This window comes from Acinetobacter pragensis (assembly GCF_001605895.1).
Classification (GTDB): Bacteria; Pseudomonadota; Gammaproteobacteria; order Pseudomonadales; family Moraxellaceae; genus Acinetobacter; species Acinetobacter pragensis.
This window is the reverse complement of record NZ_LUAW01000011.1, coordinates 170068-227214: the sequence shown is the minus strand read 5'-3', so window position 1 is coordinate 227214 and position 57147 is coordinate 170068. Positions and strand designations below refer to the sequence as shown.

General features: G+C 41.8%; 58 protein-coding genes and 1 pseudogene. 13 read left to right on the top strand and 46 right to left on the bottom strand.

Annotated features, from left to right (window positions below; all coding sequences use genetic code 11):
• The first annotated feature begins 437 nt into the window (after positions 1-437).
• The 4 genes from AZH43_RS03560 to AZH43_RS03545 all read left to right on the top strand — a co-directional run bounded on the left by AZH43_RS03560 (position 438) and on the right by AZH43_RS03545 (position 4109).
• Entirely contained in the window at positions 438-710 is a 273-nt protein-coding gene (locus AZH43_RS03560; protein ID WP_067666659.1) for a hypothetical protein, read from the top strand.
• Positions 711-821: 111 nt separating this feature from the next.
• The gene (locus AZH43_RS03555; protein ID WP_067666657.1) at positions 822-1118 is read left to right on the top strand and encodes a hypothetical protein; all 297 of its coding nucleotides are present in this window, start codon (positions 822-824) and stop codon (positions 1116-1118) included.
• An 80-nt stretch (positions 1119-1198) separates the two neighbouring features.
• The gene (locus tag AZH43_RS03550; RefSeq protein WP_067666654.1) at positions 1199-1876 is read left to right on the top strand and encodes a DUF421 domain-containing protein; all 678 of its coding nucleotides are present in this window, start codon (positions 1199-1201) and stop codon (positions 1874-1876) included.
• Between the two features lie 154 nt (positions 1877-2030).
• Positions 2031-4109, top strand: a complete 2079-nt coding sequence (locus AZH43_RS03545; protein WP_067666652.1) for a catalase — start codon at positions 2031-2033, stop codon at positions 4107-4109.
• Positions 4110-4152: 43 nt separating this feature from the next.
• On the opposite strand, the gene AZH43_RS03540 is transcribed toward AZH43_RS03545, so the two are convergent.
• Together AZH43_RS03540 and AZH43_RS03535 are read right to left on the bottom strand one after the other, a co-directional pair.
• A complete protein-coding gene (locus tag AZH43_RS03540) occupies positions 4153-4962 on the bottom strand; it encodes a BRO-N domain-containing protein (protein ID WP_067666649.1) in 810 nt (269 codons plus the stop codon).
• A gap of 66 nt (positions 4963-5028) precedes the next feature.
• Positions 5029-5178, bottom strand: coding sequence for an Arc family DNA-binding protein (locus tag AZH43_RS03535; RefSeq protein WP_067666647.1), 150 nt, complete (start codon positions 5176-5178; stop codon positions 5029-5031).
• 110 nt (positions 5179-5288) lie between these two features.
• On the opposite strand from AZH43_RS03535, the gene AZH43_RS03530 reads away from it, so the two are divergent.
• From AZH43_RS03530 to AZH43_RS03520, 3 genes are all read left to right on the top strand, one after another.
• Complete coding sequence (locus AZH43_RS03530) at positions 5289-5564, top strand: Arc family DNA-binding protein (protein ID WP_067666645.1); 276 nt, start codon at positions 5289-5291, stop codon at positions 5562-5564.
• 75 nt (positions 5565-5639) lie between these two features.
• Positions 5640-6515 (top strand): hypothetical protein, encoded by an 876-nt coding sequence (locus AZH43_RS03525; RefSeq protein ID WP_067666643.1) that lies wholly within the window; start codon positions 5640-5642, stop codon positions 6513-6515.
• A 245-nt stretch (positions 6516-6760) separates the two neighbouring features.
• Complete coding sequence (locus tag AZH43_RS03520; RefSeq protein WP_067666641.1) at positions 6761-7435, top strand: hypothetical protein; 675 nt, start codon at positions 6761-6763, stop codon at positions 7433-7435.
• A 66-nt stretch (positions 7436-7501) separates the two neighbouring features.
• On the opposite strand, the gene AZH43_RS03515 is transcribed toward AZH43_RS03520, so the two are convergent.
• Entirely contained in the window at positions 7502-8161 is a 660-nt protein-coding gene (locus AZH43_RS03515; RefSeq protein ID WP_067666695.1) for a hypothetical protein, read from the bottom strand.
• A 154-nt stretch (positions 8162-8315) separates the two neighbouring features.
• Here AZH43_RS03515 and AZH43_RS03510 point away from each other — a divergent pair, with 154 nt between their 5' ends.
• Both AZH43_RS03510 and AZH43_RS03505 read left to right on the top strand, forming a co-directional pair.
• On the top strand, positions 8316-8537 hold the full coding sequence (locus AZH43_RS03510; RefSeq protein WP_067666639.1) for an excalibur calcium-binding domain-containing protein: 222 nt from the start codon (positions 8316-8318) through the stop codon (positions 8535-8537).
• A gap of 45 nt (positions 8538-8582) precedes the next feature.
• Entirely contained in the window at positions 8583-9206 is a 624-nt protein-coding gene (locus AZH43_RS03505; RefSeq protein WP_067666636.1) for an HNH endonuclease, read from the top strand.
• 36 nt (positions 9207-9242) lie between these two features.
• On the opposite strand, the pseudogene AZH43_RS03500 reads toward AZH43_RS03505, so the two are convergent.
• Positions 9243-9634 (bottom strand): annotated as a pseudogene (locus AZH43_RS03500) (helix-turn-helix domain-containing protein).
• Between the two features lie 175 nt (positions 9635-9809).
• On the opposite strand from AZH43_RS03500, the gene AZH43_RS03495 reads away from it, so the two are divergent.
• From AZH43_RS03495 to AZH43_RS03485, 3 genes are all read left to right on the top strand, one after another.
• Positions 9810-10412 (top strand): TetR/AcrR family transcriptional regulator, encoded by a 603-nt coding sequence (locus AZH43_RS03495; protein WP_067666634.1) that lies wholly within the window; start codon positions 9810-9812, stop codon positions 10410-10412.
• 77 nt (positions 10413-10489) lie between these two features.
• On the top strand, positions 10490-11644 hold the full coding sequence (locus AZH43_RS03490) for an MFS transporter (RefSeq protein ID WP_067666632.1): 1155 nt from the start codon (positions 10490-10492) through the stop codon (positions 11642-11644).
• A 535-nt stretch (positions 11645-12179) separates the two neighbouring features.
• Positions 12180-15230, top strand: coding sequence for a thioester reductase domain-containing protein (locus tag AZH43_RS03485; protein ID WP_067666630.1), 3051 nt, complete (start codon positions 12180-12182; stop codon positions 15228-15230).
• Between the two features lie 70 nt (positions 15231-15300).
• Here AZH43_RS03485 and AZH43_RS03480 read toward each other — a convergent pair whose 3' ends face one another.
• From AZH43_RS03480 to AZH43_RS03405, 16 genes are all read right to left on the bottom strand, one after another.
• On the bottom strand, positions 15301-15921 hold the full coding sequence (locus AZH43_RS03480; protein WP_067666627.1) for a lysozyme: 621 nt from the start codon (positions 15919-15921) through the stop codon (positions 15301-15303).
• Positions 15921-16301, bottom strand: a complete 381-nt coding sequence (locus AZH43_RS03475; RefSeq protein ID WP_067666625.1) for a hypothetical protein — start codon at positions 16299-16301, stop codon at positions 15921-15923. Before AZH43_RS03475 ends, AZH43_RS03480 begins: the two co-directional genes overlap by 1 nt.
• A 114-nt stretch (positions 16302-16415) precedes the next feature.
• On the bottom strand, positions 16416-16595 hold the full coding sequence (locus AZH43_RS03470; RefSeq protein WP_067666693.1) for a hypothetical protein: 180 nt from the start codon (positions 16593-16595) through the stop codon (positions 16416-16418).
• Between the two features lie 31 nt (positions 16596-16626).
• A complete protein-coding gene (locus AZH43_RS03465) occupies positions 16627-17325 on the bottom strand; it encodes a hypothetical protein (RefSeq protein WP_067666623.1) in 699 nt (232 codons plus the stop codon).
• A gap of 5 nt (positions 17326-17330) precedes the next feature.
• Positions 17331-18158 carry a hypothetical protein gene (locus tag AZH43_RS03460; protein WP_067666621.1) on the bottom strand — a complete coding sequence of 276 codons (828 nt, stop codon included), beginning with the start codon at positions 18156-18158 and terminating at the stop codon, positions 17331-17333.
• 68 nt (positions 18159-18226) lie between these two features.
• A complete protein-coding gene (locus AZH43_RS03455; RefSeq protein WP_067666620.1) occupies positions 18227-21061 on the bottom strand; it encodes an LPD3 domain-containing protein in 2835 nt (944 codons plus the stop codon).
• 58 nt (positions 21062-21119) lie between these two features.
• Positions 21120-21434 (bottom strand): hypothetical protein, encoded by a 315-nt coding sequence (locus AZH43_RS03450; RefSeq protein WP_067666618.1) that lies wholly within the window; start codon positions 21432-21434, stop codon positions 21120-21122.
• 15 nt (positions 21435-21449) lie between these two features.
• On the bottom strand, positions 21450-23066 hold the full coding sequence (locus tag AZH43_RS03445) for a defense against restriction DarA-related protein (RefSeq protein WP_067666617.1): 1617 nt from the start codon (positions 23064-23066) through the stop codon (positions 21450-21452).
• A 75-nt stretch (positions 23067-23141) separates the two neighbouring features.
• Positions 23142-23777, bottom strand: coding sequence for a hypothetical protein (locus AZH43_RS03440; RefSeq protein ID WP_067666615.1), 636 nt, complete (start codon positions 23775-23777; stop codon positions 23142-23144).
• Between the two features lie 3 nt (positions 23778-23780).
• A complete protein-coding gene (locus AZH43_RS03435; RefSeq protein ID WP_067666613.1) occupies positions 23781-25316 on the bottom strand; it encodes a hypothetical protein in 1536 nt (511 codons plus the stop codon).
• 57 nt (positions 25317-25373) lie between these two features.
• On the bottom strand, positions 25374-25892 hold the full coding sequence (locus AZH43_RS03430) for a hypothetical protein (protein WP_227509774.1): 519 nt from the start codon (positions 25890-25892) through the stop codon (positions 25374-25376).
• Complete coding sequence (locus AZH43_RS18835; protein WP_227509773.1) at positions 25892-26449, bottom strand: hypothetical protein; 558 nt, start codon at positions 26447-26449, stop codon at positions 25892-25894. The genes AZH43_RS03430 and AZH43_RS18835 overlap by 1 nt, the downstream gene beginning before the upstream one ends.
• A gap of 273 nt (positions 26450-26722) precedes the next feature.
• On the bottom strand, positions 26723-27961 hold the full coding sequence (locus AZH43_RS18830) for a hypothetical protein (RefSeq protein ID WP_227509772.1): 1239 nt from the start codon (positions 27959-27961) through the stop codon (positions 26723-26725).
• Positions 27958-28854: a hypothetical protein gene (locus tag AZH43_RS03415; RefSeq protein WP_067666611.1), complete on the bottom strand. Its 897-nt coding sequence runs from the start codon at positions 28852-28854 to the stop codon at positions 27958-27960. Before AZH43_RS03415 ends, AZH43_RS18830 begins: the two co-directional genes overlap by 4 nt.
• Positions 28855-29301 (bottom strand): hypothetical protein, encoded by a 447-nt coding sequence (locus tag AZH43_RS03410; protein WP_067666609.1) that lies wholly within the window; start codon positions 29299-29301, stop codon positions 28855-28857.
• Positions 29302-29305: 4 nt separating this feature from the next.
• Positions 29306-29947, bottom strand: coding sequence for a hypothetical protein (locus tag AZH43_RS03405; RefSeq protein ID WP_067666607.1), 642 nt, complete (start codon positions 29945-29947; stop codon positions 29306-29308).
• Between the two features lie 383 nt (positions 29948-30330).
• On the opposite strand from AZH43_RS03405, the gene AZH43_RS03400 reads away from it, so the two are divergent.
• Positions 30331-31950, top strand: coding sequence for an oleate hydratase (locus AZH43_RS03400; RefSeq protein ID WP_067666605.1), 1620 nt, complete (start codon positions 30331-30333; stop codon positions 31948-31950).
• Between the two features lie 136 nt (positions 31951-32086).
• Here the strand turns inward: AZH43_RS03400 and AZH43_RS03395 are convergent, their stop codons facing one another.
• The 26 genes from AZH43_RS03395 to AZH43_RS03270 all read right to left on the bottom strand — a co-directional run bounded on the left by AZH43_RS03395 (position 32087) and on the right by AZH43_RS03270 (position 56993).
• Positions 32087-32863, bottom strand: a complete 777-nt coding sequence (locus AZH43_RS03395; RefSeq protein WP_067666602.1) for a hypothetical protein — start codon at positions 32861-32863, stop codon at positions 32087-32089.
• Between the two features lie 18 nt (positions 32864-32881).
• Complete coding sequence (locus AZH43_RS03390; RefSeq protein ID WP_067666600.1) at positions 32882-34180, bottom strand: hypothetical protein; 1299 nt, start codon at positions 34178-34180, stop codon at positions 32882-32884.
• Between the two features lie 123 nt (positions 34181-34303).
• On the bottom strand, positions 34304-35305 hold the full coding sequence (locus AZH43_RS03385; protein WP_067666598.1) for a BspA family leucine-rich repeat surface protein: 1002 nt from the start codon (positions 35303-35305) through the stop codon (positions 34304-34306).
• Positions 35298-35933 (bottom strand): hypothetical protein, encoded by a 636-nt coding sequence (locus AZH43_RS03380; protein ID WP_067666596.1) that lies wholly within the window; start codon positions 35931-35933, stop codon positions 35298-35300. Before AZH43_RS03380 ends, AZH43_RS03385 begins: the two co-directional genes overlap by 8 nt.
• 70 nt (positions 35934-36003) lie before the next feature.
• Positions 36004-37767: a hypothetical protein gene (locus AZH43_RS03375; RefSeq protein ID WP_067666594.1), complete on the bottom strand. Its 1764-nt coding sequence runs from the start codon at positions 37765-37767 to the stop codon at positions 36004-36006.
• 144 nt (positions 37768-37911) lie between these two features.
• Positions 37912-38214 (bottom strand): hypothetical protein, encoded by a 303-nt coding sequence (locus AZH43_RS03370; RefSeq protein ID WP_067666592.1) that lies wholly within the window; start codon positions 38212-38214, stop codon positions 37912-37914.
• Positions 38215-38236: 22 nt separating this feature from the next.
• Positions 38237-38794: a hypothetical protein gene (locus AZH43_RS03365; RefSeq protein WP_067666590.1), complete on the bottom strand. Its 558-nt coding sequence runs from the start codon at positions 38792-38794 to the stop codon at positions 38237-38239.
• On the bottom strand, positions 38794-39900 hold the full coding sequence (locus AZH43_RS03360; protein WP_067666588.1) for a hypothetical protein: 1107 nt from the start codon (positions 39898-39900) through the stop codon (positions 38794-38796). The genes AZH43_RS03365 and AZH43_RS03360 overlap by 1 nt, the downstream gene beginning before the upstream one ends.
• 12 nt (positions 39901-39912) lie before the next feature.
• Positions 39913-40182, bottom strand: coding sequence for a hypothetical protein (locus AZH43_RS03355; RefSeq protein ID WP_067666586.1), 270 nt, complete (start codon positions 40180-40182; stop codon positions 39913-39915).
• 108 nt (positions 40183-40290) lie between these two features.
• The gene (locus AZH43_RS03350; RefSeq protein ID WP_067666584.1) at positions 40291-42360 is read right to left on the bottom strand and encodes a hypothetical protein; all 2070 of its coding nucleotides are present in this window, start codon (positions 42358-42360) and stop codon (positions 40291-40293) included.
• Between the two features lie 11 nt (positions 42361-42371).
• Complete coding sequence (locus tag AZH43_RS03345) at positions 42372-43151, bottom strand: hypothetical protein (RefSeq protein ID WP_067666582.1); 780 nt, start codon at positions 43149-43151, stop codon at positions 42372-42374.
• Between the two features lie 87 nt (positions 43152-43238).
• The gene (locus AZH43_RS03340; RefSeq protein WP_067666580.1) at positions 43239-45245 is read right to left on the bottom strand and encodes a Hint domain-containing homing endonuclease; all 2007 of its coding nucleotides are present in this window, start codon (positions 45243-45245) and stop codon (positions 43239-43241) included.
• Between the two features lie 108 nt (positions 45246-45353).
• Positions 45354-45863 carry a hypothetical protein gene (locus tag AZH43_RS03335; RefSeq protein WP_067666578.1) on the bottom strand — a complete coding sequence of 170 codons (510 nt, stop codon included), beginning with the start codon at positions 45861-45863 and terminating at the stop codon, positions 45354-45356.
• Positions 45856-46662 (bottom strand): hypothetical protein, encoded by an 807-nt coding sequence (locus AZH43_RS03330; RefSeq protein ID WP_067666688.1) that lies wholly within the window; start codon positions 46660-46662, stop codon positions 45856-45858. Before AZH43_RS03330 ends, AZH43_RS03335 begins: the two co-directional genes overlap by 8 nt.
• A 2-nt stretch (positions 46663-46664) precedes the next feature.
• Positions 46665-47579, bottom strand: coding sequence for a hypothetical protein (locus AZH43_RS03325; protein ID WP_067666576.1), 915 nt, complete (start codon positions 47577-47579; stop codon positions 46665-46667).
• 75 nt (positions 47580-47654) lie between these two features.
• Positions 47655-47879, bottom strand: coding sequence for a hypothetical protein (locus AZH43_RS03320; RefSeq protein ID WP_067666573.1), 225 nt, complete (start codon positions 47877-47879; stop codon positions 47655-47657).
• Between the two features lie 12 nt (positions 47880-47891).
• Positions 47892-48089 (bottom strand): hypothetical protein, encoded by a 198-nt coding sequence (locus AZH43_RS03315; protein ID WP_067666571.1) that lies wholly within the window; start codon positions 48087-48089, stop codon positions 47892-47894.
• A gap of 5 nt (positions 48090-48094) precedes the next feature.
• The gene (locus AZH43_RS03310) at positions 48095-48553 is read right to left on the bottom strand and encodes a hypothetical protein (protein ID WP_067666569.1); all 459 of its coding nucleotides are present in this window, start codon (positions 48551-48553) and stop codon (positions 48095-48097) included.
• A gap of 71 nt (positions 48554-48624) precedes the next feature.
• Complete coding sequence (locus AZH43_RS03305; protein WP_067666567.1) at positions 48625-49254, bottom strand: hypothetical protein; 630 nt, start codon at positions 49252-49254, stop codon at positions 48625-48627.
• Entirely contained in the window at positions 49242-50681 is a 1440-nt protein-coding gene (locus AZH43_RS03300; RefSeq protein ID WP_067666565.1) for a hypothetical protein, read from the bottom strand. The genes AZH43_RS03305 and AZH43_RS03300 overlap by 13 nt, the downstream gene beginning before the upstream one ends.
• On the bottom strand, positions 50665-51000 hold the full coding sequence (locus AZH43_RS03295) for a hypothetical protein (protein ID WP_067666563.1): 336 nt from the start codon (positions 50998-51000) through the stop codon (positions 50665-50667). Before AZH43_RS03295 ends, AZH43_RS03300 begins: the two co-directional genes overlap by 17 nt.
• Positions 50997-51350, bottom strand: a complete 354-nt coding sequence (locus AZH43_RS03290) for a hypothetical protein (RefSeq protein ID WP_067666561.1) — start codon at positions 51348-51350, stop codon at positions 50997-50999. Before AZH43_RS03290 ends, AZH43_RS03295 begins: the two co-directional genes overlap by 4 nt.
• Before the next feature lie 346 nt (positions 51351-51696).
• Positions 51697-52470 (bottom strand): glucose 1-dehydrogenase, encoded by a 774-nt coding sequence (locus AZH43_RS03285; RefSeq protein WP_067666685.1) that lies wholly within the window; start codon positions 52468-52470, stop codon positions 51697-51699.
• A 96-nt stretch (positions 52471-52566) separates the two neighbouring features.
• Positions 52567-53781 carry an alpha/beta hydrolase family protein gene (locus tag AZH43_RS03280; RefSeq protein WP_415711223.1) on the bottom strand — a complete coding sequence of 405 codons (1215 nt, stop codon included), beginning with the start codon at positions 53779-53781 and terminating at the stop codon, positions 52567-52569.
• 407 nt (positions 53782-54188) lie between these two features.
• Entirely contained in the window at positions 54189-54695 is a 507-nt protein-coding gene (locus AZH43_RS03275; RefSeq protein ID WP_067666557.1) for a hypothetical protein, read from the bottom strand.
• A 123-nt stretch (positions 54696-54818) separates the two neighbouring features.
• Positions 54819-56993, bottom strand: a complete 2175-nt coding sequence (locus AZH43_RS03270; protein ID WP_067666555.1) for a hypothetical protein — start codon at positions 56991-56993, stop codon at positions 54819-54821.
• Positions 56994-57147 lie beyond the last annotated feature (154 nt).

Here is a 57147-nt window from a genome sequence, read left to right as displayed (position 1 = left end):
CATCAAAAATCTAAAAATACTTAATTTTCAAATAACTATAAACAATAATTCAAATAAAAAGATCAAGAAAAATCCAAATAAGGCAAAATTCTAATCAGAATTGACATTCTAAAAGTCACTTAACTTAATAAAAATATTGTAACCCATAGAACTTATACATATTTAATTATCATTAAATGTTTTAAAAACTACAGAATAAAATTTAAGAATAATTTTTCAAAAAATTCTATTATTTTAATAAATGTTTGCAATTTGTAATAATAAAATTATTTATTATCATTAAATATCAACACCCCCATTTCAAATCAAGATATACATGAACTTAAAACCAAAAACTGTAACATTTAAATAATAAACATTTTATTTTCCTATGCTAATAATATTTTATCCAGTCACTTTCGGCATGGATTTCTTCTCGATTGAATGAGGTACATAAAATGGCTAACATTTCTGAAAAGAACCAAGAAAATCGTCAAAACAATCAACAAAATCAACAAGGCCAGCAGCAACAGCAGCCTAACCAGCAAAATGACCAACAGGGTCAGCAACAGCAACAACCGCAAAATGACCAACAGCGTCAACAAGGCCAGCAACAACGGCAACCCAATCAACAAAACGACCAACAGCGTCAGCAGCAGCAACAGCCGCAAAATGACAAACAGCAAAACAATCAACAGCAGAATGATCAGCAACGTCAGCAGCACAAATAGATCTTTAAGCTGCTAGATTTTAACGCTTACATTCCCTTTTAAATTTCATCAAGCCAAGAATTCGGATTTCTATCATTTGAATTCTTTAGTTTGATGCAAATGGAGATCATTATGACTGTCAATGACCATCAAAATGAAAACCCAATCAAGCATGATTGGCGTACAGACTATTCTAACCGCCCTTATTATGGTGATATCCAAAAGGACATTCCAGATGTAGATTACGACCGAGATCTTCGCTCTGCGTATGAGCTTGGGCAACATGCCCGCAATGAACGCGGCAATGATGCCAGGTTTGAAGATTCGGAAAGTGATTTGAAGGTCAAATGGGAAGAATTGAAAGCGGAGTCCCGCTTAAAGTGGGAACAGGCCAAGCATGCAATTAAAGATGCATGGGATAAAATGTAAGCTGTGAATTGATGATGAGTCCTCGCTGACTCATCATCACTATAATTAATAAAAATTTAAAAAATGACATAGAGCACTGAATGGACTTCATAAAAATATTGCTGCACGACACAACATGGAGCTTTGCAATCGAGATAGTTATTCGATGCATTGTCATGTATGTCTTGATAATTTTAGTTTTAAGGTTTTCAGGCAAACGTGGTGTCAGGCAGCTTTCTATTTTTGAAATCGCAATTATCTTAAGCTTGGGTTCCGCTGCCGGAGATCCCATGTTTTATGATGACGTCCCGCTTATTCATGCGGTTATCGTTTTTGCTGTCATCCTGTCTTTATATCGATTAACAACGTATCTAATGATGAAATCTGATGCTATTGAAAATATATTGGAAGGCAAGCCAATGTATATTGTAAAAAATGGATTGCTGATCGTTGAGGATATTAAACAAGAAAAATATTCATACGATGAATTCTTTGCTGAAATGAGACAGAAAAAAATTGAGCATCTCGGGCAGGTCAAAGTAGCCCTCTTGGAAACTGATGGAAATTTAAGTGTCATCCCCTTTAGTAAAGAAAATATTAAGTGGGGATTGCCAATTTTTCCCGACAATTATAAGCAAGCTGAAGAGCACATTATTGATCACCACTATTCATGCATGTTGTGCGGCCACACGCAGCTTCTCAATAATTTGTCTCATAATTGCCCTCGATGTGATTGTACACACTGGGCCAAATCGTCTTTGAAATGTGAAAATAATTAACTCTGAAAATTTTACAGCCATCACACCGAACAAAATACAAACACTTTTTTACTCTAATTTTTTATACCGGCTTTAATGTTTTAAGGAGTTTTCAACTATTGCAAAACCTTTCTTTGATCATTGTTCTAGAACAACACACTAAGGGACGTAGCTCATGAAAATATCAAAAACCTCCAAAATTGATCAATTTGATAAAGAGGCATATGTAGACCCAAAAGGAAAAACGCTCACTTCCTCTCTAGGCGTACCAGTTGCAGATAATCAAAATAGCCTGAAAATTAATGAAAAAGGCCCAACGTTATTAGAGGACTTTCTTTTAAGGGATAAGCTGATTCATTTTGATCGAGAGCGTATTCCTGAACGTGTAGTTCATGCGCGCGGCCTAGGTGCCCATGGATATTTCGAAGCCTATGAAGGCAATGAAAAGTGGACTAAAGCAAAGTTCTTAACCGATACCCAAAACCCGACTCCAATTTTTGTCAGGATATCCACTGTTCAAGGTGGACGAGGCTCGGCTGATGTGGTTCGTGATGTACGTGGATTTTCAATTAAATTCTATACAGAAGATGGTAACTACGATTTAGTTGGGAATAATATTCCAGTCTTTTTCATTCAGGATGCGATTAAATTTCCTGACTTTGTACATGCTGTAAAGCCAGAAGATCCGAATGAAGTTCCAACTGGCCAATCGGCGCATGATACGTTCTGGGATTTTATTTCACTGAATACAGAAGCGTCACATATGACTACATGGATCATGTCTGATAGAGCAATTCCAAGAAATCTACGCTCTATACAAGGTTTTGGTGTACATACATTCAGATTAATCAATAAAAATAATGAAGCTTTCTTGGTTAAATTCCATTGGACCCCTAAACAAGGTGTAGCCCAAGTCGTCTGGGATGAAGCATTGAAACTCAATGGTAAAGATCCCGACTTCCATCGCCGCGACTTATGGGATGCAATTGAACGCGGCAATTATCCAGAGTGGGAATTGGGTGCGCAGATTTTTACCGAAGAAGATGCCGCACAATGGGATTTTGATGTGCTTGATGCCACAAAACTGGTGCCTGAAGAGCTTGTGCCTATTACTCCCTTAGGCAAATTCACCCTAAATCGAAATACAGATGATTTCTTTGCTGAAACTGAGCAAGTTGCTTTCAGTCCGGCCAATATTGTTTCTGGTATTGATTTTAGTAATGACCCATTACTTCAGGGCCGATTGTTCAGTTATACGGACACTCATCTGCATCGGCTAGGTACAGCAAACTTTAATCAAATCCCTATTAACAAACCTGTCTGCCCTTTTCATACCAATCGACGCGGCGGATACGCGAACCATGAGGTCTATAAAGGCAAAGCCAATTATGAGCCTAATTCTGTAGATGACAACTGGCCAAAAGAAGCCAGCGATGATCCTCATGCATTCAAAACACATCCTGAAGAAGTGCAAGGCATTAAACTTAGAATTCGTCCCGAGAGTTTTGCGGACCACTTTTCTCAGGCAACGATGCATTATCAAAGTCTGGCTAAACACGAACAGCAGCATATGAAGGATGCATATTCTTTTGAGCTTTCAAAAGTCAAAGCCGTTGAAATTCGTAAAAGAGTGGTAAATGAAGTACTCGCTAATATTGATTTAGATCTAGCCAATTATGTTGCTAATGAATTAGGACTGGCTGCTCCTACGCGTCAAAATGATGGCTTAAAAAAAGCAGCAGTTTCATCTTCTGAATATTTAAGTACATTGGCATATCCTGCACCTGACATCAAACAACGTAAAATTGCTCTGCTGGTTCATGATGGTGCAAATGCAATGTCTATTGATGCAATCAAGGCTTGGGGTGAATCAGAAAGTGCGGTCGTTGAAGTTTTGGCTCCGAGTGCCGCACCGGTGAAGTCGAATGATGGTAAAGAGATTGCTGTGAAAGGCCGTCAAAATGGTGAGCCATCTGTTACTTACGATGCCGTAGCGGTTGTTGATGGAGATAATTTAGACGTTTTTCTAAAAGATGGTGTTGCTAAGCATTATGTTCTGGAAGCGTATAAGCATCTGAAACCGATTGTACTGCTAGGCGATAAGGAATCTTTAATTAAAGACCTAAATCTTACTCAAGATCCTGCGCTTATCACTTCACAAAGTTTTAATGATGTCAGTGATCAATTTAAGAAAGCGATTCAGGATCACCGCTATTGGGATCGGGAAGATAAAGTTGCTTCTATACCTGCCTAATTTAACAAGCAGTAAAAAAAACCGCCCAAATGGGCGGCTTTTTTTATTTCAGCAATCTATATCGTTCATGCGGCAGTGTTTTTAGTTCGAACATGTGGTCATAGTCATAACTTGGTACTTTGATGCCATATTTTTTGCATACGTCCGATATGGCATAGCTCATAGAGAACATATTGTCGTGCAGCATATAAACGAGCTGTGGGTTAAGTTTGGCGAATGCCGGGCTATGGGTGTTCCACCAAGCCTGAAATAGCCGAGCATGGCCACAAAGCATTTCTATAGATTGGCTTTCATCTATATGAATATCCCCTTTTGCTTTGATTTGCATGGTTTCTAGGTAGTCCACAGCATCTTGGAAATGCATGGCCAAGAGTTCGCTATAACGTGGGATGCGAAAGTGCTTGTTATGTCTAGCCCAGAGTTCAGTGCGTTTCTTTGTGCTGCCCTCACAACGTCGGTCGACAATTTCTTTGAGTAAGGCTTGTTGTTCTGCGTTGATTTTTACTCGAGTGTCGATTTGTTGTTGCAAGACTTCTTTTTCCAGTACGTCGAGTACCCATTTGCGGAACTCTTTGGCGACTGGTGTGCGGGCAAAGAATGTAATGAGATGGCAACCACGTAAAGAGAAAGCTCTAATTTGCTGAACCCCACCATTCGTCTGCACTTCAACTAGACGTGTCATATCAGAAGTAAATTCATCAGACTTACGATTAAAAATTTTCGTTATAGCTGTTTCGGGATTGGCATATCCTAAGGCTAACCCAATTTGGGTTACCCCTATCCAAACTTGACTATTATTCACTAATAATGGTTTCAAGTTCACTTCATTAAATGTTAATGCTAGACTATTCATGTCTTTACTCCAAGGTTTAGACAGAAGCCCCTGGTCCGCCAAGATTAAGGGGCTTCATTATTTGTGTTAGCTATTAGGCTGATTTTTCAACCATTCTTCAATAATAAAATTTAGTTGAGCTGTCATAGATCTTTTGTTTACTTCCGCATTTTTCTTTAGCTCTGCTATCAATTTATGGGGTATTCGAATATTCAATTGTCTATCTTGTCTCGACATTTAAGAAACTCTTTATTGATATCACAGTGCTAATACTAATACCGTGCTAATATTGAAGTCAAGCACCGTACTAGCATATTCTTACTAAAATTTATTTAGGCTTCATTCTGATGGCTAGAACAGATCCACAATTTAATCTTCGTGTACCAATTGAACTTAAACAGCAGGTTGAAAATGCTGCTAAAGAAAGTGGCAGGTCTATCAATGCCGAGGCTGTATTTCGTTTAGAGCAAAGCTTTAGAAATGAAATTGGGTATCTAGAAAGTGTGCCTTTAGAGAAATTATTAGCTGTCGTTATGAAAAAGCTCGGGGAAAACTCTATACGACTTACGAGTGAAGAAATTGAGCGCGGGGAAAGACTCTCAAAAAAAAGTGATGAAAACTAACTTTGGTTAGTTTTTGGGGTAAAACCAAGTTAACCTATTTTTTATAAATATTTAATACAGTTGTTTAGGGTAAAAATGTTCAGCGAAATAAATTTAGCAACCGATTTTATTTTCAAGATTTTCAGTAGAAATAAAAAATTTGTTTTAATGTTTTCAATATTCTTATTATTATACTCTTACTTTGGATATCAATTATTTAGCCCACCAATTGACACAGAAAAAACTTTCGATTTATTTTTTCAAGACAATATTTTTATATATTTTGGTATTCCCATACTATATTTACTCTCAAGCGAACTATATTCTGCTTTCAGAAGTACAAAGAATTTAAGTGATATCGATACCTCTAGAGAGATCAATCAAAATCCCAATAGTAAAGTAGAACAAGGCAAAGAAGAAAGGCTCACTGATTTAAATTCACTCGATAGCTTTAAGCTGTATTTTTTAAAAATAGTAAATACTCTGGAAGAAAAAAGTATCGATTCAGATAAGAAAGCATCGATACTTCTTGATAATGGAAAACTATATTTTATTACAGGAATTACTTATTTCATTATCGCCATCATATTTTGGCAAATATATATAAGCTACATAGGTGAATTTAAAACTAATCACATATATGGCATCATCTCAACCTCATTAGTATTTATATTTATTGAGTTTATAAGTGCATGGTATCTTCGCCAGTATAAAAGTTTCTCTGATACATCAACCTACCTAACCAAAATTAAATCAATTTTTGATAAATATATGCTGATATATCTTGTCTCTGCTGAAAAGGGTGATAAAGATTTTACTATCTTGTTGGAGCAACTTAGTTCAGAAATTAAATGGCCAGAAACTTACCTATTAAAGAATGCTGATGTTAGTTTTGCTAAAGATGCATTGGAAACAATGACGACAATGGCACAAGCATTTAAGAATGAAGTAAAAAATAAAGAAGCACCATAAGGTGCTTTTTTTAGTTCTCTTCTTTGTTTTTGAATTGCCACACATTCATTACCTAAATACCGTCTAATACTGTGCTTATCCAAACAAAAAGATGGCTCATATTGAAATATCTTTACCGAATGCGTCAATAATTAAAGTTAATAAGAACAAGTAGATAATAAAAATTTTAAAATTAATGCATAAAATCATTGTTTTATGCATAATGTTTAAATATAGTGTTTTTAGATTCTTAAGAGATTGCTAACATGGCTTTTAGAGCAGATGAAGAGATAAAAGATGGTAAAGCATGGGCTGAAAACTATCTTCTGTCTCGGCTTAATGATTTAAGTACTAAAGAACAAAGCGAAAGTAGAAGCGTTCTGCAGGATTTATTTATTGATCTAGGTCCTGTTATAGATTGGTATCCTGATTGGCATCCTTTACTAAATATCCAAAAGAAAACTAGACAAGTAGTCGCTCCACACGCAGATTGTGGATATAAAGGTTTAGATCATACTGTTTTTTTTACTCACGGTTTCATTACCTGTCCATATGATGATGGACAAAAAGTCATAGACTCCGTTCGTAAACAAATACCGAATGATGCTGCTTTAATTACAGCAGAACGTTTAGCAGTGAAGTTTTATAGCTCACAAGCAACTGCAGTATTAGTAAAGTGTGAATGGAGTAAACCACTTTACGATGATGGAACTATCCCCTTGTCTACAGCTATGCCTTTAATCTTAGAAAAAGCCGTTGATGCTTCTAAGATAAGCACTTTTGCCGAAACTTGGGACAACATGTTGCCTCACTTATTGGGTAAACCGCATGGACGTAGATCTTCTTTATTTGTAAATCAAGAAACAGGTCAAGCCATTAAGAAAACATGGGAATTATTAATCAATTCAGGAATGTTTGGCCCAATAAATACGCGCAAGTAAAAATTAGCACCTTCGGGTGCTTTATTCTACAAGTTTAGGAATTCTTGGCTTGCTTGGGATTATAATCTATGCAACCTTATCTATTTCACCAATATCCTGTTCTTCAATATTCTCTACCTTAAAAGCATATTTATAAAAGTCATTCATAAATATACCCGCATCAGCACACCTCTCAACATATTTTAGGCATAAAAATGCAGCAGCTAAACATATTGCATGCAATGCAACTATGATAAAAACACTTAATAGCATTCCTTTATCGTAGTAGCTTAGTATCCAATCCATATACTTCTGAGCTTTATAAAAAGGGATTAATCCTACAAAAGCAAAAGCGATATACCCAAACAGTGATAGCAGAATCGTGTACCACTTAGCCCTAGCTTTAAACTCTATTAAAGTACCGTCTTCATCCCTTTCACGTTTCAACCTATTCCTTACTTTTACGTATTCGCCTACCCACATATCTGCATTTTCATACTTGGTAAAGAATTTAGCCTCACTATATGTAAGTGCTTCATTGTTAAAAAGTGATTTGGCTAGCCTATCCTTATACAAATTTGAACGCTTTTCTAGCTCAGAAGATTCAAACTCATCTGCTAATTTCAAAGCCTCAGCTTTGCTATCTTTTGAATGTTTTAGATGTGCCAATCTATTGTTCAAATGCGCCAAAAATATCGGTACAACGAGAACTGCCAACAACCCACCAATTTTTAATAAATTTTCCATTATCATGTTTTTTATAAAATAAAAGTTTGATTTAGGACTATTTTAAAGTTTTGTCAACCAAACTAAATTTTATAATACTTTCTAACTAGATTCATTGAGCAAACAAGCTGAGAGTTGTTAGACTTCGGCTAATGTTTTGACTTTAAAATAATTTATGAAATTTTTACTTATTTTAGTTTTGGGGTTCACTTCCATCCAAGTTTATGCAAAAAAGTGTGCTGACTTTAGTACTCAGCAGCAAGCACAGAAATGGTATGAGCAAAGGAAGAAATCAGGACAGACAGGCTGGAAAAGTTTAGACCGCGACGGTGATGGTCAAGCATGTGATTGCTTGCCGGGTGGAAATGGCAAGAAGTGCCCGAAGAAGAAGAAATAAACTCTTATCTTTTTTATTTTAAACAGTTAGATCTAGGTTCAAAAAATGCCCGTTCCAAATCGCAAAATTATTAAAGAGCAATTAATCACTCTAATTTCTGAGAGAGGTTCAATTACCCCTGAAATTGCTTATAGTTTTTTTTCAAGTCTATGGGCTCTAAGCCCTTCAGAGCTGAGTGAAGAAAAAAAAGGGCGTCCCATTTATCAAAATAAAATCCGCTGGGCCCATCAAGATCTAGTTCAAGAAGGCCTAATTGAAAAACCCATAACTGCTGGTAGAGGAAATTGGCGTCTACAAATAACGGAAACTCTCCCACCTGAAGAGTATGAAGAAAAGTTTTCAGATGGATTAACCGAAGGTTCTACTAAAACAGTCACAATTAATGCGTACGAGAGAAATAAAAAAGCACGTAAAAAATGTTTAGAAATACATGGTTATACTTGTGCTGTTTGTTCATTTGATTTTGAAAAAACATACGGAGAAATTGGTAAAGAATGCATTCATGTACATCACTTAATCGAAATCAGTTCAATTAAAAAAGAATACGTTGTAAATCCAAAGGATGACTTAGCCCCTGTTTGCCCCAATTGTCATTACATAATCCATCGAAGAAAGCCCGCTTTTACTATTAGTGAAGTAAAAGCTATGCTACTCGTTGAATCATCTTAATAAACTCAAATATAATGCCACACGGCACTCTACCTTTTAGAAAAAAGTATCTGCGGAGACATTGAACCGCTCAGATAGCGCTTTAATATGACGAATGTTCAATTGGCGTTTACCGCTTAAAATTTCTGAGATAACAGATTGGGTTGCGACTTCTGGTAAATCAGACTGACCCAAACCGTGCTGCGCCATCAAAAAAGCTAAAGCCGCTCGGCCATCGCCTTTGGGCATAGGTAAATGTTCGTTTTCATACGCAGAAACTAAATCGCCCAGCTGATGAATAAGCCCCATTAAAGGATGTGACTCATCATCACCAACGGTATCTAAAAGCTCATCCAAGGCTTCAACAAGTGTATTCACAAATCATCTTCATTTTCTGGCTTGCTGACATAATCGAAATGAAACCATGACAGTGCGCTGAACCCCGTCATGGTTTCATATAAAATATTGATGCTTGTGAGTAAATTTCAAGCATTTTGCATAATACCCATTATAAATATCTTATTTTTCTTCATAAATAAGAATTCTAAGCACTGACTTAATATTTGACAAATCGTTCCATAATACCTAGTATACCACCTCAGCTTACCCCTCTCGGGCTTATCCATGAGTGATGAAAAATCTAATTATCCAGGCCGTCCTAGACAGTTTGAAGATAAAGAGATCATTGATGCAGCCGTAGCTGTCTTTAGTACCAATGGGTATGCAGGCACTTCTGCGCAAAATTTATGTGATAGCACAGGCTTAGGAAGAGGAAGTTTATATAACGCTTTCGGCAGCAAACAAGCCTTATATGAACAAGCTTTATTACGTAGCCATGAACAAACTATGGCTGCTCAATTATCTATCCTGACACAGTCAGGACTGCTCAAAGATCGATTACGATCCCTCTTGCTTTGGGGGATTGCCGAGGATCTTTCACAATCAGAAAAGCACGAAGCAATGGTCTTATTCTCCGCTTTAGAAATGGGAGATAAAGATCCGGTCGTCGCAAATCTGAATCAAGAGTATCGACAACGCCTAGAGAAATCTCTCATCGCAGTATTTGTCGAAGGACAAGCAAATGGGGAATTCAGCAGCAAAGCTTCAGCCCTTGAAATGGCTCGAAGCTTTTTAGCTGGTTACTACGGCTTGCGTGTACTGAACAAAAATATTTCAGATAAAAGCTTTCTGGAAGATGTAGTTAATGGCCTCTTAGCCAACTTGTAATTACATCACCAGTGCAAAAGAAATTAAACCCTTTAATTTTGTAATGATCGTTAAATAAATAGGAATGTGTTAAAAAAATGCCGTTAGCAGTATATATATTAGGTCTGGCGATTTTTTCAATTGGTACAGCAGAATTGATGGTCGCTGGTATGACCGCCACTTTATCCCATGCCTTTGGAATTAGTGTAGGTGACGTTGGACATTTAATTTCATACTATGCCTTTGGTGTCATGTTAGGTGGGCCTGTTCTCACCTACTTTTTCCTCAAATATAAAGTTCAATATCGCAAAGTCTTACTGATTCTTTTAGCACTCTATGTGGTGATTCAAGGTCTTAGCGCATTTACTTCCAGTCATGCTGTTTTGATCGTCATCCGTCTTGTCACTGGTGTCTTATGTGCTGGCTGCTTAAGCCTTTCACTTGCCATAAGTATGGCCATGGTTCCAAATCATAACCGCCCTCGCGCAGCAGCGATTGTGATTGGTGGTTTTATGATTTCCAATGTATTTGGTGTCCCTCTTGCGACCATAATTGATCAACAATGGGGCTGGCGTATCACTTTTGGTTTAGTCGCTGTATTGGTATTTGTATGCCTCATCGCTCTAGTACGTCTTTTACCTGAAGTAACTGGCAGTGGACAGCTCAAAATGGAAGATGAGATCAAAGCCTTTAAAAATAAAGCGTACTGGAAAGCCTGTGCAACCAGCTGCTTGATTCTAGGTGCAAGCTTTGCAGCATTTAGTTATTTTGTCCCTGTTTTGGTCGATATTACTGGTTTCAGCATGCAAGTTGTGCCATTTATTTTGATGGCATTTGGTTTTGCAAATATTGTAGGTAACACGATCACTGGTCGTTTAGCACATGATCACAGCCTTAACATTATGCTCATTGGACTAACCGTATTAACTATAGCCTTGTTCGCTTTTGCAATCTTTGCCGAATATAAAACGGTGGCAATCATCGCAATAATCTTAATTGGTTTATCAGGTGTTCCAATGAATCCAGCAATGATGGCGAGAATTGTCAGTGTTGCCCATCCTGGGCCTATGGTCAATGCGGTACATACATCGGTAATTAACATTGGTTTAGGCGGCGGCTCATATATTGGCGGTTTAGCGATTACAAATGGTTATGGCTTACGTTCAGGCTTATGGATTGGTGCTGTATTGGCTGTATTAGCATTGGCTTCTCTTCTGCCTTACATACGTAATCGTCAACAAGGCTGGTCTTAAACTTTTCTTAATATGATTAGAAAATACGTGTTAACAGAAAAGTATATTTAAGTGATTTTCTGAGTTTAGTGCTTGTGCTGTACGTTCTAACGCATACTGCACAGCACCATAAACACCGCCAGTTTCTTTATAAGTTTTGTTCCGAAAGCCCTCATTATCACGAATTATTGTGAAATTTAAATTTTCCCTGTCTTATCAATGTCGCCGCTCAACATCAAAGTGAGTAAAGCTCCAATGAAAGCTGGAATAATCTTAAGGATCCAAGGGATGTATTTTCCTGCCTACCATGCTGTATACAATGCAGGGTGAATCCGCCACAAGCATGATTACAAAGATCTGTCCGCTTTAATTATCGTTTAATCAGCAATCTACGGTTGGTCATTCTGTAGCAGCGGTGGGCCCAAATAATTATAGAAAACGGTTCTAAATTTGACCAAATAGTAAGTATTAGCCAAAGAAACGCAAAATAAAAGAAGTTAATATTCAATCTCTTGAAGTTTAAATTAAAGTCTTTTTACAATGAGAGAAATTTTAAATGAACCATCAATTGAGTTACTTAATTGGGAATAAAAATTCTTATTTACAATGCGATTTAACTAAAATTTTAGATTCATTAGCTATTACTTTTCCTGAAAAAATAGCAATAAAAATTGAACAAGAATCTATTACCTATAGCGAACTAATAAAAAAGGCAAAGAGTTTAGCCTATCAACTGCGAGAACTAGATATTTCCATTGAAGAGCCTATAGGGATTCTTCTTGAGCCATCAATTGAAAGTATTATTGCTCAAATAGGAATTTTATTTGGAGGCGGCACTTGTATCCCTTTAGATAGGAACCAGCCTACTCTAAGAATTCAGAATATTTTAGATAATTTACGCTGTAAGATATTGATAACAGAAGATTGTGAAAAAAATAGACTGAAAATTAGTAAAATCTTAACAATAAGCAATATAACTAAAAGGCAATTTGCAGAGCCATCAAAAACAATAAATTTAACACTAGATCATAGAACCCACATTCTTCATACATCAGGGACCACGGGCACCCCCAAAGCAGTACAAATTTTATCCAAAGGAATTATGCGTCTTGCTTTTAATGAGGAGTTTTGTGTATTTACACCCACAGATGAAGTCTCCCATATTAGCAATCCAACATTTGATGCTTCTTTATTTGAAATTTACGGTACGTTATTAAATGGGTGCACGCTTCATATAATCCCCAAGAAAACAATATTAAGCCTTAATGCTTTTCAAGAAGAAATCAAAAATCGTAATATTACAATTATGGCTGTTACAACTGCCTTATTTAATGTAATCGCATTATCAAAGCCAGATGCATTCAAAGGTGTAAATTCTATAATTGTTGGTGGTGAACCCGCTAATGCCTATGCTATGAAGCAAGTATTAATTCATTCTAACGTAGAAAATTTAAGAAATGGATATGGTCCAACTGAATGTACAACTTATGCAAGTACAAGGCATATCACTTTGGAATATTTAAATCATAATAAAAATATAGATATTGGAAGGCCAATTGCGAATACAGATATATTCATCCTAAACAATCAAATGGAAATCGTGCATAAGGGGGATATGGGAGAAATTGGGATAGCAGGTGATGGTGTATCTAGAAGTTATGCTAATAATGATACAGAAAATTTGGAAAAATTTATCACAATAACCATCAATGGCATTGAGCAAAAAATCTACCGTACCGGGGATTTAGGAAGGATTAATAACAATGACTTTCTCGAATGCTTTGGACGCAAAGATAATCAAATTAAAATTAGAGGACATCGTATAAATCTTGAGGAGATAGAGCAAGAAATTTTGCATAGTAAGCTTGTTGAATCGGTAGTTGTAGATATCATCAAACCTATTGAGATACATCATGAACCCTATATTATGGCCTATGTTATTCTAAAAAAAGAATTTTCATTATTTGATCTAAAAGATAAATTAGGGAAAATTCTTCCAAATTATATGCTCCCTAGGATTTCTTTAGTTCCATATATTGCATTAAATTCAAATGGCAAGGCTGATAAAAGAAAGCTTTTTGAAATGTCAGATATAAATAAAAAAATTGATACAAGTGATGAAAACCATATTATAAAAAAATTGAGAAAACTTTGGATTGAATTGCTTAATTACTCATCAATAGATCAGTATGATGACTTCTTTGAATTAGGTGGGAGTTCATTGCATGTCGCAACATTAGTAATAGATATTGAAAAACATTTTTATGTTCAAATCCCTATTATTGAACTGTATGAAAATCCTACACTCATTAAATTAGCGCTATTAATTGAATCTAAAATCAATAAAATAGAAAGTGTTTCAATAGACAATACTGTAGAAATATTAAGAAACGATGGAAATTTAGAATTACCATTATTTGAAAAAAATTATCACCAAATTAATTGGCTATCCGAAAATGAAGGCAACGTATTTCTTACGGGCAGCACTGGATTTTTAGGTGCTTTCTTTTTAAATGACCTATGTAAAGAAGATTCAATTAAAGCAGTTTATTGCTTAGTAAGAGCTAAAAACATATCAGACGGTCTGGAAAAAATTATTCTCAACCAAAAAAAATACAATCTATGGGATGAAACATATTTAAAAAAAATTAAAGTTATCTGTGGTTTTTTAGATCAAAACTTATTTGGCTTAACGCATACTGAATACGAAAAACTCAGTGAGGATATATCATGTATTTTTCATTTGGGAGCTCATGTAAATTATACACAACCCTACTCAGTGCATAAGCCTGCCAACGTGACAGGTACCTTAAACATAATTGAATTTTCAATTAATCATAGAGTTAAACCTTTACATTATACTTCAAGCATTGCTGCATTTGGACCTACTGGCTTTTTCAATAAAGTGAGTGATTTAAGTGAAAATGAACCTTTGGATAAGCATCTCGATTGCTTAAGATACGATACAGGTTATTCTCAAAGCCAATGGGTTGCAGAAAAAATAATGATCAGAGCGCAAGATGAAGGCCTTCCGATTAATATCTATCGCCCTGGTTTTATCATGGGAGATAGTAAAAATGGTATTGGTAATGAAAAAGACTTCGTAGCAAGATTTTTAAAAGGCTGTATCGAAATAGGAGTATTTCCTAAATTAGAGAAGCAGAAAAAAGAGTTTATTGCAGTAGATTATGTAAGTAGTTGCTTATTGAATATCGCAAAAAAAATGTGTTATCAGCAGTGTTATAATTTTGTGCCTTTAAATCCTGATGATTCGATTAATTTAATTGAATTACACGGATATCTTCTTAAATATGGCTATAACTTAGAGCTAGTTCAGTATCAAGAATGGATAAATATTTTAGAAAAATCTGGTGACTTGAACAGCAACCCACTTCTGCCATTATTGCCTATGCTTAAAGAACCTGTCTATGGCTCAATGACCCGTTGGGAGGTTTATGAAAATATGCCTACTTATCGCACGGATAATGTCAAAAAAGCTTTAGGTAATAATTTAGAATCCCCAACTTTAAATCAAGAAATTTTACATAAATATCTTAAGTATTGGATTGAGAGCAATTTTATTCCCAGTAATATAATGAAAACATAATTTCTAAATTATTTTTTCAAAAAGTGGACTGTGTAGCCTGTAATCAGGCTACACAGCACCATAGCTTTGATCACGATAAGAATAGCGACTTTTCTTTAAGGCGACGATTAACAAGGCCCTGCACCCGCTTTCCATTATCAAATACCCATCGATCAAACTGGTTTGCAGCACCAGTTAAATTATTTTGATTGATTAGAGTCAGCATAGTGCTTTTTACAAATGCTGTTTCACCAATGTTGTAAACAAAGCTGGCCAAAGCATCAAATTGGGTTTGAGTTATTTTTGTTTTAACAGTTCGATCTAAGCAAGTATCTACCCATGCACTGTCATTTTTAAGCCATACTTCAGCTTGCCCGCGTGTGCAAACATCTCCTTTTCGTACCCGCGTTCCATCGGGATATTTGATGGTACCAAAACCAATTGTCCAAACGCCACCGGTGTCCAAATATGCGTCAGCTTTAAAACCTTCAAGTTCACGAATTAATGCATACCCTTTATCTGAGATATCCCATTGACCTGTGGCCACAGATGAAGGCAATACAAATCCGATTGATTGTGCAAAAGTGCTTAAACCACTTGTAGCAATAATCTGATCACCAGCTATAACTTGATCCACTGACAACTTACCGCCGGACATGGCCCGCAGCCATGAATATGTTTGCGCAATTTGTTGCGATTGATCAATACTCATTAGTCATTGCCCCCTTTTCCGCTGCTCCAAATAGCAAGAAAGGCAGACTTAATTTCAGCAATAACTTCTGGTAAAGGTTTTCCCTTCAGCAAAGCAATTGACTGATATAAAATCCCGATCGCAAGAAGGCCAAAAACAGCAAACATCAGCATCACAAAACCTTGATACATCGTTGATGCTTTAAGCATTCCAAAGTATTCAATGAAGGCAGATCCACCGTATAAGCTCACCGTGACACTTGCCGCAAACTTGCCAATGACAGACATTGAAACTTGAATTTTCCCTGTCTTATCAATGTCGCCGCTCAACACCAAAGCGAGTAAAGCCCCAACAACAGCTGGAATAATCTTAATGATCCAAGGGAAAGTATTTTCCTGCATGGCTGTATACCTGTAATTTTCTATACAAGTATTTTGGCTCGACTGATTAAGCAGTAAAAAAGCATGTTCCAAATAAAAAACCCTAGACTTAGATCTAGGGTTTTTCTACAGCACTCATTTCCTTTTTCCACCTAAACTGCTGATTGCTTTAATTATTTCATTGCCCATTTTAATAAGGGCATTGCTCTGCTTAACCTCGGCTTCAATTTCCAATTTTCGTTTCTCCCAAGCTTCTGAAGAATAATAAAATGCTTCAAAACTGACTGGCATATTGAGTACTTCATGCAATGACATTTTTGAATGCTGGGCCAAATCATGCGCAGTACTAAACAAGTGACTGATCCAGTTCTTTGATGATTCCAAGAAAGGCGGCAGCGGGGCGAAATCGAAGTGGAGCGTCATCTGCACCTCTTGAAATAACAAGACCTTGATTACTGACATTGAGATGAATTTTGCTGAACAGCTGATTATTTAACACATTAAAATCTTGGTAAATCAAATCAAAATCACTTTGAGCGCGGCGTTTTAAATATGCTAAACGTTCAGAAAACTGATTAATAAAATCAGTGTCATTTAAACTGCGGTTCGGCAACTCTGATAAAGCTTCATGCCCGCTGTAACTGATTTGGAATGCCAGCATGCATGCGATCCATTCAGCTGCATTCGCACAGTGAGCTTCCATATACTCCACTTCTCTACCGATCAGCTGGCGTACTGTAATTCCATTATGTGTAATTTCATTTAGCCATGGTTTTTCACTGGCCAAATAACATTTTGAAAAATCCGTATCCGTTGAAAAGAGCGTGATAGACTGCTTTTCCATATATTTCAGCATCAAGCAATAACGCTCTTGGGCTGTCAGCTCTAAGGGCTGATCTTTATCCAGTATATGCCTCAAAAATTCACTGATACGTTTTTCATTCAGCCTCTGATCAATGGCCGCGACCTTCAATGCGTTATTGAATTCAATTTCATGAAGTTGATAGACATTATTTCCTATTTGAACTGGATCAAAAGTCAGCATTTCTGTTAATTCCCATAAAGTTTACGAACATCGTCTGCATCCCATGCTGTACGGCTCACAATGCTGATGTTTATTGCGAGGTTTAAACGGTTTCCGTCTTCATCAATCGGCGTCACAATCGGGGCAGAAACGCTTTCTAAAATAAACGGCCAATAGGTTTTACCGTGTGTCGTAAGAGAGATATACGGCGGAATGACACCCGAAAATAGGCCCGCTGCCCCTTGTTCAACAACATCTGTAAGTACAGTCCCCTGCGACAAATGCACTGGCACGGACCATGATTCCAGCTTCATTATTTTCTCCTCAACTTCAATTTTTGCATTTCTAAAAGCAATAAAAAAAAGACTGAGGTTAAGACGGACTGAAGCGGTCGAAAGGAAAACCTGAGTTGTGTTGACTTTATTCAGATTGGTATGCCCTTGAACTGACTTTATAAAGTCAGCCATAGGCTTCATCGCGGTTTTTGCTGCAGCTGAAACTGTATCTCCCAGAATACTGTCTGCTGCAGCGCCCATGGACGTTATTGTCTGCCCAGTCTGCAAACCCGCCATCAACATCGGCATTTTCAGCTCAGGATTACTATTTTCAAAGGGCGTTTGCCATTGGCTTTCCATGGTCTTGTCACCATCGACCAGAAAAGCACGCACTGTAGGCTGGCTGGTATCTACAGTAATGACTTCATTATTATTCTCATCACGTGAAACACTGCAAAGATTGAATTCAGCAAATTTATGTTTTGAGACTTTTCCCCAAAAAGGATCTGCATTCATACGCTCAGGCTGTTTCACCGAGTGAGCATTAGCGGCTGGCACTTTTGAAAGATCATTACCCATAAAATAGCCCTGATTTGAACAGGGCTATTTTCTCAAGGCTGGGCTAAAGCTAGCCTCTGCAGTTCCAATCAGCTGGACTGGTAAAGGATTTCAAACAATGAATTGGCTGCCGAATCAAAACTGGAAATTAAAATTTTCTCCATCTCATCAACAATCAAGGCTGCAAGGGCAACCGTATCCACTGTGCTGCCGGCCTTTCTCAAGGCATTCTGAATGATTTTGCTCTTCACATCCCTGTCATCAAAAATGATCGCCGGTACCAGGCTTTCATGTCGCTGGGCGGCCAGCTTTAGCCGCTCCAGCCCGACAACAAGATAATACTTATGCCCTTTTTCAATCACCAGCACCGGATCTTCTTTGTTGATTTTGCTTTCGTCCACTTTAAGCGCCTTGTCTGTGACAATTTGCTTTAATGGAATATGCTCATAGCTGCCGTCTGCTGCCCATGAATCAAACTCAGACCAGGTGTGCTGAAGCTTCTGCGGCAGATCAGCCATTGCAATCCGCTGAATGCTCCCGAAGCCTTGCCAGCCCGGTTCAAAATTTGAATGATAGATCTGTTTAGCCTCATTCTCAGATTCAGCGCCGATAATGATTTTATGCTCATCAAAGGCGCCGGCGGCATTCAGCTGCCGGATGATATAGGCTTGCTCCGGTACTGAATCCAAGTGGTTTTTAACAAACACATCGATTTCATCGCCATCCGCGCCCGTTGTATTTTCAATGTAGCCATAGTGATGCTGCATTTTGACTTCCCATTTTTTTCCGCTGGGATCTGTGCCAGCGCGGACGGAGTCTGCCGGATTTTTAATTGCGATATTCAGCTCACCAATCTTTACGGCGCCTTTAAGGTACTTGCCGGCAATCAAGTTCGCCTGTTCCGGCAGCGTGGCGCGGCTGTAGGGAGAAGTTGCTGCCTGATGGGCATGCTGATCAAACAGCGTGAATTCCTCATTCGCTGAGTCAAACATGCTGATAGTCGCATTGTCCCCGTAATTATCATTGATGACTGCTGCGGCATAGCTGATCGCGTCTTTAATGCTGACTGGTTCCGGCTCTCCAAACAGCCCCATATTCAGCTGATCAATTGCCTGCTTTTCCGCAAATTCCGCCATTGCCTTAAACAGCATGCTCATCTTTTTGGCGCTGCGGCTGTTCTTTGACAGGAATACTGCCAGCTCTGGCACACCCTCCCCCAAGTCACCAAATAAGCCCTGCTGCTGAACAAACTCTGCAATGTCTTGGTCATTCCGCTTTGCAGCAACGATAGTATTGGCAGCATCAATAATGGCATTGGTAACGCGCTTGTCCAGCGCCTGCTCGATCCCATCTACAATTGAGCTGGATACATCCTGAATATCACCACGGCTTACCGCTTGCGCCTCTATAAACTTGGGCGCTGCGGCGCCTAAGGCATTCAACATATTCTGTAGATCTGGTTTTGTTTGATCAGCCATCATTTCCAGCAACCGGTCATCGTTATAGGCTTTACTGAAAATAGCAGCCTTGATCCGGGCAACAAGCGCCTGAGTCGGCTTGCCTTCGGTGGTGATGTACTGAGCCGCTTCCGTATCGCCTATGGATTTCAGGAAGCCATGAATGAACTTCTGATTGCCGGCCGTCAGCAGGTCGCCGTCATCGCCTGGAGTAAATAAGGCCAGCAGGTTTTCGTCCAGCCGCTTGGCATCTGATTTCGCGCGCTCAGTGGCGCTGAATGACAGCTTATCGTCCTGATTGGCCTCTATCGTGAACTGAACTCGGTCCACAACTGAAGTGCGAATGCGTACCAAAATAGGAGCAGTAAAATTCTCAACCTGATCTGATGAAAATCCAAAATATTCGGCTTCTTCAATCAGCCATTGCCGGTATTCTTCAGCCTGCCCGCGTTCATAAGCCAGCTTAATAGCCATGGTGCGGCCATTGCCCGATTCAACGACCAAATCATCCCCTACAATTGGGGCGCCAGTATCGGCTCGGCCAGATCGCCCAAGACTTTCAGTATCTAATCCATTTGACGTTTTTTGAACCCAAGCCTGTGAGGATTCGCGGCTGCGGTCACGCGGCTGCAGTTCCTGAGGGTATTCAGTATTTTCAGCGCCGGCGGCTGTATGCGAAGCGATGACGTCTTTAGTCTCAAGTAATGCAAATACGGTTGAAACCTGTGTTCCTTTGGCTGTCTTAACCTTATTGTTGCGGCCTTTTACAATATTATTAATACCGTATTTTTTTAATAATGCTTTCAAGGCGTCCGCTTGAGATAGCACATTGCCATCTTTGTCTAAAACTTGTACATCAATATTGATTTCGTCTTCATACCGTGATTCAATAGAGTCAAAGCCAGCTTCCAAGCCTATGGGGTTAACGACCTGTGAGATAGGTGTAAGTTGGCTTTTTTCTTTTGATGCGCCTAAGTAATATAATAAATGCCCTTCAGAATCTAATGCCACTTTCAAAGTTATATTTAGCGTGAAGTCATTCAGCTGCTTTGACTTTTCAAAAATATAATACCCTTCTACGCTATCAGTACGGTCTTTATTTAATGGCACTAAATCACTAATTTCACCCGTCATTAAAACTTCAGGAATATATGGGATAGCCAAATATTTAACATCCCGCATCCGGTCATGAACCTTACCTCTTGATTTTGAATTAATACGGACTAAACCAATTTTGGTGTGCACCAGCTTGCCATTTAGGTGATCATTAAAATAGGCCTTTGATGCAGCAATAGACTTGCCATCATACTTATCAAGATTTGCCAGATATTCGCGGTACAGTTTTTCTGCCTGCTCACTGTCCCATTCAACAATCTCATTATTCTCAACTTTTGAGATTAATTTATCGATTGTTGTTAAAACTTCAGATTCATCCTGAATGTTGTCAATTTTTGCAAAATCACTCATTACGTACTCAAAAAAATAGCCCTGTTAAGGACTATTTTGAAAGATGCATGAGGCCGGATTATTCAGCTGTTCCAGCCAATTCATTGATTTGCGCAATCAATACATTTACAGCGTCAATCAGCAAAGGATCTTGCAGGTTTTTTTCTGCCTCTGCACGTACCTGCAGCAGCAATTCAACTGATGCTTCCTCTCTTCCATCAATAATTGACTGATACAGTTTATTTACTTCAGACGTTGCCTGACCGCCTAAAATCTCAATCAATTCGCGCAAACGTTTTGTACTTTGCAACTTATCCATGCCCTTCATATCAGGAATTGTATCTACCAGCTGACGCAGCTCTTTGGTGAGTTTCAATCTTTCTAATGCATTCATTACATAAATTTCCTATCAATGAATTTGTGAGGCTTGGCCGACTTGATAAACTGAATAGGAAGTAACGGCCTGCTCAAATAAGTCATTAATTTCTGCAGTAAGCCGGCTGCCAATGTCTTCAAGCTTCGTTTCAACTTCATTTGACTTCGAAAAATCCACTTCACCCTTAATGACTTGATTCAAATAATCAGCATCATCAGAATCACCTTTGTTGCCGCTGGATGCATTCGATGTCTCCAACAACTCTGCCAGTTCACCAAATGCAGGATACTTTGCAATCATCTCATCAATAGTATTAAAGAATCGTGGCGCTCCAAATCCACGGTTCCATGCACGTGTTTGAGCGTTGTTTGCTGATACTTCCCATTTACCGTTTGTATTCAAATGTGCCGTCCAAGAATCTACTTTCTTATCATTTTTAAATGCCTGGTAATAACCGTCGCCTAAATCTTCTATTGGCGGATATGCCTTAGCAGGTTCAGCAGGAATATCCTCATTTTGTGATGTTTGTTGGGCTAATTGCTGTGCCTGTTGTTGATCCAGCTGATTCAGCAAACCCTGAATTTCGGCCTCAAGCGCAGCTTTTATCCCCTGTTTATCAAACAAACGTTGTTCTGCATCGGCTAAGGCCTGAACATTTTCTGCCTTTTTAGCCTGAGTGCGCTTAAAGCGGGCGCTGTTCTGATTGACCAGTTTCATGATCCGGCCTGCCAGTACCGGCATCTCAATTCCTTCACCCTGATTCGGCTGAATAGCGCCTGTAATATCACGGCTATTCATGAGGATCTTCCATGAAATCAGCATATCCTGCGGCGTAATTTTTTTAGCTTCACGGTCTGGATGATGAAACAGGATTGTAATGCTTTGACCATCTTCAAAATTATAAGTAACAGCAATATTCAATACTTTTTTATGCTTAAACGGCTTTTCACTTTGTTCAACATTCAGAATTTTTACCCCACCTTTTGAAGTGCTTTGCATCACTTTGTGAAGCATGGCCATCAGCTTTTCCAAATACTGATATTCAACAATGATTGAATCAAAGTCCGCATACACAGCGCCGATAGACTCAAGCAGCGGCGCCAGTCCGTCAAATTCCTGCAGCAGACCGCCATGGTCATCATGCCGCTGCAGATCCAGCATTAAATTGGCGGTCTGTCCGTCATGGGACGTCAGACTGATTCCGTCCCAGCCGGGCACAGTGGCGCATGTGACATCCTGAAGCTGGGCCAGCTGCCATTCCGGGATGATATTTGGGGTTTTGTGGTAATACGGCGCCGCCAAATGGCGCATCAGCCCCTGCGGATTGGTTTCAATTACTGAGTCTACGGCAGAATCAAACATGCGGCCGAACTGCAGTCCTGCAAGTGCCGAAGCCTGCGTATCGTCTACGGCGCCCAATACGGCAATTGAATCAAAAGCTGGAATACTATCTTTATGGCCCTTCAAATTCACGATACGCCACTGATCATCTTCTGTCGCAGTCTCAGTCACAATCGCATTCAGCGTCCGATACTTGCCTTGAATAACGCCAATTAAGCATGTTCCGCTGTTTACAGCTGAGTCAAAGCCGGCAACGATGCGGGACTGATGCGGCGCCCAGTGCTGTTTGAAAATATCAATATTACGCATTTAAATATGCCTCAACTTTTTATACTTGAGGCAATTTTGTCACTTCAAAAACTTCGCACTGTTTATCTGTTCCAATCACTTCAACATGGGAAACATCTTAATAAAATTCAGCGTCACTATACCCACCCCGCCACGGTTAGAAGCATCCAGCGGAATGCTGCCAGTCTGCAGCGCGACCATGTGCTGAACTTCAAAAACCCGTGTTGAATAACTGTGCCTATCGTAAATATAAATGGTCATTTTCATCAGATAATCGATCGGCAGTGCCTGAGTACCGCCAGCCGCCCCATCTGGAAACATAATATCTTTGATAAAGCCTGCACTATTTAAAATGTCAGCATTTTTTGTCTCAATAAATGGAATTGAAATTTCACCTGAATTGTTGCCCGTTAAAAAATTCAGCTGAAAAGCCCCCACCTGCGCGCTGTCTGTCTGCGCATCCAGCACTGACAAATCGATACTCTGGCATAACCAAGGCAGCCGCACCTGTTCATCAAAAATGGGAATATCCTGTTGTGCAATCGCACTGTTTGGATCAAAGGGCTTAAGCTCTACCCCAAAATGAATGTTTGAGATTGTTCCTAATTTATAGATCCCGTCATAAATAGCCTTTGCCTTACTGATCGGCATGCCAGACCACATGCCTTGTAAGGCATTAGAGGCTGCTTCTACACTAATCGGCGGCAAAGTTCCCCCATCATAAATACTCATTGCCTACTCCGATTCATTTTGTCTTGAAGCTGCAATATCTTTAGCCACACGATTGGCATCGTCATAATTGAAGCCAGCATCTTTTTCTAATATGTACTGCATGGTCTCTTCACTGAGATTGGATTCTTTCAATGAGTTAATGACTTGAATCTTCAGCAGTGAAGTATTCATTTGCGTTTGCTTATTTGTATTTTCTTCAGTCACGGCAGCAGATTGGCTACTTGAGAATTCAACCTGCCATGGGAAATCCAGCTGATCAAACTGTTCATTGTATGCATAGCCCCAATCAAGATGCATAATGTCATTCACGAATTGTGTTGCTGACTGCCGAATCCACATAGAGCGCCGCATCACCTGGCTGGAATATGTTAATGTCGCGGCTCCATCTCCTAAACCGCCCGCCAGCATATCCGCCCAACCAACCATCGATGGATCAAGTCCAAAGCCGCCCATCAGCAGGCGTACATTGATCATGAATGTTTCAATATTAATCGGTGAATTGCGCTGGCCTTTAATGTCACCGACTGGGTTTAAGATCTGTTTTTCGTCCCAGGTCGGCAATACATGATATTTGGTATTCCAAATACCTTCTCCACCAGACATCGCATTTTTTACGAATTTCTCATGATCTTGCAGCATACCTTCTAAACCGCGCTTGTATGCTTCGCGCTGCGCTTCTGGCATGCCTGCCATATTAAGGGATAAAAACATCTGGTTGACTGCATCTGCAACCTGCTGGCTATTCATTGTTGTTAAAGACAGCATGACGTCATCATATGCTTTCTCAATTGCAAACAGGAATGAACCGCCAACCATAGCAGGCAGGATCGGTAATTCATCGGGTTCATCTCTTTCGAGCATCTGTACGATCAACCCAGTTTCAACTAAATCAAATTGAGGCACATTCACAATACGGGGCATCTTTAGCCGGACCATTTGTGTAGAACTCATTTTAGTAATGGTTTTGACCCAGTTTTTTGGATTTAAGGCAAAAAAAGCGACGGTTTTGCTGCCTTGCTCAAAGGACTGCAATAAGGGCGGATGAGTGAACTCATTACAGAGCATATCTGTAACGCCTTTACTTTTCTTCCCATAGATCCGTGCATAAGCATCGCCAAATGAAATGCCGTCAGAGCAAATCTTAGTGATGTATTTATTAATCAAGGTTTCCATGGGCTTGATACGCTTTTGCAACCGTTCCAGCTGCTCTTTAGCAGCAGCACCGGTTTCACCCCGCAAGCGCTCAGCCGGTGTTATAAAAATTTGCTGACCATTATGGGTATCACCGCCTAAAGCTGCAGTGACATGAATGCCAATTCCCTCTGCAACAGGCGCGAAACGGAGCATCTGCTCCCATTTTGTATATATTTCTTTGCGGGTTCGCTTACGGTTTTCTACAGTTGAATTTGTACCAAGCGAAAATGGTGCAAATGAGTCAAACATTTGCACCATAGTTTCCTGATTGTCATTCGCCAGCTGCAGAGGAACACTATTGGCGCTAGGACCAAGCAATAACGAAAGGATGTCTGAAGCAGCCATACCGAAGCCATGATTCTAAAATTAAAATCATTATGAAATACGTTATGTTCAATACGCTTAGGCAGTTCCAGCTGGTTTAGGAGGCCCACTATCGTCTGTTCCTGCACGGACATTGCTATGAGGATGAGATTTAACGGATACATTTGCAGCAACAACATCGACTGTGGCCGTGATCATGCCTTCTGTTTTTTGATTTCCTTGGTGCTCAAAATCACCTTCCAAGATCAGTTTTGCTTTAATGCGGACTTCTGGCGCTTCTATATACACTTGGCTTTTAGCCAGCAATTCAATGTTCTCTTGCCGGATACGGCGTATATCAACAACGGGCTCTTCACCATGGCTGCTGAAAAACGCAATAACAGGCCTAGATTCCTCACCATTTTCAAAGAATACATAAACGTCTTCTCCCGTTAGAATTTCCCGTTCAGTATCCTTATCACTGTCCCCGACCGGATAAGCAAAAGTGGCCGTTAAACCTTCGCTGGCCCCATCAGTCATACCGTGAATATGAATTTTGGCAGTTCTGTTCTTTGCGCTGTAGCTTAGAATTTTGGCTCGCTTAAACCCGATCAGCATTAGGTGTACCATGCTTCAAAAATGAAAGGCACGGATGCACAAAATTCAACTTCGTTAAATTCGCCTATTGATTCAGAACGGCTGATAGATATATCAATATATTCATCCGTCCGTACATAATAGGTGTTCTTCAATTGATATGGATGCTCATTGATTGTGTACCTACCGGATTCAATTAGTGCATCAAGTACCTTATCTATCTCTTGCTGGCCCGCGTCAGTAAGATCAGGCCTAACAATAAATTGACGATAATTATCAACATTAACAAGCTTTTGGCAAATCAATGCGCCCCCTGAAATACGTAAAACTTGCACGTTAGGCACGCCTGCGTCCAGACAATCCTGCACAGCGATATAGTCCGGGTTATTTGGTTCATAGCCCAATTGCCCGCGGATATTACCTTGATGAATCGTAATGGGTTTATCTAAGCGGCCACGTTTGAAACGGCCTAAAATTGCAGCGCCATTTAGACTGTCTGCCAGCTGCTCTTCTGTCTGGTCCACGATGTCCTGACGCTGAATGCCAACCGCTTCACCTAATATCTTTGTAGTATTCATTACTTTTCCTAAATCAAATAATCAACAGTGTGCATGAAACAATTTGAACAGATTTGCAATGATTCCAATTAAATTAGGATCGCGGTGGCAAATATTAACCCGCTGCCAGAGGACGGAAAAGAAAGCCCGCGGTCTACGGGCTTACTTGGCATTATTTCATTTTAGAGTACAGAATAAGATTGGGATGCTTTATTGTAGACTATTGTTTTGCACAGATAATCAACATCACCGTTGATGTACGCATCAGCAACCATTATGCGAACTTCACTTTCATTAGACTGTAAAATAAAGCATTTTTTGATCACGCAGCTCTGAGAAGTCTTTAACTGTTTTGATCACGTTGCCATTTGTGTTCAGCGTAGTAAGACTGTATCCATAATTTCCATGTCGATAAGAATCAACATTAACTAAAGCCCCGCCCGTATAATTTGAGTGCGCAGCACCATGAAATCCGACGCTTTCTGTGTTCTCGTAAGCGTAAGACAAGCTATCACTTGAAACTTCAATCACTGCCTGAAAAGCCATGTAATCAGTATCTGTATTTTCTATGTTTTCACGAACAATACGATAAATCATGCTGTTATTCATCCATATTGGGGAATATACAAGGCTTCCGGCCGGCCAGCTTACATAATCTGGAATCTTTAACTTACCCAGATAGCTTAAAGCATCGTCTTCGCCAGCCAATGAGTATACTTTTAGTGCAGTGTCACCTAATGATAGAAAGCTAAATTTAGTCGAATCAGGTGAAAATTCTAATCCTGTAAATATTTCAGCATCTTCCATTTGATGTATTCGCGTATAAGACATAGCATCTAATTTTTTATATACATTTATTGCTTTATTCAATCCGCTGAAAAGTATGTATTGATCATCCGGCGATACAGCGATAATTGGGATTACGTTTTGTGTGCCCAAAGGAGGATCAAAACTTATTTGACTTGAGAAGTCCGTCCCATTGAACCAATAAAATGCTGTTTGAAGATTAATAAATGAAGCATCTGATTCATAATGAGCAAATATATTCCCGCTCGGTGCAAAAATCGCTTTCCTAATCGCAATCATGTTTTCAGAGTCACTTACTACTTTTAAGTTACTCGAAAAATCAATAACTTGATCATTTATAGCATGAACAGTATAAGCATTCGGGGTTTTGTCTCTTGCAATTGCAAATCTGCCAGTCATGTCAATATTTTGTATGGTTACATCAGCGACACCATTACCGCCTTCACCACTGTCGTCACCAGCTGAAATACGCAGCACTTGCACGCTCGGCACACCTGCATCTAGACAATCCTGCACGGCGATGTAGTCCGGGTTATTTGGATCATAACCCAGCTGCCCGCGGATATTGCCTTGATGAATAGTCATAGTTTTGTCTAAACGGCCACGTTTGAAACGGCCTAAAATTGCAGCGCCATTTAGACTGTCTGCCAGCTGCTCTTCAGTCTGGTCAATAATATCCTGACGCTGAATGCCAACGGCTTCACCTAATATCTTTGTAGTATTCATAAACTTGCCAACCATAATTTGGTTATTGATCCGACATTGCCCCCGACTGCCCCGGTTTCAACCTGATGGGCAGCAGTCAATATCACGTATTTTGTTTGACTGATTTCAACAATTAAACCCGCCATAAGACCCATATTCAGCGGCCGTTCAATCGTCCCGCGTGGAATGAGCACCTTTTCTAAATTCTTCAGCTGACGCGCATCCAGTCCAGCTCTCTGAATAACGGCTTGCCCCGATGTTGTTGTGTCATCACCAATAACCGTTGAACCGTCTTGATCAACTGACACATAGGAGGATTTTTGAAGCTTTTCTTTCTGATTGCTGTTCAGCCAACTTACTTCACTAAAATCCAATTTCAGTACTGGATCTTGTTTAAATAGTGAATCCAGTTTCAAAACATTCAGCTTATTATCGCGAAAACAAATTACTGCAGCTTCCTGCTGCAGATACAGTGCCAGCCTTACTGTAGGCAATCGGCCCTTAAGGCAAATGAATTCTGGCAGAGGAAGATCATCTCCAAAGCGGATATTTTTTACACCGCACGCTCTAATCGCAGCATTAAATGATGTTTCAATTTGAATGATGGCCCGATCAGTATTCACAATGAGCTTTTGACAGCCAGCCAAAACCGCAATACATGAAATGGCGCCAATCCTGCGGTCATCTTTCACTGTTTGCGACTTGACTGGCCGCACCAGCACAATTTCAAGCGGTTGACTGATATTACCCACTAAAATTTCGGCACCCACTTTAAGCTGAGCTTCAAGTTCTGGTGTTGCCTTAACAGAAAATTCAAGGCTTAATGGCACTGGAGCTAGATCAGTGCGAAGCGTGGCCAGCATTAACTCTGATGCTGATATCAGCTTATTTGCAGCAGTAATGACGATTTGCATTTACTGCCCTCCCAATGTTTTAAAACTGAACGGCGGATGGATAAATGCGTTCTTAGGCATTTTTTCCTTCTCAGCTTCATAGGCCTGTTCAGCTTCACTGACCGTCATGCCAAACCCTTCAGTACCCATACTGCGTGAAGCTTCAACCAATGATGCTTGGATAAGATCACAGTTCGCCTTTACGCACGGCTCAATGATGACCCATTCAAAAGCTTCAAGAATTAAATTTTCGTCTACTTCGATCGGAGCTGTCGCGTTTTTCTGGCAAGTAAGGCTTTGCCAGCCGGCATAGCGCTTAACTTCCTCAATAAAAGCGGATTGGACTTCATCCTGCAGCAATGAATAGCCTTTCAAAGTGAGCTTCTTGTGGTAAACCTCTGCAAGTATTGATATAGGCCCAGCCACGGCACGGTAAGTATTTGTTCCATAATTCGGCAATAACTGCATGGCTTTATCCGAAAAGAGATCCTAGTTGACGTGTAACACTGCTTTGCAAGCTCGTCGTAGCTGACAGCGCTGTATCAATCACAGTCTGCACACGGCTGATCAGCTCTTGAGTACCTTCGATTTGACGCAAGCCCGGTAAGATGGTGCCATTGCTGCCAATATTTGCGAAGTTGCCGAAAAAGTTAAAGTCTATCGGGCATGAAACAGTCATATTTTGGGAGCGGCTATCCGAATCGTATTCAGCCATTTCAAAACGGATTGCACAATTCTCCAGAAAATATGCCCGAGTAAAGCTGTCTACACGGCCATCATAATAATCGCAGTCAATCATTCCGCCATTGGCAACAATATAATCTGCAAAAATCTGATCATGGCCAGCTTCAGTCACCAACATCTGCAAGTTGCCTGTGTAGTGCGTTTTAGGTACACCTGCAACAATGCCTGTAAACCCGCCAGGGTATTGCACTTCCGCTGGATCTTCATTGCTGACTATTGGACGCGGGCAGCTCTTGATCAGCAAGCGGTAGTCTTCCATGCCGCGCGGCACCAACATTCCTTGGCAGGCTAATAGAGGAGAACCAAGCTGCTTAATTGCTAAATAGTCAGCTCTTAACTGATTGAGTAAAATAGGATTGACTTGACGCATCGCTTTTCTCAAATGTCTTTTGATAATTTATTTTGACAAATGATTGGTCTATTTTTTTAGCATGTTCCAATCCATGACTTAGTTTATTGATAATTAAAGTTTATAGCCCGTTAGCTGAAAGTAAAAAAATTGAATATCTTCTATTAAAGTGTTTCAGTTCTTAGAAGGATTTAAAAGCGAACTTTAACACTCCCTATTTATCACCAAAATTTTTAATGTATTTAATAAAATATCCAAAAAAACTATTAAGAATGGATTCTTCATTACAAAAATAGTTATTTAAATACTTTAAATTTCATACACTTTTCATATATAAAAAGACATACTAAAATTATGGTTTTAAAAACCTACCACACATAATTTTTATCAATCGAGGGCAAACAATGCAAAATAATAAACGCAGTGCTTTGGATCCGCAGCATTCACATCTTTGGATTATTGGCGGAGGTATTGCAGGTATGGCAGCGGCGGCTTTTGCCATCCGTGATGCCAAAGTTCCTGCAAAAAACATTCATATTCTGGAAGAGCTTGATATCTCCGGCGGATCAATGGACGGCGGCCATACCCCACATGCTGCTCAGGCGTGGGTGACGCGTGGCGGGCGTATGTTAACAGATGAAACCTATTTATGCCTTTGGGACTTATTTTCCAGTATTCCTTCTTTAGAAAACCCGGAAATTTCTGTACGTGAAGAGTGCCGCCAATTCAATGAGCAGATTAAAACTCATGCTCAAGCGCGATTGATTGATTCAAAACATAATATTGCTGACGCTGCAAAGTTAGGACTTAACACAATGCACCGCGCACAAATGTTGCGCCTACTTGCCTCTAAAGAGGAAAAAATTGGTAGCCGGCGTATTGACGAATTTTTTGATGAGGCTTTTTTTGACACCAATTTCTGGCGCATGTGGCGTACCACCTTTGCCTTTCAAAAATGGCATAGCGCCGCCGAATTGCGTCGCTATTTTTTACGATTCATTCAGGAATTACCACGTATTCATACCCTCGCTGGCGTAAAACGTACTAAATACAATCAGTATGATTCTATGATTTTGCCTCTACAACGCTGGTTGACGGCACAAGGTGTTGATGTTCGCTTTGGAAATTATGTGACTGATGCAGACTTTGTCACAGACGCACAAACTCAAGAGCGCCAAGCGACGCGATTATATGTCAAGCTGCCTGAGGGCACAGAGCAGATTGAAGTTAAACCACAAGACTTAGCTATATTCACATTAGGATCAATTACTGCAGATTCACGTTATGGAGGCAATGATGATGTGCCACCTTTAATCCGTGATCGTTTGGATCATGGCTGGACATTGTGGGAAACTTTAGCCAAAAAAGCCCCTGATTTTGGACGCCCGATGACTTTTTGCGGCAACGTCGATGAGCATAAATGGGAATCGTTCACCCTTACAATGAAAGATGATGTGCTATTAAAGCGTATCATTGACTATACGGGTAATGAGCCCGGTACAGGCGCGCTGATGACTTGGTTTGAATCTGGCTGGCACTTATCAATTGTTGTTCCTGCACAGCCCCATTTTGCCGATTTGCCGGAAGGTATATACACTTTGTGGGGCTATGGTTTCCAAATAGACCATCAAGGTAACTACATTAAGAAACCAATGTGTGAAGCAACAGGTAAAGAGATTTTAACTGAACTCGTTAAGCAACTTGGTTTTGATGACATCTTAGAACATGTTTTAGATACAACTGATGTGACGACAGCCATGATGCCGTATGCATCCGCATTGTTCGCATGCCGCAAACCTGGTGACCGTCCTTTAGTTATTCCACATGGTTCAAAAAACTTCGCCTTTTTGGGGCAGTTCGTAGAAATCGAAGATGATGTGGTTTTTACTGTTGAATATTCAGTGCGTGGCGCTATGCTCGCTATTTATGAATTTTTTGGTGTAAATCGAGAAATTCCAGACATCTACAATGGTTTGCTAGACCCAAAAGTAGGGTTAAAAGCACTTGAAACTGTGTTTCATTAATTTAACCCAATTATCGGATATAAAAATAAGAGCGCCCATAAGCGCTCTTATTTTTAGTATCGGTAAATTATAAAATTAACTGATAACTTTAGTTCTACTCTAAGAAATGAAATAAATTATAATTGCGCAATTTTGGTTATTTATACAATCCAAGTTTTTTACCTTTAAGCAACGACTTCATGCGCTTACGGATCGAGTTTGCAGAAGTCGATTTTAAGCGCGCTTTTTTCAAACCCGCTTTTTGGTCGCTGGATAAGCGAACTTTTTGCCCTGGTAAGCGTTTATTAACAACTGTCTTTACCCCCTTGCGAATTGCAGCAATAGCTTTATAACGGATTTTCTTGCCGTTGAAAGATTTTGTGGTCATTTTTCCGCGGGACAGTTTTTTCCCAGTTGCAGCATCAAAGCCGCTTTCCATTTCATCTGGCTCGCCATAGATGAATTCACGCACCAAATCATCCAGCGGATCACCATCGTCTGGCATATTGGCAATTACAGTGCTTGCCGCCGCCTCAATCGCAGCATCGGCCGCTTCGACATTTTCACCCATCATTTCTTCAATAATAGAATCATCAACCCCAAATGTGGCCAATGCATCTGCAATTGATTCTAATACAGCATTTTCTAATGTATTTTCATCATCATCAGCGCCGTCGATCACCTCCAAAATCAAAAAGTCCAATCGGTCCGATGGCAGCTCACCTTCTTCAAGCGTTCCTTCAGTCACTGCATCTGCAAGCTCCGCAACAATGTTTAAAGCTTGTTCACGGACGTGCTCAATAAATGAAAGTTCTTCACGAATTGAACTGGTTAATGCTGAAACAGAAGTTTTAATTTCCGCAGCAGCTGAATCAAATTCTCGCAGAAGTAAATTCTGAGTTTTTGCATTTAAAGGGTTTTTTGAACCAAACATATTTTCACCTGCCTAAAATTATTTAACTAAAACGTCTTCATCAAAAATAACTGCCCGTGTTGCGCCTTCAGGACGCCGCGCTAAGTAAAGGCGCACACGTTCAAATGGGAAATTTTTATCCGGCGTCAAACGGAAGGCATATGGCTTACCGCCTAAATCATCAGCAGGCTTCAGCCATCCGGCAGTCACGGCGCCAGATAGATAATCGTCAATGTCATCGCTGGCATCTTTCAAATAACTGGAAGTCGGCTTCAGCATATGTTCTTTTAAGATTGAAACCACTTCATTGGATGTACGCATGGCAATTTCAGCTGCCGGTACTAAGCGAAGCGCACTGTTCTTGCTTTGGCGCTGAGTCAGCAGATCACTTAGCACATAACGCATGCCCTGTTTAAACTTGATTGGACGCACGACATTAACTTTGGCTTTAGCCAGCATTTCTACCGTCGGCTCATCCAATACAATATCGGGACGAAGCTCTAATGCTTTTTTACGGAACGGAAAATCCTTCCATGCTACAGCGACATGCAGCGGCGCATAGCCTTCTGCATCAGTACGTGCATTGCGCAACAGCTTGTCACCGATATATTGCCCAATATACGGCGCAGGTATTTTTCGCCCGCTTAATGAAACTGAATCTCGCGCTCGGCAAAGATTTGGTGACCAGATGAATTGAACGCGGTGCGACTGGGCATCCATGGATAATGCAAATTCCGCTGCTTGTTCCGCTGTAATGGTTGGGTCGATTTCAGCATCAAGCGGAATATTCAATTTTTCCGCTGCGCGCAGTGCCGCCACATATATCGGCAGGTCATCTGTTTGCGGCAGGACAATATAGGCCGGCGGCTCGACCTGATTGGTCAGAATGGTATAAATCTCATCACCATCAAATGCCGGCAACGTATCATCTGGCAATTCAATGACTGTTTTGCTGCGACCTAGGCTGTTGGATGAGTTAAAGGCCTCTGAGCTCTTGATAGCCTCCAAAATATCACTTGGTTCCTGCGGCAAGGCGAGCTCAAAAACTTCAAACTCTTTTGTTGCGTCAGCCACAGCGACAATAGATGCCAAATTGTCAGGGTCTTCATCCAGCGCTCCCTGAATTTTAATAATTTCATCACCATTGACTGAATCCACAATACGAAGACGCAAGACAATATCTGAGAGTTCTGGATTTGAAACTTTACTGATAAATGCAGCTTCAAGCTGTGCATCTGCCAAGTAACTGTATGTCACCAATTCAAGGTTAAAAACCGCCTCTTCATCTGATGATGTTGACAGATTCAAGTTACCTTGCTGGTCTAAATTTAAAATCATTATGATGACTGCCTGCGGCAAAATTCTTAGCTTTATTCTTGCAGTACGCGCTGGGCAAAATTTTTATTAGTTCCAATAAAAAAAACCCTGCCGAAGCAGAGTTATAGTTTTTATACAAAGAACTTATTCGACAGGACAAGTCCCCCAAACCGGCATATGTTGAGGTTGCAATGCGGAACCGACTGCAAATGCTTGCGGCTCTGACAGAATATTCCCCACACACCAGCCGGATAGGTCTTGATCAAATGATTCTGCACCTTCGAAAGCGCTGACCATGTTGCCGTCATTACTAGACACATCCCATTCATTTAGCGGCTGATTGAATGCCAATGCATACTGGAACATAGCATTTATGCTTCTAGCATTCGATACATTCCACTTATTTAGCGATTGATTGAATGCCGATGCAAGCTGGAACATGCCGCCCAAATTCGGCCATAAAGACACATCCCATTCGCTAATGTTTGGATCATTAATTTTAGTGCATGCACAGAAAATCGGTGAATATTCGCCTCTTTCAAGCGAAAATACTTGAGGTGCAATGTTTGGAACTTTAATCAGCTTATCCTGAAGCCTATCTTCTTCAGAATCAATAAATCGTAAAACTTCGTACCCTTCACCCCACCACGCAATCACTTCTTTGATACCAACAGCAACACCCAACATCATTGGTGACGGGCTTATGTTTCCCTGTTCCTTATCAATGACAATACGCCATTCTGCGCGGGCGGCATATTCATGGGTTACATACCCTTCTGTGATGAACTCAGCTGTACCATCGCCCCAGTCAATCTGGAATGGTCCGCCGCCTATGGCCAGTGTCACGAAATCCGCTTCTTCTGAAACGCGCATTACCATGGAATTTTCAGAATTCTCTGGCTCATGTAATTCATGCTGAATAATATTTGCTTTTAAGGCATTAATTTGCCCTAAATTAGAAATTATTTGCTCTAAAGCCGCCGCACCCGTAACTTGAATAACAGTGACTTCATTTGGTTTCAAAAGCACTTGCGTTAATGGCTCTGTCACCGCATAAGCAGAGGTATTTGTCATACTGATGACTTTAACACTAGGCACGTCACCCAGTGCATCAAGCAGCGAATTTGAGCCGTTATATTCATGCATTTTTGATCTCCAATCGTTTGCCTAGGCCAATAAACTGCTGCAAGTTATTTACAACTTCCGATTTGAATTGATTTGATTTACAGCCAATTACAACTGATTCACCTGGCTTAATTGATGTCTTGGATAGCGGCTCGAATACAGCTTGCATACCCATATTTTTAACAGTTACGTATATGCGGTGCTGTGATGAGGCTTGTGTTTTTTTAGAAGTTGCAACCGCCTTGCTTTCTGAGTTATCACTTGGTTTTTGCAAAGCAGCTGAAGGTTCTGAAATGACTGATGCCGGAGCCGAAACAACTTCATCATTTGCTTTATCGGACAAATCCGCTGATTCTGATTTCTGTTTTTCCGCCAGTAACTCAGTTTCTGCTGATGACAGTGAATGACCTGTTTCTTGATCAGGGTCCTTTTCTTCTTTTTCTACAGGATCAACTTTTTCAAGCTGTTCTGTTGTGGCAGGCGAATGATCTGCAGCTAGCAGTTCTGCATCTGCTTGCGGCAGCTCTTGTTGCACTTCAGCATCAGCTGAAACAAGAACTTCAGTCGCTGCAGCGGCTTTCGGTCTAGCGGTGCGTCTTTTGGCTGCAGCGGCTTTTTCTGCTGGAACATTTGGGTTGGCTTGAGTCATCTTAATCACCCTTAATCAAATTAGAAAATGAAATAAGGCGCATATTCAATGCGCCTTAATTTACTGAATTTTAGTTTTTGAGTTTTGGCATGTTGATCGCGTTGATCAATGCAAACTGATCAGCATAGCGGTCCAGCGGGTTAAGTTCTGCAGCCTGTGATCCAATTAAGGCAATCAGCTGTTCACGCGGATCTGGAGTCGCTTCACTCACTGTCAGCGGCATTTCCGTAAAGCCGATAAATGGATTGCGTACTGGTTCATTACCTCGGCCAATCAGCAGCATTTCAAAAGCTTGGCCTGCTTCATTCAGCACAGCGGCAGAGCTTGGCACGTGATAAACATTAGTGCCGTCAGCCAATGTACCAATCCGTACAATTTGACCATGGCCGGCAGTAGCACCTGTTTTCACTGGCATTTTGTCTGATGACAGCTGTGCAAAGAAAATTTTAGCCGTATCGCCGACATACAAATCAAAACCGACTGTAGCGCCGCCAGAATCCTGAACAATCCCTAACTTCGCCGCTTCAAGATACTTCATGAATTCGCCGAACAAATCGCCAGAAGTGTTATATGCCGCAGCTAAATTGCCCGTTACACCGCGGGAAGCATCAAAGGTAAACTCTCGGCCATTGTATAAAGCACGGTCTTTACCTTCACCCAACAGCCGGATCGTCTGCTCAAGATAGATTTTACCTTGCATCAGTCCTAATGCAGTTCCTACAAAACCGACTTTCAGTTCGCTTGATATCTGATTGACCAGCAGTTTCGATGCCCGGATTTGCGTCATGATCGGCGCGCTGACCAATGTTTCGTATTCAGGCTCCATGCTGACGCCAACCGGTTCCATTTTGAATTTATTGGCAGCATCACGTGCTTCAAAATCAGCAATTAAACACACTTCCAGCTTGATGCCGTCAGGAAGCTCTTTATCCAAGGTGACTGAAATCGAACTGGTATCCAAATTAATATTGCTGGAAGTCACTGAGTATACTTCGCCGCCAATATTTGCATTTTTTTCAGCAATCGCAGAAATAGAGCCTGCAAGTTTAGATTTGCTGCGGCTGCGGGTGTGCGCAACTTCTTTGCCCGCAATACGAATAGAAACATTACCGCTGATAAATGGCAGCAGTGGCGCATTGATATCCGGTGTTTTAGCGGCATAGTCCGCATAATGCGTGTGTGCGACTACTGTATATACGGCGCCAGCCCCGCCATTGCTGAGCGCAAAACGGAAGCGCCCTTCAGCATATGGCTTTGCCGCCTGTACACCATCGAGATAATCATTTTTTTCCATGGCGCCAAATGTGCGGTCAGTGACAAAACGCGCAGCAACAATCGGTACTTCATTTGAACCGTTGCTGTTTGGAATATAAGCCACAATTGGAGAGGCATACGCAATCGTTGTTGCAATTGTGGTCACTGACAGTGCTGGCACGATACTGACTGATTCTTGATGGGTATTGCTGATGTCATCAAAGCCTTTTTCTAAATCTGCATAGCCTTGAGTCGCTTGATCACTGTAGCTGCAAACTTTTTTAGCAATGGCGACACCGTTGCTTAATGCCGTTGCAATGATGGATGGGTGAGGCAATTCGCCGCCGTGGCAATATTGATACTGGCTGATCCCTGTCTTAATCGCTTCATCGACATCAGAAGCGCTGTCAAAGCCCATAATATCAAGTAATTCATTCAGCGCCTGTGGGCGAATTTCCGGCATACCCATAGCGCTGTCAAAGCCAGTTTCTTCACCGTCTTTATAGAAATAGTTCTGGCATTGCTGTGTTGCAAGCATTTGCGCTTTGAATTGCTGCTGCATTAAATCAGATAGAGACATATTTTTTACCTGTCATGGGTCTAAAATCTTTGATGGAAATAGATTCGCATGACTTGGAAAAGGCTGTTCTATACAGTTCCAATGATATTACTTAAATAAAAAAACCTGCTTGACTGCAGGTTTTTTAAAGCCGTCAAAGCATCCTTATCCGCTGACACCGCTGGAGACATAAATTTCAACGCTTTCGCCTGCAGTCACTGTATAGCGGATCTTATCCCACGCATGCTGCCGAAACAGCTCTGAATCAGGAATGCCGGCTTGCAAGGCCACAATTGGCTCCCAATGTTCATCGACAAGCGGGTCAGCATCGGGCTTATTGCTGCCAGAGAATTCAACTGCTGCACCTGCACCAATGACCTGGTAATTGAAAATTGCTGAAGTGCATTGGATTGCCACCCCTTGATCACCCGCTTTCTTTGCGTGTTCTTGAAAAATTAAATAAGACATTGCTTCAACCCTGCTAAAAAAATTAGTTTGTTCGAGATTCAACTTCGCTTTTCACTGGATCAAGTCCAATTTCATCACGGCGGTTCAACACATACTTTTTGCCGAAATCAGACATCAATGTTTGCCCACTGATTCCAACAATTTCAAACCACAAAATAAAACCCTCGTAGACCATCAGCCCCAGCAAGTCACCTTCATTCAGCACAGTATCCGGCACCTGCAGCAACTGTTCCGCCAAAGTGGACAAATGAGCATCATAGACTTCAACCTGTGCCAAAATCGCCAGATCTGAAGGGTTATTCAGAGAATTGTTCTTATGGATATAGCCGCCATTGAACTTGTCAGCCAGTACAAAAGCATGCCCGACCGGATCATATTCATAGTTCGGCTCATCCTGAATAGACAGCGCATTGGCTTCAAATGAAAGCGGATCGGCTGGCTTACCAGCTTCAACCGGATTGCTGTACACAATGCGCTTGCGCCAAACCTGAGCTGGAATACTTGTCAGGGTATTCATCACAATACGGCGCGCGGCCATATGGCGGCCATTGGCTACACGGTTGACTGCTCTATTCAGCATTATTTAAATCTCCGCATCAATTCCTGATAAACATCATCAGTCACAATTCCACTATTGCGCCATTCTGTGTATTTTGTCCGGTCCTGCGCATCCTGAAAGTGTTTGGCCTGTTTTCCCTGCTCAGCAAAATACTCCTTCGCAACTTTTGCTGCGCGGCGGATCATTTCTTTTTCAGCTTTTTGCACATTTGGCTGAATCTTGCCTTTAGTGGCTTTATTCAAGTCACTTATTTGCTGGTCCAATTCTGCCAAGATTTGCCGATCTGTCTGTTTTTTCCGTACACTGAGCTGCTTGGTCCGGTCTTTTTGGACTTCCTTTTTAAGGTACTCAATGCCTGATGGAGATTGAATCCAATGCACTGCTTTCAGGACGTGCTTGCATGCCACACCAGACAATAAAGGGTTTCTAAGCTTCGGGTAGCCATTTTCCTTACGCCCTAAGGCATAGCCGCCAATCGTAGCCATATAGCGGTACCAGAATGTATGCCGCTCACAGTCACACTCGAATTTAATTTTGCCGCCGGATAACCAGCGCTTAACCAAGTTGACGGCATTTTGACTGGTGCTTGAAACCAATGAACTGAAGCTGCTGAACTCAATTTCAACGTGATGATTCGTCACCTTGCTTTTCGGTCCTGCATTGGTCATCAGATGCACAAGACTGTCTTTACGGCTGAGCGGCACAACAAGATGTATTTGCTCATTGGCGCGGTCAATATCATCGGCATGACTTAAGTTGATAATATTTTGAATACTGATGCCTGTAGAATAATGCTCCCGCAAAAGGTCAATATTGTCCTTGAAGGCCATAATATCTTCGCGGGTGATCTTTCTCGGGGCTTCTCCTTTCTGCTGCCCAAGTGTTGTATACAGCACGCGTTCAACATCGTACTTCTCACCTTTTTCAATATCTGCAGGTCTTAAAAAAGTAGGCTTGGGAATTTTTCTGCCGAATTCATCATAGTTGAATTCTTTATCAGCTTCGCCGCGCTGCTTGCTGTCAGCACTTCTGCGGCCTTGAAGATCATGGCGCAGCCCGCCTTTTCGCAGCGCTTCCTGCATTTGCTTATGAGCTTGCTGCAATTGATCAGGAGTTGGATTAGCCATGAGTCATATTCCTTAGAGATATTCACGGCGAAATTCAAGAACATCTGCGATCAGGGGGACCGCTATTCTTTTAACCGGCAGTTTTTCCCAGATGCCGCTGGTGCCGCATGCAACCTGAATAGCGTCTGTATATGCCCTTGAACCGTACATTCTTAAACTCAATAGTGTTGGATCTTGAGCTTCGTCCTGCTGAATATCCCAGACAATCAGCTGATTCAACTTGCCCTGCTTAATTAAGCGGTTGATATGGTCGCGGATGGCATTGCGGTATTCATTAATCATTGCTGCTGCTTCAAGCCGTTTTTAAATATGGTAGTTGCCAGATAAATAATACAAACCTGCCAATTCCAAACTAAAAAGCCCCACATATCCGTGGGGCTTAAATTGAGATTACTCTGTTCCAGGTTCTGGCTCAGGCTCAGGCTCAGGCTCAGGCTCAGGCGTAATCATAACTGTTAGAGTTTTCTGAACGGCGTTGCTGAATTCACTGATTAATTCGGGATAGATTAAGTGCTTTGCATTCCCTTGCGCTTTGACCAGCGTATTTTGCGATAAGCCTCCAACGTTAATAACTGCTGACCAATCATAACTATTATCAGAATTTTGCTCTGTACTGATCACCGCACTGACTTCAGCTGCACCGACTTTCACTTTGACTTCATAAGGCATTGCAATGCCATTGGTTAAGATTGTCCCGCTCACTGTAACGACATCTTCTGGCGCTGGATCAGTGATTGGGGCAATGTTCTTCATCGTTAAAGCTGGTACTGGGGGTGCAATTTCTTCGATGTTGTCATTGTAGGTTTCTACGATCGCAAATCCGATCCCGCCGTCTGTACCTGCATTACCCCAGCTTTTCCAGCCTTCACCGAATTTACCGACAGTAATTCGAGCGGTGACACGCTGACTGCTGATATTGGTAAACACAGCCCTTACCCTTGCGCCAGAACCAGCCGCACCACCAAATGACCAGCGCTCATCTCCGATACCTGTGGCACCGTCACCGCCGCCCGTCATTTGACCTAGAATTGATGACAGCGCATCTGCACCTTTTTGTGTCCCCCAGCGACTATATGTAGTTGCATCAATACCGGCTGTCTCTTCAATTTGCTCAAAAAGATTGCCTGAATCAAGGACTGCAGGTAAACCGCCTTTACCCGGCTGACCATTATGATAAGCGGACCCGTTACCCCACACACCGCCTGAACCAGCTTTACCGCCACCAGCAGTTAATATTGATGTATCAATTGTGCAGGATACTTCCCCGCCGTCTGTAGCATTTGCTGAAGCGCTTGAACCAGACCAAATTGACCCGCCGCCGCCGCCCATTGCGCCGTGCAAATGAAATTGCACAGTTTGATTTGGCAGGATCTCAATCTCATGAATTCCTTCATAATAGGTAATTACACCTTCTGGATATTTGCTTGTATCCACGATCAGAACAGTAGCTTGTTTGTTGGGAATGTATGTTAAAGCGAATTTCAGAAATTCATTGCCTTCGGTTTTATTATCTTCCACAACGTCTAGGGTATAGGACGCTTTACCTGTGGCATCAACGATAAATTGACCGCTTAAAGCACTTGGTGAAATATCATCTTCCTGAATGCCGGTAATCAGCCAATCCACGGGCGTTCCTTCATCCAGCCCAGAGGTAACCAGTTTGAAAGTAACTTTACCGCCTTCATCAACCACGGCTTTATCAGCAGTTAAGCTGTAAGCTGGCTCGGATGTGCCATCACGCAGGCGCTTCCATATGCGAGTTGTGAAGGCTTTAATTGCTGACCCCGTAGAAATACCCGTGACAGCGCCAACAGGCTGGCTGATATCTTCGACCCCATAAGGAATATGGGGCAGCAGCATCCAGCTAGTGTCATAACCAAACAACGGTTTTAAAGCTACCGATGGATCATATTGAGTGCTGTCTGTTCCATGCCATGAACCGACATGCCAAATGACATTCGCCAGATCAGTTGATAATGGATACTGCGGATGAGGATTGGAATGTGCTAAATGCTGGTTCATCAATGCCACTGAAACAGGTGCATGCGGATCTAGCTGTACTACTAGATTCTCTACATTGATGTCCTCAACCTTCATGCCAAACGTGGCTATGCATACAATATCTGCAACCAAGCGAATTAAAGGCGAATTCCCCGTCGTAGAAGCAATGGCAAATAAAATACCCGAAGAAGTAAATAAGCCAATTTCAAAACAGTCTGCCGTCACAGTCGGTTCAATATTTGAAATAAAGCGCAGCGTTCTTGATACTGGCTCAACACTGCCACCATTGAGCGGATATTGCTCTAACTCAGCAACCAGCGCTGTATTAGATGCTGCAGTCTGAGGGTTATATTTTGCTGTGCCCACACCGATATGCGACAGTGCAATGCTTAGGCCCATACTTTCCGCATCAAGTACTGCAGCTCTACCGTCATCCGTTAAATAAAACTGAATTGCCATAATCCACCCAATTAATCACTTTGGGTATTGTTAGCTGGCGTGGATAAGTCAGGACTGTTTAGTTCCAATGAATACGCGGTACCTTCTAAAAAAATCTGGGCAAATAAATCTGCAATATCTGGAACATCAAGCCCGATCTCACGCATCTCAGATACTGGCATGATTCTAAAGCGTGAACGCTCATCAAAGCTGTAACGAATGCTTTTGAGTTCTTTCAATACTTTTTCGTTATTGTGCGGCTGGCAAATTTTAAAGCTATACGTATTGACTGCGTAAGATAAGCAGGCATAAGACTGTGCACGCTTATTGACATACTCTTTACGATTGTCATTACTAAAGCAGTTTCCACCCCAGTGCACTGGCATATACCAAATGCCGTTTTTCTTTAATAACTGGCCTAGGAATTTACCCTCACCATTATCATTAACACTGAGTGTTGCTGCAGGGTATGTGGATAAAAGCTGTAGAATATCGTCAATACTCATAGCCCTATTTTCTTTAAACTCTAAAACTACCGTCTTTCGTGTTTTAGACGTATTGCCTTGCACCGCAGCAACTGCTGTATATCGTGCATTCACAATAATGAAATGTCCGAAATTTTTCAGCTGCAGCGCTGGGTTTAAGTAGGCTTTATTAATCATTTCAGGTGTAAATAGCTGCTTATATTTAGGGCTGGGGTCATTTCTATTACGGCGCACATTATTCTTAAAATTCAGGAGTGGCCCTTTTAAATCTCCGAGCAATTGGACACCTGCCGCCAGCAGGTTTACAGTCTTAAATACCTGTTTCATTATTCAGTACTCGAATTCTAACGATAAAGCTGAATACTAAGCACTCCACCGCTCAAAATTAGGGAGCTGTTCCAAATAGCGGGGCTTTTACTTATTCCCATCTTTTCCAAATTCTTTTTCCGCGGCTTCTTTCAGCTGACTGAAACGTGATTTTCTTGCTGCCTGCTCCTGCGCCTCTGGACTTTCATCCAAGACAGCAACATTTTCATACGCTTCGGTATAGAACACATTTTCCAAAAATAAGAAGGCGAAAACATCACCTAAATCGGGGGATTTAATCCCCATGCGTTTCATTTCATCCTTACTGAAAATCTTATAGCGACTGTGCTCATCGAATGTATAAGGGATCTTAATAATCTGAGCCTGTACCTTAATTTTGAACTTAATGGTTTTAATTTTAAACCGGCCCTGCTCTACCGCCCGGTAAAGACCCACATAGGCCAAAGCGCGTTTATTCACATACTCTTTGCGGTTGTCATTATTGAAGCATGCGCCGCCCCAATGCACAGGCATATACCAGATGCCGTTTTTCTTCAGCAGCTGGCCTAAGCCCTTGCCGGCGCCATTGTCATCGACAACCAGCGTGGCATTCGGATATTTCAAAATGCATTCATGAATTTTTGCGAACAGCTCAGTAATATCATCTCTATTCTTGCAAAGCGGTATATCAACCACTTCAACCCGCCGCGCCCGATCCCCCCATTGCGCTTCACCCCAAACTTTAGATACAGCAATAACAGAATCGTCTCGGCCTACACCGCCGCCGACATCGACCGTGATCACATAGCCAAAAATGTGCTCAGTAAATATTGAAGCGCCGCAGTACATATCTTCTGCTTGGCGCTTGGTTATAAGGAATTCATCGGCACGGTCTGGGAATTGACCTAAAACACGAATTTGATATTGAGGATCATCACGGCTGCCGTACTTTTGGCGCTGTTCCGCTAAAGACTGCTTACTGACCAGCGGAGATTCTTCACCGTTGAATGTAAGCGCAGTCCACACACCGCCAGAGCGGTGGCTCAACGTATGATGTGTTTCATAGAACATGCCCGCATTACGGGTAGGCTGTGAAGTCATTACCGCACGGTTGTCTTCGTGCGTTAAGGCACCAAATGCAACATCCAGAACTTCATCCGCTACACCGCTGGCCTCATCCACCCAAACCATGTAATTGTCGCCATGGTTCCCTGCAAGGTTAGTCGGCTGATGTTTTGGAGCCGTCTTGGCAAAGACATACCACTTTTCTTTTGATCCTTTGATGTAAACCAGTTCAGACTGGAAACCGACATAATCAGCCAGCCAAGCCAGCGGGCCATTTTTAAGCCGCGCCAGGTTAATGCTGATTTCTTTCCATACCTGTTTTTTCAGCTGCCCAATTTGCGGGGCAGTAAACATCATGATCGATTCATCAAAGAACAGCAGATGCCAGAGTGCAACGACCCCTGCCGAAGCGGTTTTGCCTGTATTGTGATGCACCATGCCGTCAGCAGTGAGGAAAGTTGAATCACCATCCAGCATAAAGCCGAAATACTCGCCTTCTCCCAGTGATACGGCGCGCTCAATGCGTACTGGGATGTATTTCTTATGCTTCAGCTCGTAGGCAGCAAATTGGCGTTTAGTTTCCTCAGGCCATTCCAGCCATTTAGAAACCAAAACTTCCATGGTATCGCCGGCTTTCCAGCCGTTTTTGGTTTCAAGTGAAATTAAACAAAGGATGTGTGACTTGTTGTAGACATGGCTTTTGCCATTTTCATATTCAAAGCGGTAGAGATCCTGCCAGCCTGTAACGGTGCTGATCACTTCCCTCGGTGTAATGCCGTCACTTCCCAGTACGGCGTCTTTAATTGTTATTTTTTCAACACGCTTCCACTTGCCATTTGCTAAGCGGATCTTTGTGCCTTTACCAAAACAGCCATGACCGGATGCTACAGATGTGCGGCTGCCGTCAAAGGCAATTGACTCAAATAAAAGTTCCTGCTGCCATGTTGGTGTAATGCCCAGCGCTTCGACCGCAAAGGCATAAATGTCATAGCGGTAGCGGGTGCAGAGTTCCCACCATTCAGGGATTTCTTTAAGAGGTTGGAGTGCCATTGAAAATAGGAAGAAGAATTATAATTTTTATTCTAAGTTTTTAAAATTTAATGTTTTACAGCTGTTCCAAAATGCCGCGCCATGCAATGTGCAGAGCACTTAAGTGCTTTAAATACTAAACGGCAACATCGTCGGATCGATATCATCCACTTTCTGCACTTGATTCGACATCACTCCGTACCCTGTCGCTATCTTATGGCTTGCCCAAATTGCCAGCAGCGCTGCAATGTGCCCATTATCAAGCGAACTGCTGTCGAACTCTTGCTGCATGCCCCGCTTATCAATTTTGCGCACCTGAAGAATGTTCATCGGATTGTACCGCGCAATTGACGGTTCAAACTCGACCAGCCCACCGCGATAGCTTGCCTGGTAAATGCGGATCACTTCTTCAAGATGCTGCTGCGCGTCAAATTTCAACTGCCAATTCTTAATTAAATTGGGTGAATCAGTTACAACCACCGTATTTTTTCGTAAATCCGGCGGCACTGCTAACGTTGTGTAGATCTCCGTCTTTTGCAGCAGGATTTCGCCTGTGTCCTGATAGCACATTGCCATCAAGCGTACAGGATCATCTGAAAAACCGGTCACGCGGCTGTCAATGCGGATCATATCACTCATGAATGTTTTCCTCTGTAATGGCGCCCGTATCTCTATCAGCATGAATTCGGACATGCCCGTCTTCAGCCAGCTTATCCGCTTGAATCACTACGGAATTGTCCAATGGCTTTTCTATTGCAGATCCGTCTGGGGTATAACCATTGTCCGTATTGTTATCATTCGGCCCGCCCAGTCCCAGAATCTGCGGAACATAGCCGATCAGCTGGACATCGATCGTAAAAATAGACAGGTTGATGGCATCACTGGGAACCGGTGATGGGAACAACTGGTTTTCTAAAACTGTGAAGCTGCTGAATTCAGAATGTGTACTGGAAATTTCAAAAGGAACATCTATACGGCGCTTAACATCATCCTGCATGTATGTGCAGAACTGATCGCAGACCGACCGCGCATCATGTGAGTTAGTTGCATAGAAAGCCAATTGCGCTCGTACTGTTTTTGCGACTAAGCGGATCTTCACATACTTTTCGTCGATCACTGCCGGCACAAAGTACGGTACCGGCAATAATTGGCTAACATCGGGCGGTTGATCAATCAATGCCGTAGCTGTCAGCATAATAGGCATAAACGCCGTAGCGCCGCCTGAGACATCAGCATTTTGGCTTTTGCGGTACTCAGCCAGCATCGATTCTGAATCATCCATAAGCCGGCTTGGACAGGACTTTATTGCAGTGCTGATATTCCGATTTTTCCACTCTGTCGTCTGAACAGTTTCAGGCATGAACCATGCCCGAAAATCGACCAGCATTTTATACCAGGCATCTTGAATGCATTTTTGAGGATCTTTGGGCATATTCATCATTAACCCCACCCAAAGATTTTAGTGCCTTTCTTGGCAGCATTGCGCTTCGGCTTTTCTCCATCGATATGCATGCGCGCAATTTCACTTTGATTCAGCAATTGCTCAGCTTCATCGCATACAGAGTCAAATGAACGGATCTCTCCAACCATGCCCGTATAGAAATCCTGTTCACGCTGGGCCTGCAAGACTGCTCGCTGTTCACGTTTAGCCAGCTGCGCGGCAAGCATATCTACCTGATCCAAGGCCTGCTCATTAAACTGATACAGCTGGAACTGTGCATGAATATTATCGAAATCACGTACAATCTGCTGTTCCAGCATATTCGCAATCATCGCTTCTGAAGGCGATAGCAGGGAAACATCTGTCGCACTGTCAAAACAGGAAATGAGGCCTTCCTGCTGCTCAGGTACAGCCAGTCCATCAAACAGCTGGCCATCGCCTACGTTAGTGACATAGTTTGGCTGTGTGACATAGTCATATCCATAAAAATTAACCGGCACTAAACCTAGTCCAGAACGGCGGTAATCCTGAGCTGAGCTGAAACCGCCAACACGGGCTAGATACTGCTTGCGGGCATGTTCCCCTGCTGCATTATCGAGAAACTCTGCTACATGGGTTACATCACCATTTTTATCAGCATAGGATTCAATGGTTCTGAATGCAGCTTCTAAGTACACCACTTTCCCATCAATGACTACGGATTCAGGCGGAAACATGCCGTAGCGGCGGCGGATCTCATGTCCGTTATAGCCGTACAAAGTCCCTGACTTAATCATTTCCTGAACTTTAGGATGATTGATCTGACTGATCATTTCTTTCATATCAACATTGGCGCGGTTTTTACCTGAATGCTGGCGGCCGCGCTCAAATAAATTGTATGTGATTTTCTTGGTTTTTCGAGCTGTATCAGCCATGAAAAAAGCCCCAATAAGTAGATTATTAGGGCTATTTTGGCAATTCAGCGCAGTATAGGTTTTGCAATGTTCCAATTAGACTTGAGATTTACGTGCTGTAAGCTCATCAAGTTTAGTTCTTTCCATTGTCAGCAACACAGTAAGACCATTTTTCATGCCTAAAATGACGCTGGCATATTTACTTTCATACCCTCGCATTCCACCGCAATAGTCAGTGTCGGAAACTTCAATATATGAAATGTCATCTAAATCAACATACTGATCATTGGCTTTTTTACAGCAACGGATTTTAGTCAGCATTGACAATTCTCCTTAACGGCCTAAACGCCGCGCATTTAGGCGCTTTTTCTTCTGGCTGACCTTATTGGCTTTTGCATTTGCTTTGCGTTTCGTGGTGAAGGCATACGGTGATTTATCTGTGTTTGATCCGCTGTGAATGGCTGCCGCAGGAACACTTAAACCGCATGCTAATGCACCCAATAAGGCAACACTCATTAATTTAGATTTCATAATGATTACTCCGCCTTCTGACCTTCAACACCACGTGTCAGCCGTTCAGTTGTCCGTGCATCAAATGCAGCCAGAGCTGTTTCCATAGCTGCAATCGCCTGCTTGTTATGTTCTGAAGGGAATTGGCTGTCTAAAATCTGAGTTCGATGAATCAGCACTTTTAAAAGCGCCTCATTTGTTGCGCCGTTTACCCCTTCTAAAGCCGTTGGACCGTCTTGGAAATGGAGATGAATATCAAAGGGCTCAATGTAGTCTGGGGAATCAGGATTTGCTGAAATTTTATAATAATTGCCGCGGGCATACGCCGTTACGCCGTCAACCTGTTCACCGTTCTGTACCTGCTCAATGACAGCTGGATCTAAATCAGCTTTAGCGTGACCTAAAAATTCTTCAACAATCAGATTTTGGTCACTTCCAGCATCTGCGGTAATAGCCAGTAAGTTTTTATCTGTATTTTCAGCCATGGGCACTCCTGAAAAAATATGCACGATCAATTTAAAGTGACTCCATAAAAACACTTAACTGATTGGGATATTTACGTCAGTTCCAAATCGCTGAAATCAATCACCTGATAAACCCGACCATATACCCCGACACCTATTGAGCTATCCCCCAACTCAACATCCAAAGCCTTTGAATGTACCTTTACCACAACATTGGCGGGAACAAGCCGGCGCAATATGGGTGACAGCTCAATAATTTCAGAAGTATCAACTGTATCCTCAATTGAAATACGCAGCCGGCTTGTAAGGAAATGCTCTGGCTTTTCATCAACCGTAATATGTGCTGGGTAATTCAAATAGGTTTTTATCGGATGCCACATTCGCTTAATCTGCCACTGATCTGTCCAGATCATGCGCAATACAAATTCCAAGAAGCCTAAACCGCGCTCACTGGCCAGACTTGACCAGTTTGCATATATGACCCGCATCAACGTATCGGATGTATATGGGCGGCGCAGCACGACAAGGCCATCCTGCTTAGAAAAGCGTTCAATGACTGTTCGGCTGCCTAAGTGCGGACAGCCATAGTCCAGCATGTCCTTCACCTGCTGTTCAAAGACATCTGCAAAGACTTGCTTAAATGCCTTGGCCAAGGCCGTTTCTAAGCCCTGATGATTATTGACTTGCTGATCAATCGGGCGAGTAAAGCTTACAGTACCCATGCTGCCCCCATCTCTGCAGTTCGTTCTAATTTTAGCGTGATGCTTTCATTGGAGATGTACACCCATTCATGCGGTTTATTTAAGACTGCAGGCACGCTCAGTGAAAAGTCGCTGATATTGTCCTGAAAGGCGGTAATGTTCTTCCGCAGCTGGGTGGATATTTCCTGCGTATTGAAGCCATTCACCAGCCATCGGCTTGCGCTTAATTTCGTTTGGCCATAGCGGTCTACCAGCAGGCCTTTAATCTGAACCTTCACCCCATCCAAATCATGCACGGCTGCCAGACGGCCATTTAACGACAAGGCGTATGGCTTTTCTAAAACGGCATGCACACGGACCCGGTCTTTATACAGGCTATCCAGCTGGCCGATGTACTGAATAATTTCCTGTTCTAGAGTTGCCTGTTCAGCGCTGTTTTTAGCAGTGACGGCAATATGCAAATGATTGATATCTTGATAAGTCGCGCCATAGTAGCGGTCATGCTCATTTTCATTCCATACTGCCAAGTAATAAGCGCGCGGCATAAATTTAGCCCGCACTGAATAATCAAAGTTTCCCAGAAACACGGCGTTTTCATCATAAAGCGAAGGATAGCTGGACAGTACCCGCAGCTCGGAAACATTCAGCGGATCGGCACCCTGGCGCACTGCACCGCCCTGCTTAAAACGTACAGACACGCGCTGTTCATCTGCATTGAATACATCGGCCAGTGAGGCATCTTTCAGGCGTGAAATATCAACATCGCCGTATGTTTCCAGAATGCCAAATGTAAATACTTGATTGGCTTTTGCCGTACATCCCGCGCGATCATCATCACCAAATTCTATAAAGATACGGCGCAGACTGTCCGTGGTTATATTGAATGCATATTCCAAAGGCGCAACATTCATCCAGCGTTTCTTAAGCAGATAATTATCGTTTTGATCATCACGTACTGTAAGACCGGCCAATGACAAATCATCTTGCAATTTTATTTGCGTACGATGGAAACTTTCACTGTTTTGTACAGAGTATTGGACTTCTCTGTACTCACTCTGCTCGGCCAGTACTTCCCCAGTTTCACCTGTCGATACAGTCACAGATTGCAGCAGGCGCCATGGCCTGCCGCTGTTATCTTCAATCAAGCGCCCTTGGCTTAAGCTGATGCTGTTACCTGCACGGTTGATCACTTCCAGAATATGCTGCGCAGGCATTCCTATTGGCAGAATCCCTTTATTGGCCGCATCCGCAATAATTGACCGGTCGCGGGTTTTAATAAACGGCTCAAGCTCTGCAATATCAATTTCCTGACTGAACAACGCCAGAAATGCAGCAATAGAGCGGATCTGCTGGATCACCAATGGATCTTGCGCGTTATATTGTTCCTGAATTTCATAATCATCCAGCGCGGCAACAATACGCGCCTCAAAATCAGCTTGCGTCAGCATCGTATGTTTCCCCCTGCATTGTCAGCTGGCTGTCGCGGATCTGATTTAAGTTAATCGCTACATCACCGACTTTAAGATAAATGACTTTGGTTTCAAATCCTTTATTTTGGCTGTAGAGCGCAAGCTCATCCGCACTGAGCTGCTGAAGAATAGGAATGTCCTGCTTCATCTTGTTGATAAATTCATTCGCCACGGGCGAATCTAGGGGCCCCATCAGCAGGCTGTTCAGGTCTGGCCCATAAGGTGAGCCAAAGTAACCATTGATTTCAGAATTGAACCAATGATCAAGCATGGCCAGTATCTTATTACGATCAATCATAGCCCCGCCTTATGCGCTGCTAATTGCAGGACTTTGCAGAACAGGAATGCTGCTATCACTGTCATGGAATAACAGGTGAATGTGCCCAGAATAATATAAAGAATAAGATCTGACGCGCCGCAGAAAGTCAGCACATTATAGAAAGACCATGTGGCAATGCCGGTGATCAAAACCGCAGGGATCAAAAGCAGATACAGAATCTTCCGTGAATGTCTGAAAACGTTATCAACGACGCCCTGACGCAGAAGATTCATGAGGTGTATTTTACTGCCACGAAAGCCCTTAAATGCGAAATAGACATGCATTGAAAAGAGCAAGACCAGCAGTACATTCAAACCAAAATTCAGCATTACCCGTTCCTAAAGCTATTTATGCTTAGGGTAAGATTTTTATGACTGCAGCCAGCGTACTTGTTCCAATAAAAAAGACCGCCTATGCAGTCTTTTAGAACTAAATAAAATTTATAAAATACTGGCTAGCAGTAATATCAAATAGCTAAGAACGTCTCTAAGTGAGTATCAAAAGCTTACTTTTCTATTGGAGGATTACCACACCTAGGCTGCGTATAATCGCCATTTTGTTAAATAGTGGGTAGTTGAGACCTGTGTAGCAACTTTAGGCCTGTTGCTATGCATCCAAATACAGATTGCACCTCATATTAAAGTTATAAGAGTTTTAGGTTTTAGACAGCACTCTTTAATCAAGTGTTTGTACACCACCACCATTTACAAATAAGGTTTGTCCAGAAATCCATGATGAAATAGGTGAGGCAAAGAATAATACAGCTCTCGCGATATCTTCGGGTTCACCTAATCGTTGCAATGGTGTATGGGAGAGCATCTTTTTTTCAATCTCAGGCTTCAGGACTTTTTCTAGTGCTGCGGTACGAATCGCTCCAGGTCCTACAGCATTAATACGTATATTCGGACCAAAATCATGTGCCAAATTAGCGACCATATGATTTAACGCTGCTTTTGATGATGCATATCCGCTCATAGCAGGGCTTTTGTTAATTGAACTCATAGAGCTGATATTTATTATTGAGCCGTAACCCGCTTTATTCATATGCGGTGCGACGAGTTGACACAATCGCCAAGCAGCAAACACATTAAGCTGAAAATCACGTTCTATAGTATCTATGGTAATTTGATCAGGAGATTCACGGCCACCGCCACCTCCTCCAGCATTGTTAACTAAGATGTGAATGTGACCAAAAATTTCGATTGTTTTATTCACTGCATTGACCAATTGATCATCTTGCAGAATATTGCATGCAACATATTCTATGTTGCGTCCAGTTAGTTTCTTTATTTCTTCAGCTGTATGTTTAGCTACTTCTAAATTTAAATCGGCAATCATAACGTCCGAGCCTGCTTGTGCAAGAATAAGAGCGCTGGCTTTCCCAATACCTGCTGCACCGCCTGTTACAAGTGCTATTTTATTCGTCAGTGATAATAAACTTTGTGGCATCATTTTGATTTATTTCCATTTGTATATAAAACTAGAAATATTTAACTCTTCTACTGCATAGCTTTATTTTGAGTTCAAAATCCTAAATCTACCGTATCATTTTGAATTGCAGGTATTTACAGTTTTCCCTTGTTCAACTGAATTGATAAAGCTTCCAATCAGGAATTCACTTTGTCTTAAAGAGTCACGATGATCTCCATTTTTGACTGGGTGAAAGGAAATAGGTTTTTGCGTCTTACATATTTGCTGATAGTAAGCATAAGTACCACTGTAATCTACAAGCTGATCTTTATCACCTTGTACAATTAGAGTCGGCACAGTAGGTGTCATATTATCAATAGACTGTTTTTTTAAATAATTTGTCAAAGGTGTCAAATTTACATTCGGTTTAAAAACTGTTTTAGGTGCTGTCTTTAGATCAGATTGTAATTCTGACAAACAGCGATTACGTGCATAATTTAGAATTTCCCCCATGTCTGAGCTAACTAAATTTGCTGGAGCTATGCTAGGATCTGCTGCTTCTGCTCCCAGAAGCACGATTGGAAAAAATGCGGCAACACTTGTTTCAATTTGAGAATGGGTTGCTACGTATTCAGCGATTCCTTGGTATTGATAGCCACCTGGTGCGAGTGCAATGGCACCTCTTAAATTGAGTTCAGGTGCATCTTTCTGGCCATCCGCTGCAACCTTCAAAGATGCTGCGCCTCCTTGACTATGCCCCATTACATACCAGTTTTTACTAAATTTATAAGGCTTTAAAAGGTGGGTTGCCCGGACAGCATCAACGACAGTGTGCAACTGGCTTTGTGCATTCATATATGGATGTCCACCTGGGGTACCTAAACCCTGATAATCAGGAGCGACGACTGCATATCCACGAGCAAGCCAGGCATTTAGTGCTTTAGCGGCAATTTGTTGATAGACATGGACTGGTCCACCGGCATAATCTCCAGAAGGTGCACAAGTATCTGCTACACCAGTTGTACCATGAGCCCAAGCAAGAACAGGCCAACCCCCTTGGGGAACTTTACCTTTAGGCAGTAAGAGATATCCTGAAGTCACAATTGGTTCAGACCGTACTCCGCGACTACGGTAAGTGATTAAGAACCGCTGTGAAGCATTCGTAAATAGATCGATATTCTCTTCTTTTATGGATAAGATTGTTCCTGGCGTTTTGCTAGAGATATTAGACGTTTGGACTTTACCATTATTGAGAAAGATAGGAGAGGCTATTGCATATGTTGAATTTAAGCAAAGGCAGCTTACGACTAATTTTAGAATGGGATGTTTAATTTTCATCACTGGCACCATCTTTCTTTTTTATAATGTCATTTTTAATGTATCAGCTTTATCTTGTTTTCTAAACAAAGTATTAAAAATTCGGTATGAGCCTAAGTTTTATAGTGATGATTTAAGGCTTCTTTTATTATGTTACTTTCACAAAGATTATAAAATTTTCCTAAAATTAACATAATACGCGTTATACGAAATGATATATAATATCCCTTTGAAATCAAAGCTGTAGATTTCTATTTTCGACCCATTCCCTCCAGAATGGGTTTTTTTATGGATTCTTCATGTTCCACGCCTGTTCTTTGATCAATGTTTCACAACTTTGATTAGCCCCCCCTAAACAAGCCTCTTAGCCATTCGGCAAGAAAAACCGCCTCGAAAAACCCTTCATTGAACAGCAACCCCGAAAGTTCGACACTTATTTTCTATGGGGTAGCCTGCTTTAACTGCTGCAGTAGCTGATCACGATGTGCTGTCATATCTGCGACATCTTGATCCAGTTGCTTTTCCTGCTCCAGTTTTTCGGACAGCTGTTTAGGAACGCTATTGGACTTGCGCCGTGGAATATTCACTTTTTCTTTTTTATTCTGCTGCTCAATCTTCGGCTGTGCGGTGCGGATCAACTGAGCAATACCGGATACGGCGTTATCAAATGTCTGTTTATAGTCATCACTGAAGTCACCGGACAGAACAATTTCTTTGCCATTGAGCGAAGCTTTAAACACATCAGCACTTGCGCGGGCAAATAGAGTGAGTTCTTGGCCGCCGGCAAATAAAAATATAATTGGAGCAACACTGACGCCACCTTTGCGCTGTACCTTCTTAATTTCGGTCAACGGAATCGATTGCCCTGTCGCCTTTTCTAAAGCGCCTTTAATCTTTTGAATATACGGCGTTTGATCTGTAATGGCTGTAAGGTTGAGATTGCCCATAAAAAAAGCTCTATTGATGAATAGGGCAATTTTGAATGATTATTTTAGTAATCTTTCAGACTGTTCCAATCTCATCCATTACCCATTGGCGGGTGAACAATCACTCGTAAGCATTAAAAAATATTAACCATTCCACACATCCCCCATCCCAAGTCCGCCAGTAATAGCGTGGGCTAATAAGCGATCGCTCACATTTTGGTTAATGTTCCCACTATTTTGATTTACAACAACGACTTGCTGAGGGCTTGGAGAAGATAGGTATTCTTTGGCTGGCTCAACATGTGTATTGATTTTAGGTGCACTAAATGATGTAGCTAAGGATGTTGTCCGCGCAATCGTAGGCGTTTCAGAGGTTTTTAAAGCAAGCATTGAATTCGTATTATTTTTCGCACTATTTACGATTGATGCAGCCTGATTGTTCACTGGAGATTTTGAACCCGCAGTTTGTTTCCTATTATTTAAAATCTCTTCACTGGCCTTCCGCATTGCATCAATGCCACCATGGCGGGCTTTATTTAAACCATCACCATCATAGTTCCCAACTCCACGTGCATTTTTGACTCCTGCCCATTGTTGGGACGTTTTGTTTGCTAAAGCTGCCGCATTTCCAGTTCTAATCCACTCATCTAATTGTTTCTTCCCGCCAGCATAATGAATTGCCAACTTATCTTGATTTTCCGCGTTGTAGATATCACTGTCTTTAAATCCAGCTTGTGAGGCCATTTTTGCAAACGCACCATTATTCCAAATATTCTGATATCGCCCTGCTCCTGTCGATTTTGAGCCAGCTTTAATCAATTGCTTTTGATAAGCCTTAACCTCACCAAAAGTCATTTGTGAAATGGGTTTCGGCGGCCTAATCGGCGCACCGCTGTATACGGCATCATATCCAGATGTACCGAATGCCCCTTTGGTTGATTCTCCTCGTGCAATCTCATCTAATATTGGTGCATATTCACTCGCTGAAAACGAATTTAAAGACGCCCCGCCATACTGCGCAGGCGCATCCAATCCCTGACCGCCGTATTGTTTACGAAATAACAGCGATGTACCGCCACTGTTGCCAAAGAGTTTCTGTTTTATCCAATCGTACCCGCCTTTGATTAAATTGGCGCTCTGCCCGACCGGTGTTAAGTCAAAAGCCTTTTTCGCCAAATCAATAAAACTGTCCCAGCCGCTTTTAAGCAAGCTAGGTAAATCAGCTGACTTTAAACTGTCAGTCCATTCCTTAAAATACGGCGCAACAGTACTGCCAAGCTTTTCGCCGATCCAAGCGCCAGCCATTCCGCCTATAAGGGTTCCAGCGGGCCCCAGAAAACTTCCTGCTACAGCTCCAATTGTTCCGCCTGCAAGGCTGCCTACTGTGCCGCCCTTTTCTTTAGTACTTTGGCTCTTCCAGTCGCTGAATGACAGTGCTGTGAGTAAAGCGCCTAAAACCGGTATGCCTTTACCGAATTTAAGAATTTTTCCTAAACCTTTACCGCCTTTACCCAGCAATCCACCTAAAAGGCTGCCACCTGTACCCAAAAGTTTACCAATGCCGCCCAGCAGGCCACCTTTAGATGATAGATTGTCTGCAATCCGCTGCAGCATCTTAATCTGCTTCTTATTATGTTCACTCTCTTCCTTAGGCAATGGCTCACTGCGTTTGCGGCTCTTCATCAGCCCGGTTAGCGGGCGCAGCATAAAGCCTGCTGCGCGCTTCACTGGCGATAATACAGAGGCAACCTCATTAATGGCGTCAATAGTAGGGTCTACGCCCTGAGGAGAGCTGTTTAAGCCATTGGCTATTGCTGTACCTATCGTTTGCGTAATTTTACCTAAGGCTGTTCCACTTTGCTGGCCAGATCCAATAAAGCGGCCATTTGAATCACGCTGGCGGTCTGTTCCCAACTCGCGCGCAATACTCTCTTGCGAATCAATGACGATAGGTTCTTTTTGAAAAGCGGGTAATTTAAGCTTGGTTTTACGGTCTGCAGGCTTAGCCGCTTGAGCCACAATGTCTTCAACCTTCTCAAGCACTTGATTCATCGCAGTAGTGGCCTGCCGTTGCTCCTTCATCAAGCTTTCGACACTAATGGGCTGCCGTTGTGCATCCTGTAAGGCCTGCGCCAATGCGCTCAGCTTAGGCTGCGATGCATGCTGATATTGAATTGCCTTGGCATTCAATGCCTGCTCCAACAGGCTGATTATCTGCTCTACGTTTTTATCAATCTTGGCCACATCGCGGCCAGTCTGTTTTAAGCCAATCAGAAAACCAAGCTCGTCATATTGCAAACCACTTGAAGAATTTGACATAAAAAATCACCCTATTTTTACATAGGATGATTGTCGGGCAATATCTATGAGTCTCAGCCTTCAGTTCCAGTAGATCATCCTCTTCAGGCTCCCAAATCCCAATCTTGCGTTAATTCCCCCAGATAACACCCCTGACATGATGCTTTACAGCCTG

What these genes read in the sequence shown, in the direction of transcription:
- AZH43_RS03560 (WP_067666659.1), top strand. Translation starts at nt 438, where the DNA reads ATGGCTAACATTTCTGAAAAGAACCAAGAAAATCGTCAAAACAATCAA.
- AZH43_RS03555 (WP_067666657.1), top strand. Translation starts at nt 822, where the DNA reads ATGACTGTCAATGACCATCAAAATGAAAACCCAATCAAGCATGATTGG.
- AZH43_RS03550 (WP_067666654.1), top strand. Translation starts at nt 1,199, where the DNA reads ATGGACTTCATAAAAATATTGCTGCACGACACAACATGGAGCTTTGCA.
- AZH43_RS03545 (WP_067666652.1), top strand. Translation starts at nt 2,031, where the DNA reads ATGAAAATATCAAAAACCTCCAAAATTGATCAATTTGATAAAGAGGCA.
- AZH43_RS03540 (WP_067666649.1), bottom strand. Translation starts at nt 4,962, where the DNA reads ATGAATAGTCTAGCATTAACATTTAATGAAGTGAACTTGAAACCATTA.
- AZH43_RS03535 (WP_067666647.1), bottom strand. Translation starts at nt 5,178, where the DNA reads ATGTCGAGACAAGATAGACAATTGAATATTCGAATACCCCATAAATTG.
- AZH43_RS03530 (WP_067666645.1), top strand. Translation starts at nt 5,289, where the DNA reads ATGGCTAGAACAGATCCACAATTTAATCTTCGTGTACCAATTGAACTT.
- AZH43_RS03525 (WP_067666643.1), top strand. Translation starts at nt 5,640, where the DNA reads ATGTTCAGCGAAATAAATTTAGCAACCGATTTTATTTTCAAGATTTTC.
- AZH43_RS03520 (WP_067666641.1), top strand. Translation starts at nt 6,761, where the DNA reads ATGGCTTTTAGAGCAGATGAAGAGATAAAAGATGGTAAAGCATGGGCT.
- AZH43_RS03515 (WP_067666695.1), bottom strand. Translation starts at nt 8,161, where the DNA reads ATGGAAAATTTATTAAAAATTGGTGGGTTGTTGGCAGTTCTCGTTGTA.
- AZH43_RS03510 (WP_067666639.1), top strand. Translation starts at nt 8,316, where the DNA reads ATGAAATTTTTACTTATTTTAGTTTTGGGGTTCACTTCCATCCAAGTT.
- AZH43_RS03505 (WP_067666636.1), top strand. Translation starts at nt 8,583, where the DNA reads ATGCCCGTTCCAAATCGCAAAATTATTAAAGAGCAATTAATCACTCTA.
- AZH43_RS03495 (WP_067666634.1), top strand. Translation starts at nt 9,810, where the DNA reads ATGAGTGATGAAAAATCTAATTATCCAGGCCGTCCTAGACAGTTTGAA.
- AZH43_RS03490 (WP_067666632.1), top strand. Translation starts at nt 10,490, where the DNA reads ATGCCGTTAGCAGTATATATATTAGGTCTGGCGATTTTTTCAATTGGT.
- AZH43_RS03485 (WP_067666630.1), top strand. Translation starts at nt 12,180, where the DNA reads ATGAACCATCAATTGAGTTACTTAATTGGGAATAAAAATTCTTATTTA.
- AZH43_RS03480 (WP_067666627.1), bottom strand. Translation starts at nt 15,921, where the DNA reads ATGAGTATTGATCAATCGCAACAAATTGCGCAAACATATTCATGGCTG.
- AZH43_RS03475 (WP_067666625.1), bottom strand. Translation starts at nt 16,301, where the DNA reads ATGCAGGAAAATACTTTCCCTTGGATCATTAAGATTATTCCAGCTGTT.
- AZH43_RS03470 (WP_067666693.1), bottom strand. Translation starts at nt 16,595, where the DNA reads ATGTCATTGCATGAAGTACTCAATATGCCAGTCAGTTTTGAAGCATTT.
- AZH43_RS03465 (WP_067666623.1), bottom strand. Translation starts at nt 17,325, where the DNA reads ATGCTGACTTTTGATCCAGTTCAAATAGGAAATAATGTCTATCAACTT.
- AZH43_RS03460 (WP_067666621.1), bottom strand. Translation starts at nt 18,158, where the DNA reads ATGGGTAATGATCTTTCAAAAGTGCCAGCCGCTAATGCTCACTCGGTG.
- AZH43_RS03455 (WP_067666620.1), bottom strand. Translation starts at nt 21,061, where the DNA reads ATGAGTGATTTTGCAAAAATTGACAACATTCAGGATGAATCTGAAGTT.
- AZH43_RS03450 (WP_067666618.1), bottom strand. Translation starts at nt 21,434, where the DNA reads ATGAATGCATTAGAAAGATTGAAACTCACCAAAGAGCTGCGTCAGCTG.
- AZH43_RS03445 (WP_067666617.1), bottom strand. Translation starts at nt 23,066, where the DNA reads ATGCGTAATATTGATATTTTCAAACAGCACTGGGCGCCGCATCAGTCC.
- AZH43_RS03440 (WP_067666615.1), bottom strand. Translation starts at nt 23,777, where the DNA reads ATGAGTATTTATGATGGGGGAACTTTGCCGCCGATTAGTGTAGAAGCA.
- AZH43_RS03435 (WP_067666613.1), bottom strand. Translation starts at nt 25,316, where the DNA reads ATGGCTGCTTCAGACATCCTTTCGTTATTGCTTGGTCCTAGCGCCAAT.
- AZH43_RS03430 (WP_227509774.1), bottom strand. Translation starts at nt 25,892, where the DNA reads ATGCTGATCGGGTTTAAGCGAGCCAAAATTCTAAGCTACAGCGCAAAG.
- AZH43_RS18835 (WP_227509773.1), bottom strand. Translation starts at nt 26,449, where the DNA reads ATGAATACTACAAAGATATTAGGTGAAGCGGTTGGCATTCAGCGTCAG.
- AZH43_RS18830 (WP_227509772.1), bottom strand. Translation starts at nt 27,961, where the DNA reads ATGAATACTACAAAGATATTAGGTGAAGCCGTTGGCATTCAGCGTCAG.
- AZH43_RS03415 (WP_067666611.1), bottom strand. Translation starts at nt 28,854, where the DNA reads ATGCAAATCGTCATTACTGCTGCAAATAAGCTGATATCAGCATCAGAG.
- AZH43_RS03410 (WP_067666609.1), bottom strand. Translation starts at nt 29,301, where the DNA reads ATGCAGTTATTGCCGAATTATGGAACAAATACTTACCGTGCCGTGGCT.
- AZH43_RS03405 (WP_067666607.1), bottom strand. Translation starts at nt 29,947, where the DNA reads ATGCGTCAAGTCAATCCTATTTTACTCAATCAGTTAAGAGCTGACTAT.
- AZH43_RS03400 (WP_067666605.1), top strand. Translation starts at nt 30,331, where the DNA reads ATGCAAAATAATAAACGCAGTGCTTTGGATCCGCAGCATTCACATCTT.
- AZH43_RS03395 (WP_067666602.1), bottom strand. Translation starts at nt 32,863, where the DNA reads ATGTTTGGTTCAAAAAACCCTTTAAATGCAAAAACTCAGAATTTACTT.
- AZH43_RS03390 (WP_067666600.1), bottom strand. Translation starts at nt 34,180, where the DNA reads ATGATTTTAAATTTAGACCAGCAAGGTAACTTGAATCTGTCAACATCA.
- AZH43_RS03385 (WP_067666598.1), bottom strand. Translation starts at nt 35,305, where the DNA reads ATGCATGAATATAACGGCTCAAATTCGCTGCTTGATGCACTGGGTGAC.
- AZH43_RS03380 (WP_067666596.1), bottom strand. Translation starts at nt 35,933, where the DNA reads ATGACTCAAGCCAACCCAAATGTTCCAGCAGAAAAAGCCGCTGCAGCC.
- AZH43_RS03375 (WP_067666594.1), bottom strand. Translation starts at nt 37,767, where the DNA reads ATGTCTCTATCTGATTTAATGCAGCAGCAATTCAAAGCGCAAATGCTT.
- AZH43_RS03370 (WP_067666592.1), bottom strand. Translation starts at nt 38,214, where the DNA reads ATGTCTTATTTAATTTTTCAAGAACACGCAAAGAAAGCGGGTGATCAA.
- AZH43_RS03365 (WP_067666590.1), bottom strand. Translation starts at nt 38,794, where the DNA reads ATGCTGAATAGAGCAGTCAACCGTGTAGCCAATGGCCGCCATATGGCC.
- AZH43_RS03360 (WP_067666588.1), bottom strand. Translation starts at nt 39,900, where the DNA reads ATGGCTAATCCAACTCCTGATCAATTGCAGCAAGCTCATAAGCAAATG.
- AZH43_RS03355 (WP_067666586.1), bottom strand. Translation starts at nt 40,182, where the DNA reads ATGATTAATGAATACCGCAATGCCATCCGCGACCATATCAACCGCTTA.
- AZH43_RS03350 (WP_067666584.1), bottom strand. Translation starts at nt 42,360, where the DNA reads ATGGCAATTCAGTTTTATTTAACGGATGACGGTAGAGCTGCAGTACTT.
- AZH43_RS03345 (WP_067666582.1), bottom strand. Translation starts at nt 43,151, where the DNA reads ATGAAACAGGTATTTAAGACTGTAAACCTGCTGGCGGCAGGTGTCCAA.
- AZH43_RS03340 (WP_067666580.1), bottom strand. Translation starts at nt 45,245, where the DNA reads ATGGCACTCCAACCTCTTAAAGAAATCCCTGAATGGTGGGAACTCTGC.
- AZH43_RS03335 (WP_067666578.1), bottom strand. Translation starts at nt 45,863, where the DNA reads ATGAGTGATATGATCCGCATTGACAGCCGCGTGACCGGTTTTTCAGAT.
- AZH43_RS03330 (WP_067666688.1), bottom strand. Translation starts at nt 46,662, where the DNA reads ATGAATATGCCCAAAGATCCTCAAAAATGCATTCAAGATGCCTGGTAT.
- AZH43_RS03325 (WP_067666576.1), bottom strand. Translation starts at nt 47,579, where the DNA reads ATGGCTGATACAGCTCGAAAAACCAAGAAAATCACATACAATTTATTT.
- AZH43_RS03320 (WP_067666573.1), bottom strand. Translation starts at nt 47,879, where the DNA reads ATGCTGACTAAAATCCGTTGCTGTAAAAAAGCCAATGATCAGTATGTT.
- AZH43_RS03315 (WP_067666571.1), bottom strand. Translation starts at nt 48,089, where the DNA reads ATGAAATCTAAATTAATGAGTGTTGCCTTATTGGGTGCATTAGCATGC.
- AZH43_RS03310 (WP_067666569.1), bottom strand. Translation starts at nt 48,553, where the DNA reads ATGGCTGAAAATACAGATAAAAACTTACTGGCTATTACCGCAGATGCT.
- AZH43_RS03305 (WP_067666567.1), bottom strand. Translation starts at nt 49,254, where the DNA reads ATGGGTACTGTAAGCTTTACTCGCCCGATTGATCAGCAAGTCAATAAT.
- AZH43_RS03300 (WP_067666565.1), bottom strand. Translation starts at nt 50,681, where the DNA reads ATGCTGACGCAAGCTGATTTTGAGGCGCGTATTGTTGCCGCGCTGGAT.
- AZH43_RS03295 (WP_067666563.1), bottom strand. Translation starts at nt 51,000, where the DNA reads ATGATTGATCGTAATAAGATACTGGCCATGCTTGATCATTGGTTCAAT.
- AZH43_RS03290 (WP_067666561.1), bottom strand. Translation starts at nt 51,350, where the DNA reads ATGCTGAATTTTGGTTTGAATGTACTGCTGGTCTTGCTCTTTTCAATG.
- AZH43_RS03285 (WP_067666685.1), bottom strand. Translation starts at nt 52,470, where the DNA reads ATGCCACAAAGTTTATTATCACTGACGAATAAAATAGCACTTGTAACA.
- AZH43_RS03280 (WP_415711223.1), bottom strand. Translation starts at nt 53,781, where the DNA reads ATGGTGCCAGTGATGAAAATTAAACATCCCATTCTAAAATTAGTCGTA.
- AZH43_RS03275 (WP_067666557.1), bottom strand. Translation starts at nt 54,695, where the DNA reads ATGGGCAATCTCAACCTTACAGCCATTACAGATCAAACGCCGTATATT.
- AZH43_RS03270 (WP_067666555.1), bottom strand. Translation starts at nt 56,993, where the DNA reads ATGTCAAATTCTTCAAGTGGTTTGCAATATGACGAGCTTGGTTTTCTG.